Annotated in this window: 47 protein-coding genes and 1 pseudogene (2 of these 48 only partly in view); 32 read left to right on the top strand and 16 right to left on the bottom strand. The window is 71.8% G+C overall.

The annotated features are described in order from the left end of the window. The 3 genes in view from ACFVT2_RS08420 to ACFVT2_RS08410 are tightly spaced (each overlapping or abutting the next) and all read left to right on the top strand, a layout consistent with a single transcriptional unit that may run on beyond the window. On the top strand, nucleotides 1-413 hold the end of the coding sequence (locus tag ACFVT2_RS08420; RefSeq protein ID WP_390013747.1) for a LodA/GoxA family CTQ-dependent oxidase. It extends 1,609 nt beyond the left edge of the window; the window shows 413 of its 2,022 coding nt (coding positions 1,610-2,022); the start codon falls outside the window, past its left edge; the stop codon is at nucleotides 411-413. Next, complete coding sequence (locus ACFVT2_RS08415) at nucleotides 410-1,549, top strand: NAD(P)/FAD-dependent oxidoreductase (RefSeq protein WP_390013744.1); 1,140 nt, start codon at nucleotides 410-412, stop codon at nucleotides 1,547-1,549. Before ACFVT2_RS08420 ends, ACFVT2_RS08415 begins: the two co-directional genes overlap by 4 nt. Then, entirely contained in the window at nucleotides 1,546-2,274 is a 729-nt protein-coding gene (locus ACFVT2_RS08410) for a hypothetical protein (protein ID WP_390013741.1), read from the top strand. Before ACFVT2_RS08415 ends, ACFVT2_RS08410 begins: the two co-directional genes overlap by 4 nt. An 87-nt stretch (nucleotides 2,275-2,361) precedes the next feature. Here the strand turns inward: ACFVT2_RS08410 and ACFVT2_RS08405 are convergent, their stop codons facing one another. Together ACFVT2_RS08405 and ACFVT2_RS08400 are read right to left on the bottom strand one after the other, a co-directional pair. Then, a complete protein-coding gene (locus ACFVT2_RS08405) occupies nucleotides 2,362-3,186 on the bottom strand; it encodes a lipase family protein (protein WP_390013738.1) in 825 nt (274 codons plus the stop codon). Between the two features lie 297 nt (nucleotides 3,187-3,483). Next, nucleotides 3,484-4,038, bottom strand: a complete 555-nt coding sequence (locus ACFVT2_RS08400; protein WP_390013735.1) for a TetR/AcrR family transcriptional regulator — start codon at nucleotides 4,036-4,038, stop codon at nucleotides 3,484-3,486. Between the two features lie 211 nt (nucleotides 4,039-4,249). On the opposite strand from ACFVT2_RS08400, the gene ACFVT2_RS08395 reads away from it, so the two are divergent. Continuing rightward, nucleotides 4,250-5,470 carry a cytochrome P450 gene (locus ACFVT2_RS08395; RefSeq protein WP_390013732.1) on the top strand — a complete coding sequence of 407 codons (1,221 nt, stop codon included), beginning with the start codon at nucleotides 4,250-4,252 and terminating at the stop codon, nucleotides 5,468-5,470. 26 nt (nucleotides 5,471-5,496) lie between these two features. Next, nucleotides 5,497-5,697: a ferredoxin gene (locus ACFVT2_RS08390; RefSeq protein ID WP_390013880.1), complete on the top strand. Its 201-nt coding sequence runs from the start codon at nucleotides 5,497-5,499 to the stop codon at nucleotides 5,695-5,697. A 124-nt stretch (nucleotides 5,698-5,821) separates the two neighbouring features. On the opposite strand, the gene ACFVT2_RS08385 is transcribed toward ACFVT2_RS08390, so the two are convergent. After that, nucleotides 5,822-6,415, bottom strand: a complete 594-nt coding sequence (locus ACFVT2_RS08385) for a helix-turn-helix transcriptional regulator (protein WP_390013729.1) — start codon at nucleotides 6,413-6,415, stop codon at nucleotides 5,822-5,824. A 267-nt stretch (nucleotides 6,416-6,682) separates the two neighbouring features. Next, on the bottom strand, nucleotides 6,683-7,945 hold the full coding sequence (locus ACFVT2_RS08380) for a Gfo/Idh/MocA family protein (protein ID WP_390013726.1): 1,263 nt from the start codon (nucleotides 7,943-7,945) through the stop codon (nucleotides 6,683-6,685). Between the two features lie 119 nt (nucleotides 7,946-8,064). Here ACFVT2_RS08380 and ACFVT2_RS08375 point away from each other — a divergent pair, with 119 nt between their 5' ends. From ACFVT2_RS08375 to ACFVT2_RS08270, 22 genes and pseudogenes are all read left to right on the top strand, one after another. Then, nucleotides 8,065-10,140, top strand: coding sequence for a DUF2264 domain-containing protein (locus ACFVT2_RS08375; protein ID WP_390013723.1), 2,076 nt, complete (start codon nucleotides 8,065-8,067; stop codon nucleotides 10,138-10,140). Between the two features lie 253 nt (nucleotides 10,141-10,393). After that, complete coding sequence (locus ACFVT2_RS08370) at nucleotides 10,394-11,344, top strand: hypothetical protein (protein WP_390013720.1); 951 nt, start codon at nucleotides 10,394-10,396, stop codon at nucleotides 11,342-11,344. Nucleotides 11,345-11,676: 332 nt separating this feature from the next. Continuing rightward, entirely contained in the window at nucleotides 11,677-12,549 is an 873-nt protein-coding gene (locus ACFVT2_RS08365; protein ID WP_390013717.1) for a trypsin-like serine peptidase, read from the top strand. Nucleotides 12,550-12,996: 447 nt separating this feature from the next. Then, on the top strand, nucleotides 12,997-14,466 hold the full coding sequence (locus ACFVT2_RS08360; protein ID WP_390013714.1) for a 3-phosphoshikimate 1-carboxyvinyltransferase: 1,470 nt from the start codon (nucleotides 12,997-12,999) through the stop codon (nucleotides 14,464-14,466). Beyond that, nucleotides 14,463-15,782 (top strand): aspartate aminotransferase family protein, encoded by a 1,320-nt coding sequence (locus ACFVT2_RS08355; protein ID WP_390013711.1) that lies wholly within the window; start codon nucleotides 14,463-14,465, stop codon nucleotides 15,780-15,782. Before ACFVT2_RS08360 ends, ACFVT2_RS08355 begins: the two co-directional genes overlap by 4 nt. After that, nucleotides 15,779-16,996 (top strand): Coenzyme F420 hydrogenase/dehydrogenase, beta subunit C-terminal domain, encoded by a 1,218-nt coding sequence (locus ACFVT2_RS08350; protein ID WP_390013708.1) that lies wholly within the window; start codon nucleotides 15,779-15,781, stop codon nucleotides 16,994-16,996. The genes ACFVT2_RS08355 and ACFVT2_RS08350 overlap by 4 nt, the downstream gene beginning before the upstream one ends. A gap of 56 nt (nucleotides 16,997-17,052) precedes the next feature. Continuing rightward, nucleotides 17,053-18,108 carry a 3-hydroxyacyl-CoA dehydrogenase NAD-binding domain-containing protein gene (locus ACFVT2_RS08345; protein WP_390013705.1) on the top strand — a complete coding sequence of 352 codons (1,056 nt, stop codon included), beginning with the start codon at nucleotides 17,053-17,055 and terminating at the stop codon, nucleotides 18,106-18,108. Beyond that, on the top strand, nucleotides 18,105-20,075 hold the full coding sequence (locus tag ACFVT2_RS08340) for a non-ribosomal peptide synthetase (protein WP_390013702.1): 1,971 nt from the start codon (nucleotides 18,105-18,107) through the stop codon (nucleotides 20,073-20,075). Before ACFVT2_RS08345 ends, ACFVT2_RS08340 begins: the two co-directional genes overlap by 4 nt. Beyond that, nucleotides 20,068-24,864 (top strand): SDR family oxidoreductase, encoded by a 4,797-nt coding sequence (locus tag ACFVT2_RS08335; RefSeq protein WP_390013699.1) that lies wholly within the window; start codon nucleotides 20,068-20,070, stop codon nucleotides 24,862-24,864. The genes ACFVT2_RS08340 and ACFVT2_RS08335 overlap by 8 nt, the downstream gene beginning before the upstream one ends. Nucleotides 24,865-24,866: 2 nt before the next feature. Beyond that, the gene (locus ACFVT2_RS08330; protein ID WP_390013696.1) at nucleotides 24,867-25,898 is read left to right on the top strand and encodes a MupA/Atu3671 family FMN-dependent luciferase-like monooxygenase; all 1,032 of its coding nucleotides are present in this window, start codon (nucleotides 24,867-24,869) and stop codon (nucleotides 25,896-25,898) included. Continuing rightward, nucleotides 25,895-27,256, top strand: a complete 1,362-nt coding sequence (locus ACFVT2_RS08325; protein ID WP_390013693.1) for a condensation domain-containing protein — start codon at nucleotides 25,895-25,897, stop codon at nucleotides 27,254-27,256. The genes ACFVT2_RS08330 and ACFVT2_RS08325 overlap by 4 nt, the downstream gene beginning before the upstream one ends. Next, the gene (locus tag ACFVT2_RS08320; RefSeq protein WP_390013690.1) at nucleotides 27,253-28,233 is read left to right on the top strand and encodes an acyl carrier protein; all 981 of its coding nucleotides are present in this window, start codon (nucleotides 27,253-27,255) and stop codon (nucleotides 28,231-28,233) included. Before ACFVT2_RS08325 ends, ACFVT2_RS08320 begins: the two co-directional genes overlap by 4 nt. Nucleotides 28,234-28,307: 74 nt before the next feature. Continuing rightward, nucleotides 28,308-29,168, top strand: a complete 861-nt coding sequence (locus ACFVT2_RS08315; RefSeq protein WP_390013687.1) for an acyl carrier protein — start codon at nucleotides 28,308-28,310, stop codon at nucleotides 29,166-29,168. A 6-nt stretch (nucleotides 29,169-29,174) separates the two neighbouring features. Then, nucleotides 29,175-29,429 (top strand): acyl carrier protein, encoded by a 255-nt coding sequence (locus ACFVT2_RS08310; RefSeq protein WP_390013684.1) that lies wholly within the window; start codon nucleotides 29,175-29,177, stop codon nucleotides 29,427-29,429. Beyond that, a complete protein-coding gene (locus tag ACFVT2_RS08305) occupies nucleotides 29,426-30,760 on the top strand; it encodes an MFS transporter (protein WP_390013681.1) in 1,335 nt (444 codons plus the stop codon). Before ACFVT2_RS08310 ends, ACFVT2_RS08305 begins: the two co-directional genes overlap by 4 nt. After that, the gene (locus ACFVT2_RS08300) at nucleotides 30,757-33,867 is read left to right on the top strand and encodes an amino acid adenylation domain-containing protein (protein WP_390013678.1); all 3,111 of its coding nucleotides are present in this window, start codon (nucleotides 30,757-30,759) and stop codon (nucleotides 33,865-33,867) included. The genes ACFVT2_RS08305 and ACFVT2_RS08300 overlap by 4 nt, the downstream gene beginning before the upstream one ends. Then, nucleotides 33,864-34,190: a hypothetical protein gene (locus tag ACFVT2_RS08295; RefSeq protein WP_390013675.1), complete on the top strand. Its 327-nt coding sequence runs from the start codon at nucleotides 33,864-33,866 to the stop codon at nucleotides 34,188-34,190. The genes ACFVT2_RS08300 and ACFVT2_RS08295 overlap by 4 nt, the downstream gene beginning before the upstream one ends. 98 nt (nucleotides 34,191-34,288) lie before the next feature. Continuing rightward, nucleotides 34,289-34,684, top strand: a pseudogene (locus ACFVT2_RS08290) (GNAT family N-acetyltransferase); the annotation flags it as partial. Beyond that, the gene (locus tag ACFVT2_RS08285) at nucleotides 34,685-35,260 is read left to right on the top strand and encodes a GNAT family N-acetyltransferase (protein WP_390013878.1); all 576 of its coding nucleotides are present in this window, start codon (nucleotides 34,685-34,687) and stop codon (nucleotides 35,258-35,260) included. Nucleotides 35,261-35,468: 208 nt separating this feature from the next. Next, on the top strand, nucleotides 35,469-35,909 hold the full coding sequence (locus ACFVT2_RS08280; protein WP_390013672.1) for a hypothetical protein: 441 nt from the start codon (nucleotides 35,469-35,471) through the stop codon (nucleotides 35,907-35,909). Nucleotides 35,910-36,016: 107 nt separating this feature from the next. After that, nucleotides 36,017-36,370, top strand: coding sequence for a hypothetical protein (locus ACFVT2_RS08275; RefSeq protein WP_390013669.1), 354 nt, complete (start codon nucleotides 36,017-36,019; stop codon nucleotides 36,368-36,370). A gap of 171 nt (nucleotides 36,371-36,541) precedes the next feature. Further along, nucleotides 36,542-38,410, top strand: a complete 1,869-nt coding sequence (locus tag ACFVT2_RS08270) for a protein kinase (protein ID WP_390013666.1) — start codon at nucleotides 36,542-36,544, stop codon at nucleotides 38,408-38,410. Between the two features lie 173 nt (nucleotides 38,411-38,583). Here the strand turns inward: ACFVT2_RS08270 and ACFVT2_RS08265 are convergent, their stop codons facing one another. After that, on the bottom strand, nucleotides 38,584-39,168 hold the full coding sequence (locus ACFVT2_RS08265) for a dihydrofolate reductase family protein (protein ID WP_390013663.1): 585 nt from the start codon (nucleotides 39,166-39,168) through the stop codon (nucleotides 38,584-38,586). Between the two features lie 93 nt (nucleotides 39,169-39,261). On the opposite strand from ACFVT2_RS08265, the gene ACFVT2_RS08260 reads away from it, so the two are divergent. Beyond that, complete coding sequence (locus ACFVT2_RS08260; RefSeq protein WP_390013660.1) at nucleotides 39,262-39,870, top strand: TetR/AcrR family transcriptional regulator; 609 nt, start codon at nucleotides 39,262-39,264, stop codon at nucleotides 39,868-39,870. Between the two features lie 320 nt (nucleotides 39,871-40,190). Beyond that, complete coding sequence (locus tag ACFVT2_RS08255; RefSeq protein WP_390013657.1) at nucleotides 40,191-42,731, top strand: hypothetical protein; 2,541 nt, start codon at nucleotides 40,191-40,193, stop codon at nucleotides 42,729-42,731. Nucleotides 42,732-42,781: 50 nt separating this feature from the next. Here the strand turns inward: ACFVT2_RS08255 and ACFVT2_RS08250 are convergent, their stop codons facing one another. Further along, complete coding sequence (locus ACFVT2_RS08250) at nucleotides 42,782-44,809, bottom strand: S8 family serine peptidase (RefSeq protein ID WP_390013654.1); 2,028 nt, start codon at nucleotides 44,807-44,809, stop codon at nucleotides 42,782-42,784. A gap of 193 nt (nucleotides 44,810-45,002) precedes the next feature. On the opposite strand from ACFVT2_RS08250, the gene ACFVT2_RS08245 reads away from it, so the two are divergent. Both ACFVT2_RS08245 and ACFVT2_RS08240 read left to right on the top strand, forming a co-directional pair. Further along, on the top strand, nucleotides 45,003-45,371 hold the full coding sequence (locus tag ACFVT2_RS08245) for a VOC family protein (protein ID WP_390013651.1): 369 nt from the start codon (nucleotides 45,003-45,005) through the stop codon (nucleotides 45,369-45,371). A gap of 335 nt (nucleotides 45,372-45,706) precedes the next feature. Further along, nucleotides 45,707-45,796 (top strand): K(+)-transporting ATPase subunit F, encoded by a 90-nt coding sequence (locus ACFVT2_RS08240; RefSeq protein ID WP_390013648.1) that lies wholly within the window; start codon nucleotides 45,707-45,709, stop codon nucleotides 45,794-45,796. 263 nt (nucleotides 45,797-46,059) lie between these two features. Here the strand turns inward: ACFVT2_RS08240 and ACFVT2_RS08235 are convergent, their stop codons facing one another. From ACFVT2_RS08235 to ACFVT2_RS08195, 9 genes are all read right to left on the bottom strand, one after another. Continuing rightward, nucleotides 46,060-46,494 (bottom strand): DUF3592 domain-containing protein, encoded by a 435-nt coding sequence (locus ACFVT2_RS08235; protein WP_390013645.1) that lies wholly within the window; start codon nucleotides 46,492-46,494, stop codon nucleotides 46,060-46,062. Nucleotides 46,495-46,562: 68 nt separating this feature from the next. Further along, entirely contained in the window at nucleotides 46,563-49,229 is a 2,667-nt protein-coding gene (locus ACFVT2_RS08230) for an ATP-binding protein (protein WP_390013642.1), read from the bottom strand. Between the two features lie 105 nt (nucleotides 49,230-49,334). Continuing rightward, the gene (locus tag ACFVT2_RS08225; protein WP_390013639.1) at nucleotides 49,335-49,565 is read right to left on the bottom strand and encodes a hypothetical protein; all 231 of its coding nucleotides are present in this window, start codon (nucleotides 49,563-49,565) and stop codon (nucleotides 49,335-49,337) included. Further along, entirely contained in the window at nucleotides 49,562-50,359 is a 798-nt protein-coding gene (locus ACFVT2_RS08220) for a COG4280 domain-containing protein (RefSeq protein ID WP_390013636.1), read from the bottom strand. The genes ACFVT2_RS08225 and ACFVT2_RS08220 overlap by 4 nt, the downstream gene beginning before the upstream one ends. A gap of 133 nt (nucleotides 50,360-50,492) precedes the next feature. Further along, nucleotides 50,493-51,128 (bottom strand): potassium-transporting ATPase subunit KdpC, encoded by a 636-nt coding sequence (gene kdpC / locus ACFVT2_RS08215; RefSeq protein ID WP_390013633.1) that lies wholly within the window; start codon nucleotides 51,126-51,128, stop codon nucleotides 50,493-50,495. A 29-nt stretch (nucleotides 51,129-51,157) separates the two neighbouring features. Continuing rightward, a complete protein-coding gene (gene kdpB / locus ACFVT2_RS08210; RefSeq protein WP_390013630.1) occupies nucleotides 51,158-53,287 on the bottom strand; it encodes a potassium-transporting ATPase subunit KdpB in 2,130 nt (709 codons plus the stop codon). Next, the gene (gene kdpA, locus ACFVT2_RS08205; RefSeq protein WP_390013627.1) at nucleotides 53,287-54,951 is read right to left on the bottom strand and encodes a potassium-transporting ATPase subunit KdpA; all 1,665 of its coding nucleotides are present in this window, start codon (nucleotides 54,949-54,951) and stop codon (nucleotides 53,287-53,289) included. Before kdpA ends, kdpB begins: the two co-directional genes overlap by 1 nt. A 12-nt stretch (nucleotides 54,952-54,963) precedes the next feature. Next, complete coding sequence (gene kdpF, locus ACFVT2_RS08200) at nucleotides 54,964-55,053, bottom strand: K(+)-transporting ATPase subunit F (RefSeq protein ID WP_100603742.1); 90 nt, start codon at nucleotides 55,051-55,053, stop codon at nucleotides 54,964-54,966. A gap of 507 nt (nucleotides 55,054-55,560) precedes the next feature. Beyond that, nucleotides 55,561-56,046 (bottom strand): DUF2000 family protein, encoded by a 486-nt coding sequence (locus ACFVT2_RS08195; RefSeq protein ID WP_390013623.1) that lies wholly within the window; start codon nucleotides 56,044-56,046, stop codon nucleotides 55,561-55,563. Nucleotides 56,047-56,442: 396 nt separating this feature from the next. Between ACFVT2_RS08195 and ACFVT2_RS08190 the strand changes: the two genes are divergently transcribed. Next, nucleotides 56,443-57,252 (top strand): AraC family transcriptional regulator, encoded by an 810-nt coding sequence (locus ACFVT2_RS08190; RefSeq protein ID WP_390013620.1) that lies wholly within the window; start codon nucleotides 56,443-56,445, stop codon nucleotides 57,250-57,252. Between the two features lie 191 nt (nucleotides 57,253-57,443). Here the strand turns inward: ACFVT2_RS08190 and ACFVT2_RS08185 are convergent, their stop codons facing one another. Beyond that, a protein-coding gene (locus tag ACFVT2_RS08185; RefSeq protein WP_390013617.1) for a hypothetical protein crosses the window boundary here: on the bottom strand, nucleotides 57,444-57,671 show its final stretch. 306 nt of this gene lie beyond the right edge of the window; 228 of the gene's 534 nt are visible here — the last part of the coding sequence; its start codon lies beyond the right edge, outside the window; the stop codon is at nucleotides 57,444-57,446.

Here is a 57,671-nt window from a genome sequence, read left to right as displayed (position 1 = left end):
GGGAGAAGGCATTCGAAAACCGGGCCGTCTGGCTGCGCGGCCTCCAGGGCACCGACTTCAACAAGCAGCGCAAGCAGATGATCGGCGACTGGTACAAGTTCGGCATCGTCGAGCCGCACGAATACACCGTGGGCGACGGCAAGTTCCCGCCGTACATCCAGGTCGAATCCGAACCCGGCTACCCGCCGGCCCCCGACCACGCCAACCTCCTCAACATCCAGGTGCCCGAGGCGGGCGCGCCCCAGCTGGCCGCGGCGGCCGGTGCCTGGCGCGGCGCCATCCCGGCCGCGGACGTGGAATCCGCCCTCGTCCAACAGGCGGTCGAAGAGGTGAAGGAGCTGACCGGCTATGACGAGTCGGCGATCGCCGCCGGCTACCTGGAAAAGCTCGACCCGCTCCACGACAGCCTGTGAGTCCCGCACCCGCCTACGACGTGGTGGTCGCGGGCGGCGGCCCGGCCGGCTGCGCCGCCGCGCTCACCCTCGTCCGGGCGGGGCGCCGGGTGCTGCTGGCCGACGCCGGCACCGGCCCGCCCAAGGTCGGTGAGGCGCTGGTCCCCGTGGGACGGCTGCTGCTGGCCGACCTGGGTGCCGAACGCCAGGTCCTGGGCGCCGGCCACCTGCCCTGCCACGGCAACCAGTCCGCCTGGGGCTCGTCCGCACTCCACGAGGTGGATTTCCTCCGCGACCCGCACGGTCACGGCTGGCACCTCGACCGCCCGCTCTTCGACCGCAGGCTGCGGGCCGCCGCAGGTACCGCCGGCGCGGAGGTCGCCGAACGCACCGCCGTCCGGCGCCCCGTCCGGCAGCCGGACGGCACCTGGCGGGTCCTGCTGCGTCACCGTGCCGACCGGGACGGTGAACGCACGGTCCGCTGCCGCTGGTTGGTCGACGCCACCGGACGGGGCGCGGCGCTGGCGGTCCGCGCCGGCGCCCGCCGCCGGACCGGCGACCGACTGACCGCCCTGCACCTCCTCCTCGACCCGGCACGGGACGGTGCCCCCGACGGTCGTTCGCTGGTCGAGTCCGACCAGGACGGCTGGTGGTACACCGCTCTGCTGCCCTCCCGGCAGCGCCTGGTCGCCTACTTCACCGACCCCGACCTGCCCCTCGCCGCCGACCGCGGCGCCGAGGGGTTCCGCGACCGACTACTGGCCACTCGGCACGTATCCCACCGGGCCCGTCCGCACGGGCTCACCGCCCTCCGGCCGCCCCGCCGCGCCCCCGCGCACACCGCCCATCTGGACCGGGTGTACGGGGACGGCTGGACGGCCGTCGGAGACGCGGCCGCCGCGTTCGACCCGCTCAGTTCCCAGGGCATCCTGACCGCCCTCTACACCGGGCTGAGCGCGGGCGAGGCGGTCGACGCCCAACTGGACGGCGACCGAAGGGCGTTGGCCGACTACGCGGAGAAGGTCGCCACTGCCCGTACCGCCTACCGGGACGGCCACCGCGCCGTCCACGCCCAGGAAACCCGATGGGCCGACCGCCCCTTCTGGGCCCGGCGGCACCGCACACCCCACTCAACGAAAGGAATCCACACACCATGAGCACCGCACCCGAGTCCACCCAGCACGGTGACCACCAGCACTTCCACCGCTTCCTCATCCTGGGCAAGGAAAAGCTCTTCTTCTACCACCTGGCCCTCTACAACCCGGCCTCCGGCCACAACTACCAGGCCGTCTTCACCTTCGAGATCAAGGACGACGGCAGCCTGCGCAAGATGTACCTGGAGGACCTCAAGAAGAACGAGAACAACTGGGTCTTCTACTCCCTGTACTGTCCGGACCACTTCGAACTGCCGATGCTGAAGGAAGGCAAGGAGTTCAACGTCCACCTGGAGCGCGTCGTCGTCTCGGAAGGCGGCGCCAAGCGCAAGTTCGAGCAGATGACCCAGGAGGTGACCAAGGTGGTCTGCAAGCCGGCGGACGTCCTGCACTTCCGTGAGCTCAAGGGCCTGGAATACCCCGACTACCTCACCTACCTGGTGTTCGGCGAGGGCCAGGAGATCCACATCGCGCACCAGCTGGCGAAGCAGCCGAACTGGGACGAGGTCGTCACCGTCACCACCCAGCAGACCATCGACCCGGCCATGCTCAAGAAGGTCCCGACCCTCGTCATCGAGTCGATCAAGGACCCCAAGGAAGTGATCAAGGAAAGCAAGCTCAAGAAGGGCCAGAAGTACCAGGGCAAGATCAACGGGAGCAGCCCGACGATCGACTTCACCGTCGGCCGCCAGGGCTGGTGGAACCACACCAGCCTCAACACCGCCTGACGGAGCCAGGCAAACGAGCCGCAGCACCACCCCGGCCCGGACCGCGACGTCATCGCGGCCCGGGCCGGGTCCGATCCGGCGAGCCGTTCAGGAGATGTTCTGCTCGATGGCGGCGATGTAGCGCTTGATCGAGTGGTCCCGGACTCCGTCCGTGGCGGGCGCGAAGGCGTCTGCGGTCAGCCCCTTGGCCCGGTCGGCCAGACTGCCCAGCAGGCCCATGGAGTCGTGCAGCCTGCCGTCGGAGTCGATGTACTTCAACGCCTCGACGTGGGTGAAGGCGGGCTCCGGCGGCAGCTGCGGAACGATGTCGTTGTTGTTGACGAAGCGGTACATGCGGTGTGTGAAGCCCTTGTTGTACGCGGCCGCCAGGAGGCGGTCGCAGGTCCGGGGCTGCCCGTAGGTGTACACGCCGTCCGCCTGGAGCCGCGGCTCCTCCAGGTACATCCGCGCACCGGCGAGCATGGCGAGCGCGCCGCCCAGGCTGTGGCCGGTGAACCACACCGACTGGTTGTTGGTGCGCAACTCGGCCAGGGTGTCCTTGACTTCAGGGAAGATCGACTGGAGGGCCTCGGCGAAGCCGTAGTGGACGTAGCCGGTCTTGGCCGGGCCCGGGCGTGGGGGAGTGCTGGCGTCGGACAGCCAGTCACGGATCTGCGCCGGCTCCGTGCCGCGGAAGGCAGTGATGATCATGTGGTCGCTGGCGGCCGTGTACGCCTGGGTGTCCTCCAGCGGGAACGGCGGAGTGAACCGCGTCTGATGGTGACGCACCTGGTCGAAGCCCCAGGAGCGGGCCTCGGACTCGATCGTGGCCTCGTCCTTGTAAGCCAGATCGGATGCCTGAGCCAGCCAGTAGGCCAGGGGAAGGCTGTATCCGGTGGTCGCATGGTGATCGATCGCGGTCGGTGCGGACATGCGGGCTCCTTTCGCTCTGCGCTGCGCTCGCGCCGTGCCGGGCGGATCGCCCGGTGCGAGGTCGCTCCCTTCGTAAGGGCAGACGACCGGCCGGCAGCCCTCGCCGCGCCCGTAGTCCCCCGAACGGCGGGCCGAGGGGAGGGGCCGAGGGGAGGGGAGACGGCAGGGGCGACCGCCCGGTCCGCACGGGGGTCCCGGACGGGCGAACGGCGGATGCCGCACGGCCGGCGCCGACGCACGCCGGCCTTTCGGGGACCGACCGAGTCGGAACAGGCACGACCTTGGTGACGACCGGACCTAGCGGGTGTCGCCCGCTCGCTTCGGTGCCGGGTGCAGGATCAGGGGGAGGAAGACGTCGTCGACGATGTCCGTGATGGCGTCGTCCCCGACCGGGGCCCCGAAGAGCAGGAATTCGTTGCGCAGCAGGTCGGTGGCGACCGTGGCGCGCCGGGAATCCAGGATCCAGGCTTCGATCTCGCCGCGTTCGGCGGCGCGTTCCAGGATGACGCGCAGGGTCGCCGGGCCGACGGTGTGGACGCTTTCCCGGACCAGCGTGGCGAAGTCGGGGTCGCGGGTCATCTCGGCCAGGAGGCCGCGCAGGATGCCGCCGAGCGGGCTGGCCACCTTGGCGGCGATCTGCTGCATCAGGGCGATCACGTCCGTACGCAGGGCGCCGGTGTCGGGCTGGTTGATCTCGGCGAGACCGGCCAACCGGCAGGCGTCCACGACGAGTTCGGCGCGGTTGGACCAGCGTCGGTAGAGGGCGGCCTTGCCGGTGCGGGCCCGGGTGGCCACCCGTTCCATCGTCAGTGCGGCGTATCCGGTCTCGCTGAGCTCCTCCAGGGTTGCCATCAGGATGGCGTTCTCCAGCTCCGCGCCGCGGCGGCGGGGGCCTTTGCGGTGGTCAGCGGCGGGGGCGGCGGTGGGATCGGCGTTGGGTGACAGCGTGACTCCTGAAGATGTCCGGTAGAGGCCGTTGCGTTCTCTATGGGGTCAGTCTATTCTCCAAATTAGAGAACATGGCGTTCTTTAACGGTGAGAGATTCCGATTCGGAGTGGACCGATGACCGATACCGCCACACCGCCCCAGACCACGGACGCACCCGCCTTCCCGAACGACCGGACCTGTCCCTACCAGTTACCCGAGGGCTACGCCAAGCTGCGGGACACCCCCGGACCACTGCACCGGGTGACCCTCTACGACGGCCGCCAGGTGTGGGTGGTGACCAAGCACGAGGCGGCGCGCAAGCTGCTCGCCGACCCGCGCCTGTCCTCCAATCGCGCCGACGACAATTTCCCCGCCACCTCACCGCGCATCCAGGTGATCCGGGACAGTCGCCAGGCATTCATCGGAATGGACCCGCCCGAGCACGGCACCAAGCGACGGATGACGATCAGTGAGTTCACCGTCAAGCGGATCAAGGGCATGCGCCCCGAGGTCGAGCAGATCGTGCACGGCTTCCTCGACGAGATGCTCGCCGCGGGCCCGACCGCCGATCTGGTGAGCCAGTTCGCACTGCCGGTGCCGTCCATGGTGATCTGCCGACTGCTCGGTGTGCCCTACGCCGACCACGACTTCTTCCAGGATGCGAGCAAGCGACTGGTACAGGCGCCGGACGCGGAGAGCGCGGCCGGCGCTCGCGATGACCTCGCGCGCTACATGGACGGCCTCATCACCCAGTTCCAGGCCGAGCCCGGTCCGGGGCTCGTCGGCAGTCTGGTCGCCAACCAACTGGCCAACGGCGAGATCGACCGCGAGGAACTGGGCTCCACCGCGATGCTGTTGCTCATCGCAGGCCACGAGACCACGGCCTCGATGACCTCGCTCAGCGTGATCACTCTGCTGGAACACCCCGACCAGTACGCCGCCCTGCGCGCCGACCGCAGTCTCATTCCCGATGCGGTCGAGGAACTGCTCCGCTACCTCGCGATCGCCGATATCGCCGGTGGCCGCGTGGCCAAGGCCGACATCGAGATCGAGGGGCAGCTCATCCGGGCCGGCGACGGCGTGATCGTCTCCAACTCCATAGCCAACCGGGACGGCACGGTGTACGAGGACCCGGACATGCTCGACGTCCGCCGCTCCGCGCGCCACCACCTCTCCTTCGGCTTCGGCGTGCACCAGTGCCTGGGGCAGAACCTCGCCCGCCTGGAGCTGGAGGTCATCCTCAACGCACTGTTCGACCGCGTTCCGACACTGCGACTGGCCGTACCGGCCGAGCAGTTGGTGCTGCGGCCGGGCACCACGATCCAGGGCGTCAACGAGCTCCCGGTCACCTGGTGACGCGGGAAAGGGGGAACGGAATGACCATGCGGGTGAGCGCCGATCGAACGGTCTGCGTAGGTGCCGGATTGTGTGCACTGACCGCTCCCGGCGTCTTCGACCAGGATGACGACGGGATCGTCACGGTGTTGGAGACCGACCCGGCCGCCGACGCCCGGGCCGCGGCGCGCGAGGCCGGCCACCTCTGCCCGTCCGGCGCCGTCCGCGTCGTCGAGGACGGGGAATAGCCGACCAGGGTGTCCCCTTCCACGGGGAGCGGGTTCGGGCGGGGGCGGTCTTCGCGCTCAACGGGGGCGGAGACCGACCCCGTTCCCCTGCGGGGCACCACTCCACCGCACGAAACGACGCGCGTCAGATCCAGCCCTTCCGCGCCGCGTACAGGGCGAGTTGGAAGCGGGTGGTGGCATCGGCGGCGCGGTTGAGCTGTTCCAGTTGGCGGGAGAGGGTCCGGCGGCTGATGCCGAGTAGTTCGGCGATGGTTTCGTCGGTGACACCGCTGCCGAGCAGTTCCAGGATCCGGCGCTGCACCGGGCGCAGTGCGGGTGGCACCCGTTCGCCGAAGTGCAGCGGATAGGCGGACCGCCAGGATGCCTCGAACAGGCCGGTGAGCGCGCGGAGCAGGCTGGAGGGGTGGACCAGCAGCATCGAGTCGTTCACCTCGGCGTCACCGAACGCCATCGAGACGATGGCCAGCCGCTGGTCGAAGATGCCCAGCTTGACCGGCAGGGACTGCAACACCCGGGCCTGCTCGCCGGCCGCGATGCACGGTCGGATGTTGCAGGCGTAGTAACCGCTGTGCTCCACGGCGGACTTGGAGTACACGATGCGGTAGGACACACCGCGCTCCAGGTTGCGGATCTCGGTCGGGTTGGGCGTGCCACCGGTGTGCCACGGCGGTGCGTCGAAGCGCAGTACCTCGGTGGTCGCGGCGTCCTCCACCTGCATGATGCGCTCCACGATCTGCGGTCCCGGTGACCACTTCGACGAGGTCGTCGGTGGCCTGCGGGTGTACGTGGCGCCGGTAGGTGCGGTAGGCGTCCATCGCGACCAGATGGGCTTGTTGCAGCTCCGCGGTACGGGCGCTGGCGAGGCGGCCCAGGCCGATGGACGGCTCGATCGGGGCGATGCCGGCGCGATCGCGCCCGTGACTCGTGCGTGGCGAAGGAGTTGACCTCCCGGGAAGCTCAGGTTTTCCTGGCGGCCCCTGTGGATTTACCCGGCCTCGGTGGCGAAATGGTCGGCCAACTCCCGGGAGAGCGCCGGGACGTCGACGGGGACGCCGTCGGCGCGTAGTGAGTCGGTGGCGGCGCAGCCGGCGGCCACCGCTTGCCGTGCCGCCACCGGTGAGGTGAGCGTGGGAATGCCGTCGCGGACGAAGTCCACGAATTCGGCCACGAGTCGTGGGTCGGCCCCGCCGTGTCCGCCGTCGTCCGAGGGCACCTCGACCACCAGGTCGGCGTCGGCCCGGTAGCCGCTGCGCCGGCTGTTCCAGACCTTCACCACCGCACCCTCGGTGTCGCCGAAGTTCTCCAGCCGGCCGTGGGTGCCGATGACGGTGTAGTTGCGCCAGTAGTCGGGCGTGAAGTGGCACTGCTGGTAGGTGGCGAAAACGCCGTTGTCCAGCCGCATCGTCATCATCGAGAGGTCCTCGACGTCGACCACGTCGTTCAGGCCGGTCAGGGAGGTGGGCGGCCAGTTGGCCTCCGGATCGAACCATTCGGTCATCGTCCGTTCGCCCTGCCCGCCCCGGGCCGTGATGTCGCCGTAGACGGTGAGCCCGCCCATCGCCTGGGTCCGCGCGGTGTAGCCGCCGGCCAGCCAGTGGATCACGTCGAGGTCGTGCGCACCCTTCTGTAGCAGCAGACCGGTGGTCCTGCGCCGGTCCGCGTGCCAGTCCTTGAAGTAGAAGTCGCCGCCGTGGCCGACGAAGTGACGGCACCAGACCGCCTTGACCTCGCCGATGACGCCCTCGGTGACGAGTTCGCGCAGGGTTCGGACGACCGGCATGTGGCGCATGTTGTGTCCGACGTAGAGCCTGGTGCCGGTACGTCGGGCGGTGGCCAGCACCCGGTCGCACCCCGCCGTGGTGATGGCCAGCGGTTTGTCGACGAACACCGCGACGCCGGCTTCCAGGAAGGCGATGGCCAGCTCCTCGTGGGTGTCGTCCGGGGTCGTCAGGACCACCCCGTCCAGCCCCACGTCGAACAACCGGCGGTGGTCGGCGAACCGGGCCGCTTCCGGATAGCACTCCCGGCTGCGTTCCCGACGGGCCGTGACCGGGTCGCACACCGCCACCACCCGCGCCGGCAAGCCCTGCTCGGCCACGTGCCTGCCGAGCGTTCCGCGCAGGCCGAGACCCACCACGGCGAGCCGCAGGTGTTCCCGAGCGCTGGACTTCCGCCGTGCGTCGGACTTCCGCCGTGCGTCGGGCGCCTGCCGAGCGCCGGACTCATCCCGGGTCTGTGACAACGTCATCAACCTTCCTTCGGGGCGATGCGGTGGGGCGTTTCGTTACGGGCGCGGGAGCGCAACACCACAAGAGCAGCACACCACGGGAGCCGCACGCCACCAGGCCACAACACCTCAAGGGGCCCATGCAGCACACGAGTTGGACCGGACCGCCACTGCCGCCCGAGGACCGCACGCTGTCCCCCTTCACCGGATACGGCCGTGCCCACTGGCTGGCCATCGCCGACCGGCTGCTGACGGACGTGCACCGGTTCGCGTCCCCTTCCGGCGCCCGTATCGTGCTGTCCGGCAGACCCTCCTCGTCGGGCACCGATTCCGACCAACTCGAAGGCTTCGCACGGACGTTCCTGCTGCTGGCCTTCCGCACCGCGGGCTGCGGTGGGGACGCGCCCGCCGGCCTGCTCCAGTCCTACGCCGAGGGCATCGGCGCCGGCACCGACCCGGGGCACCGCGAAGCCTGGCCGGCCCTCGGCCAGGAGTGCCGGCAGACGCTCGTCGAGGCGTGTTCCCTCGCACTCGGTCTGCACCTCACCCGGCCGTGGCTGTGGGACCACCTGCCGGGCGCGGTCCAGGACCGGGTCGTCGGCTGGTTGCAGGGTGCCTGGGGACTGCGGATCCCCGACAACAACTGGCACATGTTCCGGGTGATCGTCGGCGAGTTCCTGGCCGGCGTCGGCGGCGCCCACGACCGCGCCGAAATGGACGCCGACCTGGCGCGCACCGAGGAGTTCTACGTCGGCGACGGCTGGTACCGCGACGGCGGCGACGCCCGCACCGCGGACAACTTCGACCACTACAACGGCTGGGCCCTGCACACCTACCCCCTCCTGTGGGCCTTGATGGCGGGTGAGCGCACGACGGGCCGGGCGGGACGGCTGCCGGTGCTCACGGCGCGGTTGCGGCGGTTCCTGGCGGACTACGCGCTCTTCTTCGGCGCCGACGGAGCCCCCGTGCACCAGGGGCGTTCCTTGATCTACCGGTTCGCGGCGGCCACCGCACCGTGGCTGGGAGCGCTGGTCGACGCCACCCCGCTCACCCCGGGCCAGACCCGGCGGCTGGCCAGCGGTGCGCTGCGACACTTCACCGACCGGGGGTTCCGCGACCGGAACGGGATCGCCACCCTCGGCTGGTACGGGCCGTACCCGCCCCTGGTGCAGGGCTACTCCGGCCCGGCGTCCCCGTACTGGCTCTCCAAGGCATTCCTCGGCCTCCTCCTGCCGGCCGACCACCCGTGCTGGACGCAACCGGAGGAGCCGCTGCCGGTCGAACGGGGCGATCGGATCCAGGCCCTGCCGGTCCCCGGCTTCGTGATCTCGGCGACCCGCGCGGACGGCATCGTCCGGCTCGTCAACCACGGCAGCGACAACTACGCCACGGCCGACCAGGCAACCGGCGACCCGGTACCGGGCGGCGCCGGGATCGGCGCCCACACCCCGGTGCGTGCGGACGGGGATCCGCACTACGCACGGTTCGCCTACTCCACGGCGACCGGCCCGTGCCACGGCACGGACGCCCCGCGCCGCAGCCAGCCGGACAACCACGTCGCCCTCCTCCACCCCGAGCTCGGACCGTCCCGCCGCACCCGCATCCATCGCCTGCGCGTCCAGGACCGCTACGCCGCGTCCTGGCACCAACCACTCTGGCGCGGCCAGGCAGCCACCGACGCCCGGATCGAGACCGCGAGCGTGGTCTGGGGAGGGTACGAACTGCGCGCCCATCTGGTCGACGCACCCCCGCACCTGCCGGTGCGCGACAGCGGCTGGCAGATCGCGGGGGAGCGGCCACCCCGTCTCCGGACCGCCGGGCTCCTGGCGGAAGCGGTCACCGACGACGGCCTGACCAGCACGTTCGTCTCCCTCGCCGGTCACACCGAGGTAGCCGTGGCGACCGCGGAGGGCACCAGCGCCTTCGGCCGCCACACGGCCGTTCCCCATGCCACCGGCCGGCGCACGACCGTACGGACCGTGCACGCCGCCCTGGTCGGCCTCACCGGCCGAGGCGCGGATTCCGCACCGCCGCGGGTACAGTGCGCGGTCGAAGGGACCACCGTCGCCGCTGTCTTCCCCGACGGTACTCGGGTCCTCGTCGCCCTGGGCGCGGAGGCGGCGCAGTCACCGGTCGTGGGCGGGGTGCCGCTGATCGGGCCGGTGCGCTACGCCAGGCTGCCCCCGGAGGGGGAGCCGGTGATCGTCCCTGGATGAGCGTCGAAGCGGAGCCGAGTGGAGCCGCGCACAGCGCACAGATTCGCTCAACAAATGACAAGCATCTGACAAACTGGTTGAAAATGGGGCCCATGTGGGTGAAGGTTCTGGACAAGGATGTTCCGGGATCTGAACGGATGGGCCTGAGTATCGGGTGCGTCTCGGAGTGCGGGCGGCGGATTGCGTGGCCGGTCGACGCCCGTACGATGCCGGGGCTCCATCCCGTCCGCACCTCCCGGAAGGCCACCGCGGAATGCCCGTCTTCAGACGCCGCAAAGGCAGTCGTCCCCGTTTGCTCCCCGAACTCGACGATGCCGCCCTGGGCCGGGTCCGGCGCCGCGTCGAGACCTGTTGGGACCGCGGTTCGCTCGATACGCCTGTCATGGCCCTGATGGCGGAGACGCTCGATGACGCCGGGGAGGACTGGGACCGCAAGGCGCACCGCCTGCGGGTGCTCGCCGGGTCCGCGGGGCGGGCCCTGCCCGGTATCTGGCGGCAGCACAACCCGCGCAACCAGCATGCCCTGCTGCTGCATGCCTGGTCCGACCTGCTGCGAGTGGGGCAGGCGGGGGCCGCCATCGACCTCGATGCCACCCGGGAGACCTGCCGCCTCGCGGCCGAACTGCTGCCCGCCGACCCCACACCCTGGACCGTGTACCTGGCCACGCTCCGCCTGGACCGGAGTCCGTCCGCCGAGCTGGCGGCGATCTGGCGTGAGATCAAGGCCCGTGACCCGTGGAACCGCGAGGCCCACCTCCAGGCCCTGGGCTACCTCTCGCCGGACGAGTGCGGTTCCAGCAGCCAGGTGTTGGAACTGCTCGACGGCGTCCGCTCCGCGATGCCCCCGAACGCCCCCGCGGCCGGCCTGGAACTCACCGCCCTCGTCCGCAACCACCAGCGGACCATGGCCCCCGGCGGGGTGTCGGCCCTCGGCTCGGGCGAGTTCTGGCGTCGCCACGACGCGGTCGCGGCGCTCGACCACGCGGCGCACCACTGGCCGAGCCCGGGGTACCTCGGCCACGCCCAGGCGCTCGCCGACATGAACCTGCTGGCCTACGCGCTGATCAAGGCCGCGCGGCCGGGCGAGGCCGCGATCGCCCTGCGCACCACCGAAGGCATGGCCGCGCCCTGGCCGTGGAACGCGGAGGGCGAGCCACTGGAGCGGTTCTCCCACTACTACACCCGCGCTCGCGAGAGTGAGTGACAGGGGCCCTACCGGGTTGGTCCGCCGAACGAGCACTCCTGCCTGTACCGCGCGCCGGCGCAATCTCTGATGGATCGTCAACTCAGTAGCATCGAACTGGTATTGATGTGCCCTGTGCCGCCGGGCGGCCAGGGCGGCGCCTGTCCGTTGCGGAGGAGTTCGGCGTAGCGGCCGGGTGCGAGCGGGCCGAGGAGGGGCCGGCTGCCGAGGGCCGCCCGGGCGTAGAGGTGGCCGCGTTCGGACACCACCGGTGAGTCGGCAACCAGGTGGTCGGGCTGCCGCTGGATTCGCCACGTACCGCCACCCCGGGCCGGTGCCCTACGATCCCGCCCATGAACCAAAGGTTCGCTGTGACGGTCGCCGTCCTGGCCGTGCTCGCCGCCGCTTCGGGCTGCGCCGGCGGCGAGGTGTCGGCCGCGGGCAGCATGCACTCTGCCTCCCCCGCCGCCTCGTCCGCGCCGTCGGCCCCGCAGCATCAACGATGGACGGGCGCCCGGATGCGTGACGCCCACCCGTTCCGCCACCCGCCGGGGGTCTCCCACACCTCGCCGCCCACCACGGCGAACGCCCGCGTGGGCGCGGTGTTCAGCCACGACGGGACCGGCGACCACTTCTGCACCGGAAGCGTCGTGGACAGTCCCAAGAAGTCCATCGTCATCACCGCGGCACACTGCATCCACGGCGGTAAGGGCGGCAGCTATCAGACCGACCTGGCCTTCGTCCCCGGATACCGCAACGGGCAGGCACCCAACGGTACTTGGATGATCAGCAAGATGATCGTGGACGACCACTGGACACAGTCCTCCGACCCCGCTTTCGACGTGGGCTTCGTCGTCGTCGACAAGCTGGACGGCAAGCGGATCGCCGATGTGTTGGGAGCCAACCGCTTCGGCTACAACGTGGGTTACGCCAACCACGTGAAGATCACCGGCTACCCGGCCAGCGGCGAGGACCCCATCTCGTGCGCCAACAAGACCGTGAAGTTCCAGGCGGACCAGATGAAGGTGGACTGCACCGGATACAGCGGCGGCACCAGCGGCAGTCCCTGGCTGGCCAACTTCGACCGGGCCACCCGCACCGGGGAGGTCGTCGGTGTCATCGGCGGCTATCAGACCGGCGGTGACACCGACGACGTCTCCTACAGCCCTTACTTCAACGACGCCATCAAGTCCCTGTACGACAAGGCCGTCGGCGCGGAGGGCTGATCCGCCGACGGTGGCCGGTGGCCGGGCTCCTGTCGCCGTGCCGTCCGCGCTGCGCAGGTGACCATGCGGGTCGCCTTGGAATCCTTTGAGATTTTGGGTGATTACGGGATCTTGCGCAGGGGAAGCGGCGCATTTCTTTGTGCTTATGGGGGGATGGCCGGCTAGCGGGTAGTGATCCGTTTTCGTTGACATTCGCTCGGCGGGGATGGTTGAGTCGAACGCGCCGGGGAGCCCACCCCGGGTTGCCGAACCGCCGCGGACGTTGGTGCCGTCACTCGATTCCACCGTGTTCACGAGTGTCATGGCCCCCTCCGGCAGGGGTTTCTCCTCTCCTCATTCGGTGACCGCTTCGAAAGTGTTGCGTGCGCCAGCGCACGGGTGAATCGCTACAGGGAACGGTGCGGTCGGTTGCCCGGGGTCTCGTGGCCCCAGGAAAAGGAGCATGGTGTGCCTGAAGCCTGGAAGGACGGCCAGGAAGCCGCCCGGGAAACCGCCTGCGACGGTGCCCGGGAATTCGACAGACCGGCCACCGAAGCGGCGCACCTCGTGGTGTACGGCGGGCGGACGTCATGCCCCCGCGGCCCACTGGCCGTCGAGGTGCCGGGCGACAAATCGGTGAGTCACCGGGCGCTGTTGGCGGCCCTGCTGCCCGGCGCCCCCGCCGCCCTCACCGTACGCAACGCCAACTCGGGTGGCGCCGTACGGGCGTTGCTGCCCGCCCTGCACGCGCTGGGGCTACGGGTGGACGACGACGGTGGTGGCACGCTCGTCGTGCGCCGGGGCGCCGTACCCGTCCCGCAGACGGTTCGTGAACACCCCGGCATCACCACCTGGCCCTCGGGCGTGCCCTATCTGGAGACCGGAGGATCCAGCGCCGCGGCCCGGCTGCTGATCGGGTTGCTGGCCGGGACCGGGACCCGCGCCGTGGTGGACGGTGACGAGGTGCTGCGCCACCGGCCGATGGAGTGGATCGTCGAACCCCTCGCTGAACTCGGCGCCGCAATAGATCACTTGGGAGAACCCGGGCGATTACCCGTGCTGGTGCGCAAACCGGTATGCCGGCCCGGGACGGTGGAACTGTCCGTGGGAAGCGCACAGGCACGGTCAGCGGTGCTCCTCGCCGTGGCCGCGGCGGGGCTCCCCGCCACCGTGCGGCATCCCGTCCGCTCGCGCGACCACACCGAGCGGATGCTCGCCGCCTTCGGCGCCGGGTTGGGCGAGCACGAACGCACGATCACTTGGGACGGCGGACCGTACACCGTCCCGTCCGTCATCGACGTCCCCGCCGACCCCTCACTCGCGGCATATCCCGTGGCGGCCCATCTGATGTGGGGCGACGGCGAGGAGCTGCGCATCCCCGGCGTCTGCCTCAACCCGACCCGGTTGGGATTCTTCGAGGTGCTGCGGCGGGCCGGCGCCGGTATCTCCTACGAGGACGAACGGCGTACCAGCGGCGGTGAACCGACCGGAACGGTGGTGGCCAGGGGCGGACTGGACGGTCTGGAGTCGCTGCGGGTCGACGATCCCGCCGTCCTGCACGCGCTGATCGACGAGGTACCGCTGCTCGCGGCGGTCGCCGCCCTCTTGCCCGGCACGTCAAGGATCGGGTGCGCCGAGGAGCTGCGGTTCAAGGAGACCGACCGGTTGACGACGACGGCGCGCATGGTCGGTGCGTTCGGGGCCCGGGCAGAGGTGGTGGCGGACGGGCTGACGGTACGGGGCGGCGCCGCGCTGCGCGCCGGGACCGTACCCAGCTTCGAGGACCACCGCATCGCCATGGCCGCCGCGACCCTCGCGATGTGCCTCCTTGGGCGCACGACGGTGCACGGCGGCGCCTGCCACCACACGTCATTTCCCGACTTCGCCGATGTGCAACGTGCCGTCGGCGCCCGGATCGTGGAGGACAGCCAGCGATGACCGACTTAGTGACCGACCCGGCGGCCAGTGGACGGGGGAGGAGGGACAGCCGTCCCGGCGCCGTGGAGGCGCGGTCCACCGGCAGCACGCTCGGCCCGGAATTCAGCACCGGCAGCGGCCCCTGGCTCTTCACCGAAGACGGCACCGCCTGGTTCGACGGCACCTCCGGGAGCGGCGCGGCGACCCTCGGCCATCAGCACCCGGACGTCACGGCCGCCGCGGTCGCCCAGCTGAACCGCCTGACCCACACCGGCTGCAAGGTCGGCTCCGACGCCCGTACGCGCATGGTCGAACGGATCGGCGCACTGTCTCCGTACCAGGAGCCCGCGGTGCTGCCCACCGCGACCGGGGCCGAGGCGGTGGAGTCCGCGCTGAAGATCGCCCGGGCCGCCACCGGACACCAGGCGGTGGTGACCTTCCGGCACGGCTACCACGGCAAGACCGCCGGAGCGCTGGCCCTGACCTGGCGCCCGGAGTTCAAGACCTACAGCGGGCCGCAGCCCGACCACGTCGTCACCGCGGAGCTGCCCGACCCTCGCACCGGCGGAACGGCCGACGGTACGGCCCGTTTCGCGGCCGGCCTCTCGACCGCGTTGGACGCCGCCGACCTGCGCGGGGGCACCGCGGCGGTGGTGCTCGAACCGGTCCAGGTGACCGAGGGCGTGCTCCCCGTACCCGCCGTGATCCTCGACGAGATCGCCCGGCAGGCACACGCCAGGGGCGCGCTGCTCGTGCTGGACGAGATCTATACGGGGCTGGGCCGGGCCGGGCGACTGTTCACCGCCGAGCTGATGACCGGGACCCCGGATCTGACACTGCTCGGCAAGACACTGGGCAACGGCTTCCCGGTCGCCGCCGTGGTGGGGGAGCGGGCGGTGCTGGACGCGCTGCCGCCGAGCGTGCAGACCTCCACCTTCTCCGGCCATCCCCTCTCCTGCGCCGCGGCCGTGGCCGTGCTGGACGTCGTCGAGCGGCAGGACGTGGCGGGCCGGGCGCGGGCGCTCGGCGAGCGGCTGCACACCGACCTCTCGGAGCTGGCCACCCGCCACCCGTGGATGCATGCCGTCCGTGCGGTCGGGGCGCTGGCCGCCTTCGACTGCGTACGTGACGGGCGGTTCGACCCCGCACTGGCCAAGGCCGTCACCGGTGCCGCGCTGCGGGGGCGGCTGCTGCTGTTCGGGGGCGGCCCGGAGGGCGCCACGGTCAAGATCGTGCCGCCGGCCCTCCTGGACGAGGCGGATTACCGCTGGCTGACGGAGCGGATCGCGTCGGCGGTGGCACAGGCCGAGGAGTCGGACGGGAGCGGTCGAATATGACGTTCCGGCAACTCGAAAAGGACGTGCTGGAACCGGGGTTGTGCACCGTGTGCGGGGTCTGCCAGCTTGCCTGCCCGGCCGGGGTGATCGGCTTCGACGGGCTGGACCCGGTGCTCACCGCGGAGTCCTGGACCGCCGACGACTGCGCCGGCTGCTCCGACTGCCTCGACGTCTGCCCGGGAGCCGACCCCGGCACCCCGGAGACCGAGGCGCGGCTGTTCGGCCGCACCCGCACCCCGCGGGAACGCTGGATCGGCGTCTTCTCCGAGGTGGTCGCCGGGCACGCCCTGGACCCAGTGGTCTACGAGGCATCCGCCAGCGGCGGCAGCCTGACCGCCCTGCTCCAGACCGCCATGCACCGACTGGGCGTGACGGCGGTGCTCTCGATGGGGCGGGACGAGAAGGAGCCCTGGCGGGCCGCGCCGACCCTGGTACGGGACCCGGACGACCTGGTGGAGACCGCCCAGTCCACCTATCAACTCGCCCCGTATTTGGGGGAGTTGCGTCACCTCATGGTCGAGGAGCCCCAGACCCGGGTCGCCATGTCCGGGGTGGCCTGTCACATCCAGGCAATGCGCAAACTCCAGGCGAGGGACACGGAGGTGGGCCGCTGGGCGCGTGACCAGGTGGTGCTCCTGGTCGAACCCGCCTGTTCCTCAAGTACGCGCCCCGAAGGCACCGCCGCCGTGATCCGCGAGCGCGCGGGCGTCCCGCTGGACTCCGTGGTCCGGCTGCGCTACCGCGAGGGCGCGTACCCCGGCGACATCGCCGTCCGCACGGACGACGGCGCGGACCACCGGGTGGAGTTCTGGCGCGCGGTACGGGACTTCGCCGGGAACAAGACACACCGCTGTCTGTCCTGCGGCGACTGGATGTCCGGGCTGGCCGACATCAGTGTCAGCGACGGCGATCCGAACATCTTCGCCGCGAGCGTGACCGGCGCCGAACAGCCCAAGCACGGAAGGGTGTTCATCCGAACCCAGGCAGGCGCCGAAGCGGTCGCCGCGGCGCGGGAACACGGACTGCTCAGCCATACGCCGGTGGAACTGGCCGGACTCAACCTCGGACTGGAGCGCAAGCGCAACCGGCGGGCGTCCTACGAGCGGTCCGGCAAGCCGGTACCGCTGGGGCCGATTCCCGGGTACCAGGAGGAGCTGGAGATCGTGCCCGACGAGAAGTGGATCGCGGCGCCGGAAGGGGAGGGGGACAGGTGACTGCGGTGGGCGGAACCCCGGCGGCGGGCGCGGCGACGGAGCCAGGCACCACTCGGATGCCAGTCGAACCCACCTTGTGGGTACGGCAGTTGGTGGCGGACGGGGCAGTCGAACCGGTCGTGGAGCAGGTGCGGCGGGAACCGCCGGGACGCGGCGAACTGCGGCTGCGCGCCGAGTGGAGCCTGGTCAGCCCGGGTACCGAACTGCACTACCTGGACCGCAGCGCACGGACCGGCGAACGCTTCCCCCTCGGCTACTGCTCAGCCGGGGTGGTCGACGCGGTAGGCCCGCAGGCCCCCGGATACGCACCCGGGGACCGGGTGATCGCGATGGGCTGGGGCGAGGCCGTGCACAGCGAAGCGGTCACCGTCCCCTACCGGCTGTGCCGCCGTGTCCCCGACGGCCTGGACCTGGCGGACGCGGTGGTGGCGGGCCTCGCGGCGACGGCCGTCCACGCGGTGGACCGGGCGGTGTTGGAACCGGCCGACGAGGTGGTCGTAATCGGCGCGGGCATGGTCGGGCAGTTGGTCGCCCAGACCGCGGCGGCCCGCGAAGTCCCGGTCACGCTGGTCGATCTCCGCCCCGAACGGCTGCGTACGGCGGCGTCGCTCGGCCTGGCCGCCGCCGATGGCCGGAGCTTCCTCGCGGAGGACACCCAGGAAACGCGTCCGGCCGGCGGCCGGTGCGTGTTCCTGTGCGGCACCGGTGACGCGGGCGAGGTGATCGCGGCGGCGGCCCGCTGGGCGGGCCGGGCACCGGGCCGGCCGAGGCTGGTCGGCGTGGGCCGTTTCGCCGCGCACATCGACTTCAGCGTGGAACTCGGCAATCTCGACATCCGTTACGCGGCCCGCTGCGGCGCCGGATACCGGGACGCCTCGTACGCACGCGGACTGCGCGACGTGACGGCCCCGGCCGGCGAGGGCACGGTCACCGAGAACCTCCAGCGGGCCCTGGACCTGATCGACACCGGCGCCATCCGCCCCCGTGCGATGGGCCTGCCGCGGCTGCCCCTGGACCGGGCGGCGCAGGCGTATGCGCAACTGCGTGAGCGGCCCGCGCACCCCGCCGTCCTCCTCGGCTACGGCCCGCACGAGGGGAGTGTAACGCTGTGACAGCAGCCACCCCGGTGTCCGAAGTGGCCTCGGGGCACCGGCCGTTCCCCACCGCGGAGCGGGCGGGGACACTCGTCCACCGCTTCCTGGAGCAGGTCACGGCGCACCCCGGGCGCGAGGCCGTGGTCACCCCCGAGGTCCGCTGGACCTACCGCGAGACCGCGTGGCGCTCGGACCAGGTCGCCGCCGCGCTGACCACGGCGGGTCTGCGGCCCGGTGACCGGATCGGCCTGCTCTTCTCCCACGGCGCGGAGATGGTCGCAGCCCTCCTCGGGGTGCTGCGGGCCGGTATGTCCTACGTACCGCTGGACGCTTCGTACCCGGAACCCCGGCTCGGCTTCATGGTCGACGACGCGGACGTCCGGGCACTGGTCGCCCTCTCGGACAACGCACCGCTCGCCGGCCGACTGGCCGGTACGCGGCGGCCGGTGCTGGCCTACGAGGATCTGGTGCGGACGGAGGGGGCCGAGGCGTCCGCAGCCGAAGCGGTGCACGCTTGCGAGGCACCGGTGGTACCGGTACGCCCGGACAGTGAGGCATACGTTCTCCACACCTCCGGTTCCACCGGGCGGCCCAAGCCCGTCGCGCAGCTCCACCGCAACGTGCTGCACCACACCCGGGTCTGGACCGACGGCCTGGGCATCGGCCCGCTGGACCGGGTCACCCTCCAGTCCGCCTACAGCTGGGACTCCGCGGTCCAGGACACCTTCGCCGCACTGCTCAACGGCGCCGCGCTGTACCCCGTCGACCTGAAGTCCCTGGGAATCAGCGGCCTGTTGGACTGGATGGCCACCGAACGCGTCACGGTCTACCACTCCACGCTCCCCGTCTTCCGCGCCCTGGTGCGGGCCATGGAGTCGCGCGCCACCGAACTGCCCGGGATGCGGATGCTCGCGCTCGGCGGCGACACCCTGCACCTGGCCGACCTCGACGCCGCCCGGCGGTCCTTCGGGGCACACTGCCGGGTCGCCGGAGCCTACGGCTCCACCGAGTGCTCGTGTGCCCTGCTGCGGGTCGCCGACCGGGACTACCGACCTCCCACCGGAGTGTTCCCGCTCGGGTTCGCGGTGCCGGAGACGGACGTACGCCTGGAGGACGCCGACGGGCGCGCGGTCTCGGGGCCGGGCGAGGGCGAGATCGTCGTCGAAAGCCCCTATCTCGCACCGGGCGCGGTCGCGGACGGCCGCACCCACCGCACCGGCGATCTCGCCCGGCGGCTCGACGACGGCACGCTGCTGCTGATCGGGCGCCGTGACTTCCAAGTGAAGATCTCCGGGATCCGGGTGGAGACCGGGGAGGTGGAGAGCGCGCTGAAGGATCTCCCCCAGGTGCGCGAGGCGGTCGTGATGCCGTTCGACGACCGGCTGGGGGAGCGGCAGCTCGCCGCCCATCTGGTGACGGCCGACGGCGCACGGCCCGAACCGTCCGCGCTACGGGCCGCGCTGCGCACCGTGCTGCCCGACCACGCCGTACCCACCGCGTTCGTCTTCCTGGCGGCACTGCCGCTGACGCCCAACCACAAGATCGACCGCGCCGCGCTGCCGGATCCGCTGAGCGCGGGCGACCCGGGCCGGACCGCCGGAGGGGGCGGCGGCTCCGGTCCCGCGGGCGCCGGACCGTTGGCGCGGGCGGTGGCCGAAGCCTGGTGCGAGGCACTGGGCGTCGCCACGGTCGGCCCGAACGACAACTTCTTCGACCTGGGGGGCACCTCGCTGCGGATCGCCACCGTGCACGAACGGCTCACCCGCACCGTCGCGCCCGATCTGCGGATGACCGACCTGTACCGGGCGCCCACCCTCCACAGCCTGGTGGACCTCATCGGCGGTGGCGGCCGGCCGGACTCCGAGGCGGGCGCCGCCCGAGGAGCCCGCCGCCGCACCGCCCACGGCGTCCGCCGTGCCGCGGCCCGTACCCGCAACGCGTCATCGTTCCCGAACGACCGGCAATCAGGAGGCACTTGTGACTGACCGTCCCCGCGGTGAGACGGCCGCCACGGCGACCCCCGCCGACACCGCCCCCGACGGCCGGATCGCCATCGTCGGCCTGGACTGCCGACTGCCCGGCGCGCGGAACCACATCGAGTTCTGGCGCAACCTGGTGGCGGGCACCGAACACCTCACCGACGTGGACGAGGAGCGGCTGCGCGCCTCCGGAGTGGCACCCGAAACGCTGGCCAACTCCCGTTATGTGCGGCGCGCTTCGGTCCTGGAGGACACCGACCTCTTCGATGCCTCGTTCTTCTACCTCAGCGCTCGCGAGGCCGAGCGGATGGACCCGCAGCTGCGGCTCTTCCTCCAGTCCTCCTGGTCGGCGCTGGAGCACAGCGGCCACGACTCCGAGCAATACCCAGGCCGGATAGGCGTCTTCGCCGGCGCGCTCAGCAGCACCTACCTCCTGCACAACGTGTTGACCGGGGAACGCGGATTCAACGGCTCGCTGCCCCGGATGCGCGAGGACCTGTCCACGCTGATGGGCAACGACCCCAACCACCTCGCCACCAGGGCCTCGTACCACCTCGACCTCACCGGACCGAGCATTTCGGTGCAGACCGCCTGCTCCACCTCGCTGGTGGCCGTGCACCTGGCGGTGCAGAGCCTGCTGGCGCAGGAGTGCGACGCGGCACTGGCGGGCGGGGCGGCACTGCGCTTCCCACAGGAGGCCGGCTACCTCCACGAGACCGACGGGATCACCTCGGCGACCGGGACCGTGCGCCCGTTCGACGCGGCGGCGGACGGCACGGTCTTCGGCAACGGCATCGGGGTCGTCGTCCTCAAGAGGTTGGAGGACGCGCTCGCCGAGGGCGACACCGTCTGGGCGGTGCTGCGCGGCTCCGCGGTCGGCAACGACGGCGCCGACCGGGTCGGTTACCCGGCGCCGGGCGTCGCGGGCCAGGCCGCCGTACTGGCCGAGGCGCTCGCGGTGGCCGACGTGGACCCCGCGAGCGTCAGCTATCTGGAAGCGCACGGGACCGGTACCAAGATGGGCGACCCCATCGAACTGGCCGCCGCGGCACAGTCCTACCAGGTCACCGGCGCGCCACCGCTGACCATCGGATCGGTCAAGGCCAACCTCGGCCACCTCAGCACGGCGGCCGGGGTCACCGGGTTGATCAAGTGCGTGCTGATGCTGCACCACCGCACCCTGGTCGCCACCCCGCACTTCACCGAGTGGAACCCCCAGTGCGCCGTGGCGGGCACCCGCTTCCGCGTCGGTACGCGCACCGAACCGTGGCAGTCCGCGGACGGCGGACCGCTGCGCTGCGCGATCACCTCCACCGGCATGGGCGGCACCACCGCGCACGTCGTCCTGGAGGAGGCCCCGGCGGTGGCCCCCGCCACCCGGGGCACCGCGCCCGCACCGCCGGTGGTGCTGCTGCCGGTCTCCGCCAAGTCCCCGGCCGCGCTGGAGACCGCGCGCCGGGAACTGGCGGACCACCTCGAAGCGCTCACGCAGGAGCCGGCGCCCGCCCCCGGCGACACCGCGCCGGACGACACCGCGCCGGACGACACCGCCCCCGGCGACACCGCCCTCGACGACACCGCATACACCCTTGCCACCGGCCGCCGGACCTTCAACTACCGCGCCGTGATCACCGCCCCCGACCGGACAACGGCCGTACGCGCCCTGCGCACCGCCGATCCGCGCTTCACCCACCAGGACTCCGGGCAGCCCGCCGACCGTCCGGTGGTCCTGCTCTTCCCGGGCCAGGGCGCCCAGCACCCCGGCATGGGACAGGGCTGGTACGTGCACCTGCCCGTCTTCCGCGCGGTCCTGGACGAATGCGCCGAACTCCTGACGCCACACCTCGGCCTGGACCTACGGGACGCCCTCTACCCCCGGCTTCGCGGACACCAGGGCGAGACCCACGACCTGGGCCGCACCCGGCTGACCCAGCCCGCCCTGTTCGCGGTCGAGTACGCGCTGGCCCGGCAGTGGGCGGCGTGGGGCGTGCGCCCGGCCGCCCTGATCGGGCACAGCGTCGGCGAGTACGTGGCCGCCACCCTCGCCGGGGTGTTCCGGTTGCCCGACGCGCTACGGGTGATCGCGGAACGCGGCCGGCTGATGGACGAGTTGCCCGGCGGGGTGATGGCCGCGGTGATGCTCTCGCCCGAGGAACTGACCCCGTACCTCGAAGGCGCCGAGGTGGCCCTCTCCGCCGTCAACGAGCCCGCGGTGTGCACCGTCGCCGGCACGAAGGAAGCCGTCCGCGCACTGACCACCCGGCTGACCGCCGACGGCGTCGCCCACCGCAAGGTCGCCACCTCGCACGCCTTCCACTCGGCGATGATGGACCCCGCGGTCGGCCCGTTCACCGAGGTGCTGCGCGGCGTCGAACTGCGCCGCCCGCAGATCCCGTTCCTCTCCAACCGCACCGGCACCTGGATACGCGACGAGGAGGCGCGGGACCCGGAGTACTGGGCCGGGCACCTGCGCGAAACCGTACGGTTCGCCGACTGCCTCGCCACGGTGCTCGCCGACGGCGACCACGTCTTCCTGGAGGCCGGGCCCGGCCAGACCCTGGCCACCTTCACCCGCCGGCACCCGGACCGCGAGACCGGTGTGCCGGTCCTCACCTCCGCGGCCCGGGGCCGGGACGCGGGCGCCGACCTGACCGCGGTGACCGCCGCGCTCGGTCGACTGTGGGCCGCCGGCCTCACCGTGGACTGGCAGGGCTATTACGCGGACCGCGGCCGGACCCGGGTGCCCCTGCCCACCTACCCCTTCGAAGGGGCCCGCTACTGGGTCGAACCCGGCAGCGGCCCGCTCACCGGCACCGGCAGCCGCGACAGCGCCGTACCCAAACTGCCGCTGGACGCATGGTTCTCCACACCCGTGTGGCGGCAGGCCGTCGGCACCCTCGACGCGGTCGCCGAGCCGATCGCCGACCCCGTTCTCCTGTTCGCCGACCCCCAGGGCACCGCCGCCCGGCTGGCCCGGCACGCCTTCGCCGGCGAGGTGCTCACCGTCACCCCCGGCACCGCCTACGGACGCGACGGCGACACTTGGACCCTGCGGCCGGACTCCGAGGAGGACCATGCCCGGCTCATCGGCGACCTGCTCGCCGAGGACCGGCTCCCGGACCGCACCGTGCACGCCTGGTCCACCTCCCCGCTGCCCGCCGAACGGGGAAAGGAGCGTTTCGAACAAGCCCAGCGCAACGGCCTCTACAGCCTGATAGCCCTGGTCAAGGCCGTCAGCGCACACGGCGTCACGCACCCCCTGCACCTCGACCTGATCAGCGCGGGCGCCTACGCCATCAGCCCGGCCGAGCCCGAACCGGCCGCCGAACTGGTCCCCCTCGCCGTCGCCGCCCGCGTCATCGGCCAGGAACACGGCAACATCGGCTCCCGCCACTTCGACCTCCCCGCCACCCCCGACGACCGGTCGCTGCGCGCCCTCGCCGCCGAACTGGCCGGCCAGCGCCGCCCCGAGGTCGCCACCACCCTGCGCGGCGCCACCCGCTGGATCGCCGGCCTGGAACCCATACGCGCCGACTGGACCGCCAAGGCCGCCTCCCGGCTGCGCGACGGCGGCGTCTACCTGATCACCGGCGGACTCGGCGAGATCGGCTCCACCCTCGCGCACTGGCTGCGCCGGGAATGCCCCGGCGCCCGGCTCGCGCTGCTCACCCGCGATCCGCTGCCGCCACGCGAGAGCTGGGACACCTGGCTGGCCGAACACGAGGCGGACGACGCGACCGCACTGCGGGTGACCCGACTGCGGGCCCTGGCGGCCGAGGGCGCCGAACCGCTCCTGGTCCACGCCGACGTGGCCGACGAGGACGCGCTGCGGGCCGCAGTACAGCAGGTCACCGCCCACTACGGCGCGTTGGACGGGGTGGTGCACGCGGCCGGGCTGCCCAGCGAGCAGTGGGACCGGGCGATCACCGCGGCCAGCGTCGAGCAGTGCCAATGGCACTTCGCACCCAAGGCACACGGTCAGATCGCGCTGGAGAAGGTCCTCGCCGACCACCCGGTGGACTTCTGCCTGCTGCTGTCCTCGCTGGCCGGGGTGCTCGGCGGGCTGCGGCTCCTGGGCTACGGCGCCGCCAACCACTTCATGGACGCCGCCGCCGAGCGCGCCAACCGCGGTCTGGACCGTACGGTGTGGATCAGCGCGGCCTGGGACGTCTGGCAGCACCATCAGGACGAGAAGCGGGCGATCTCCGCGATCGGCCGGAGCATGGACGACAAGGCGATCCAGCCCGAGGAGGGGCTGGAGGCCGTGCGCCGGCTGCTGACGCTGCGCGATGTCTCCCATGTCGCCGTCTCCACCTGGGACATCGAACACCGGCTGGACCAGTGGGTGCGCGACGAGCGGATCGCCCGGCCGACGGCGGGCGCGGCGCCGGGCACCGCCACCGGCGAGGGCGCGCCGGGTGATGCGGCGGACGACCTGACCGACCAGGTGGCGCGGTTGGTGCGCGGGGCGCTGGGCCGCGAGGACATGCCGCTGGACGGTGACATCTTCGAGTTCGGCGGCGATTCGCTGCTGATCGTGCGATTGCTGTCCGACGTCCGGGAGCAGTTCTCGGCCGAGGTACCGCTCGCCGATGTGCTCGGGGAGCCGACACCGAGCGCGCTGGCCCGTTTCGTACAGGAGCGGATCGACGCCCGTGCGCACGGGCCGGCGGCGGCCGGTGACGACGACATCGAGGCGCTGGCGGCGGAGTTGGCCGGGCTCGATCCGGAAGAGGTCGAACGACTGCTGGCCGAGGCCCGGCAGACCACCGCCCCGCAGGAACAGGAGCGCTGACCGTGGACTTCAGCCTGATCTTCTTCTCCGGAGACGAGAAGAACAAATACCGCTTCGTGCTCGACGCGGCCCGCTACGCGGACGACAACGGGTTCACCGCGATCTGGACCCCGGAGCGGCACTTCCACCGCTTCGGCGGCCTCTACCCCAACCCCTCGGTGCTCGGCGCCGGTCTGGCGATGGCCACCCAACGGCTCCAGATCCGGGCCGGCAGCGTCATCCTGCCGCTGCACAGCCCGATCCGGGTGGCCGAGGAGTGGGCGGTGGTCGACAACCTCTCCCGTGGCCGCGCCGGCATCGCGCTGGCCACCGGCTTCAGCCCGCTGGACTTCGCCATCAAGCCCGACGGCTGGCAGGACCGCAGGCAGCGCACCTTCGACGCGGTCACCACCCTCCGCGAACTGTGGGAGGGGGCACCGGTCTACGTCCAGGACGGCTTGGGCAACCACGTCGAGGTGGAGCTGCACCCGCAGCCCGTACAGCCCGAACTCCCCATCTGGCTCACCTGCACCAAGAGTCCCGAGACCTTCGAGATGGCGGGGCGGCTCGGCTGCAACGTGCTGACCGCGCTCATCGACATGACCAACGAGGAACTGGAAGAGAAGCTCGCCCTCTACTACAGGACCCTTGAGGAATACGGACACGACCCCGAGAGCACCACGGTCACGCTGATGCTGCACACCTTCATCGGCACCGACCTGGAGGAGGTGCGGGAGACCGTCCGGCCGCCGTTCAGTGAATACCTGCGGTCGTTCTTCACCGTCATCGACTCGCAGAAGAAGAACCTCGCCCCGGGGGCGGGCGTCCGGGACATCTCCGCCGGTGAGCAGGACGAGCTGATCAAGTTCGCCTTCGACAAGTACTTCGAGAAGGGTGCGCTGCTCGGCACTCCGGACTCCTGCACGAAGGTCGTCGACCGTTTCCAGGGCATGGGGGTGGGCGAGATCGCCTGCCTGATCGACTTCGGCGTCGACGAAGCCCTCGTCGTGGAGAGCCTCAGCCACCTCAACGAACTCCGGAGGCGCTACGCATGACCGCCGACCTCAAGGCCCGGCTCGCCGCACTCACCCCCGAGCAGCGGGCCCTGCTCCGCGCCCGCCTGCCCCAAGCACGAGCAGCCCGAGCACAACTGACACCAAGTCAGCTGAGGCTGTGGGACACCAGGCAGTGGGTGGCCGATCGCCCGGTGGACGTGGTCTGCCAGGCCGTCCACTTCACCGGGGCCCCCGTCGACCTCGACCTGCTCGCCGAGCGGGTGCTCGGCTTCGTGGCGGCCCACGAGGCGCTGCGCACGACGTTCGACAGTGCGGGGGACGGGGCCGGTGTCCGCCCGGTCGTGCGTGCGCAGCTGCCTCCCCGGCTGATCCGCACCCGCTGCGCGGGGGCCGAGGAGGCACACGCCCTGGCCCGCGAACTGGCCGCCGAACCGTTCGACCTGGAGAACGGTCCACTGCTGCGGGTGGTCCTCTCCGCGGGGGCGACGACCGACGAGGCGTGGCTGCTGGTCGTGGTGCCCAACCTCGTCTTCGACGCCTGGTCGTTCGAGTTGCTGCTGGACGCCCTGGCCCGGCCCGCGGACACCGATCCACCACCCGCACCGCCCTTCAGCGACCTCGCACACGCACAGCGCGCCTGGCTGGACAGTGCGGCGGGCCGGACGGCGGCCGCGTACTGGGCGGCCGAGGTCGCCGACGCCCCGCCGCCGCTGCCCGCCGACCGACCGCGCTCCACCGGGACCGCCCGGGCGGGCGCCCGGGTGAATTTCGCGCTGTCCCGCCCCGTCGCCGACGGGATCCTGGCGGCGGCGCAGCGCGAGGCGGCCACCGCGTACACCGGCTGGCTCGCCGTCGCCTGGGCCGCGCTCGCCGAGTACGGCGGCCGTGACGACGTGCTGCTCGGCACGTTCACGGCGGGCCGGGACCGGCCCGGCAGCACCGACGTCGTCGGCTACCTGCTCAACGTGCTGCCGGTACGGCTGCGGGACGCCGGCGACGGCTCGCACGCCGCGCGCACCCGGGCGGCCCGCGCGGCGACCAGGTCCGGACTCGCCCACGCCGCCTACCCCGGTGAGCTGATCACCGAGCGGCGCCGGGTGCCGGGCACCCACCCGCTCCTGGACACCGTCTTCGTCTTCGACAACCTGGGGGAGGCCACCCGGGAGATACAAGGCGCCCGGGTGGCCACCGCCGACCTCGACAAGGGCACCGCCCGCTACGACCTGACGCTGGCCGTCTACCCCGGCCCGGACGGCGCCCGAGGCTGGCTGGAGTACGACACCGAACTGTACGAGGAGAGCACCGCGCGCCGGATCGTCGAGCGGTTCACGGCGCTCGCCGAAGAAGCCGCCGACAGCGCCGCAAGGGCCGAACCCGGAAACGGGGGACCGGCATGATCACCGCACGGCTCTGTGCCCCGGCCTACGAGCTGGGCGAGTACGCAGCCCCCGTGGCCGAGCTGCCCGAGCTCCAGGCGGACCCCAGGACCGCCGCCGAACTGACCTCCCCCGCCGCCGGGTTCGACACCTACCGCTGGTCGGACGCGCCCGTCACGGAGCTGATGGCCGCCGCCGTCCAGCGCACCCTGGGCGAGGCCGGAGTCCCGGGTGACGAGGTCGACCTCGTGCTGCTGGCCACCGACTCGCTACCGGGCGGCCGAGCGGGACACCGCGACGTCGCCGAACTCCTCGCCGAAACCGGGCTGACCCGAGCCACGGCGAGCACGCTCGGCCTGATGGACTGCGCCACCGCCATGGCAGCCCTCGCCACCGCGGCCTCCCTCGTCCGGGACGGCAGCGCACGCCATGTCCTGGTGGTCTCCGGAGACCTGGCCGACCACGCCACCGGCGGCGAGCGTGTGGTGGCGGGGGGCGTGGCCATCGCGAGCGACGCGGCGGCAGCCGCGCTGGTGTCGGCCACCGCGGCGGGCCTTCCGGTGCTGGGTATGGCCCACCACACCTCGCCGGTGACCGGAACGGGCGCCGGGGCGCGGCAGGAGCTGGCCGCGAAGGTCACCGCACACCGCGAGCTGTTCGCCCGCCTGGCGGCGCACCACCCGCACCGGCCCGAGGACGTCCGCGCAGTGCTGCCCAGCAACTTCGCCCGCATGGTGCTGGAGATCTATCTCTCCGACGTCGGCTACGGCGGTGACAAGCTCGCACTCGGCGACGTGGGGCGGATCGCGCACTGCCTGGGCAGCGATCCGCTGATCAACCTCGCCGACCGGCTCGCCGAGACGAGAACGGCCGGTACGCGGACGGCACACGGTGCGGACGACGGCCACTTGGTGCTGCTCGGTGCGGGCGTCGCACACCTGGCGGCCGTACTGCTGGGCGCGCAGCCCCTGCCCCACGCATCGGAGGGAGCCCTCTGAACGGCAACGCCCCAGCCGCAGGCGCCGCCTACCTGAACGGCTGCGCCGCCGCGCTGGGCGACCTGCGGAAGAAGGTGGCCGACCTGCCCGAATACGCAGCGGAACCGCCGCGTCCGGGAGCTGCGTTCGACGAGTACCGGGTCGCCCGAGGCGGCGTGCTGGACCTGCTGCGCCCGGCCCTGACCGACGCACTGGCCGCCGCCGGGACGCCCCCGGCGGCGGTGGACACCGTCCTGTTCGCCACGGAGTCGCTGCCCCGGGGCGAGGCGTCCCAGACCGCCGTCGCCCAACTCCTGGGCGACCTGGGGATGCCCAACGCGTACCCGGTGACGCTCGGCTTCGCCGACTGTTCCACCGCTACGGCGGCCCTCACCATGGCCGCGGCGATGGTGAGTTCGGGGGCGGCCCGGACCGTGGCGGTGGCCTCGGGGGACCTGGTGGGCACGGTGCGATCGGGCAGCCGGGTCCTCCTCGGCGGTTCCGCGGTCGCGAGCGACGGAGCCGCCGCGGCCGTCGTCTCCGGCCGACGGCACGGATGGGAGATCCTCGGCGGCGCCCAGCAGGTCTCCTACGACCTGGTCGGACCGGCCCTCGCCGCCCAACGGCTCAAGGCACAACTGACGGCATATCAGGACCTGTTCGGCGACCTCTGGTCGACCACCGGTCTGACGCCGCACGAGGTCGCCGCGGTCCTGCCCAGCAACCTCGCGGCCGACACCCTGCGGATATTCCTGGGCGAGGCCGGCTTCGCGCCCGGGCAGCTCTACCAGGACAACGTGGGGCGGATCGCGCACTGCCTGGGCAGCGATCCACTGATCAATCTCACCGACCGTACGAAATCGGGCACCGCGAGGTCGGCGTACCCCGCGGTCGTCCTGCTGGGATCGAGTGCGGCACATCTGGCCGCCGTTCTGCTACGCACCGTGGAGGGCTGAATCAGCATGTCATCTGTCGAGGAGAGGATCGCCGCGATCTGGCGGGAGATTCTGGGACCGGACCTGGCGCCCGGTGCCGCCATCGGTGTCGAGGACGACTTCTTCGCTCTGGGCGGCACGTCCATGCAGGCGATGGCCCTGGTACAGCGGCTGCGCGAGGAGTTCGGGGTACCGGTGGGATTGAGCGCGGTGGTGGCGGACGCCACGCTGGGCGGGGTCGGTGCCGCGGTCACGACCGCCGGGGGAGTCGCCCGGTCATGAGGTTCGAGTCCGTCGCCGCCCTGGGCAAACTGCCGCCCCGCACACGGGTGGTGATGGGCGCCAACCTGGTCAGCTCGGTGGGCACCGGCCTCGTGCAGCCCTTTCTCGTCCTGTACCTGACCCGCGTACGCGGGCTGTCCGTGGGCACCGCCACCGCCCTCATTTCGCTGATCGCGGTGGCGTCCCTGGTCGGCGGCCCGGTGGCGGGGCGGCTCGCCGACGGCTTCGGCGTACGGCGTACGGCCGCCGTGGCCATGGCCACAGCCGCCCTGGGCACGGCCGGATTCGCGCTGGTGACGGCGGTCTGGGGCGCCGTGCTCGCCGGGCTGGCCTACGGCCTGGCCCATGGCGCGATGCTCTCCGTGTGGAACGTCGTCATCGCGCGCAGCACGGAGGGCGAGGGCCGCTCCGCTGCCTTCGGCCTCCAGTTCGTCGCGCTCAACGCCGGAGTCGGGCTCGGCGGTGTGCTGGGCGGGGTCTTCGCCTCGACCGCGGATCCCGGCCGATTCCAGTTGCTGTACCTGTGCGACGGCCTGTCGTTCCTGGTGGCCGGGGCGTTGCTGGTCCTCGCGATCGGCGGCCAGCGGGCGCCGGTGCCGTCCGACCCGCACACCGGCCCCGAGCCCACCACCGGCGGCCGCGGCTACGGCGTGGTCCTGCGTGACCGCCGGTTGCTCAAGGTCCTGGCACTGACCGTCGCGCTCATGGTGGTCGGATACGGGCAGCTGGAGTCCAGCATCCCGGGACTGGTCGCGGTGCAGGACATGGACGCCCGCATCATGGCGTGGGCGTTCGTGGCCAACACCTGCTGCATCGTGCTGATCCAGGCCGCGGCCGTCACGCGGATCTCCCGGACCGGGCCCGCCGTGCTGCTCGCCGCCACCGCCGCCACCTGGGCGGGGTGCTGGTTGCTGCTTCTCCTGGCGACGACGAGCGAGCGTACGGCCCTCGAAGCGGCCCTGATCGTCGGCGCGTTGGCGGTCTTCGCCGTCGGCGAGGCGCTGCTCGCCGTCGCGCTGCCCACGCTGGTCAACAGCCTGGCCCCCGACGCGCTCCGCGGCCGGTACAACGGGGCCTACTCCGCGGCGATGTCCACGGGCCTGGTGATCGGTCCGCTGCTGGGCGGACAACTCCTCGGCGGCGCACACCCTTGGCTGCTGCCGGTGGTCCTGGGCCTGGGGTGCGTGGGGTGTGCCGGTGGTGCGTTGCTGCTGGGCCGCCAGGTGCCCGAGGCCCGAGTGGTGGCGCGGTCGGCACGGGACACGTACGACGTCGGGGCACCCGGGGTACCCGACCGGCTGGAGCAGTTGGAGGGTGGAGAGGTGCGATGACGGACGGACACGGCCCCGGCGACGACCGGGGCACGATGCACGGGGTTTTCCGGCAGCGGGCCGCGGAGCGCCCGGACGCCCTCGCCCTGATCCACCGGGACACCGCCGTGAGTTACCGGACGCTGGAGCGGGCCTCGGACGCCTTCGCGGCGGAACTGGCCCGCGCCGGGGTGGGCGCCGGCGACGTGGTGCCGGTGCTGATGCCGAGGTCACCGCGGTTCGTGGCGACCGTGCTCGCGGTGCTCAAACGAGGTGCCGCCTACGCGGCGATGGACCCGCGCTGGCCGCGTTCCCGGGTGGCGCAGTTGGTGGAGCAGACCGCCGCCCCGTTGATCGCCGCGGCCCCACCCCACGCGGAGGGCTGGTCCTGCCCGGTATGGGTCCCCGAGGCGGATCTCGCACGGGTGGCCGCCGGGCCCGCCGTACGCCCGGACACCCCGCCGGTCCGGGAGACGGACACCGCGTGCGTCTTCTTCACCTCGGGCAGCACCGGCCGCCCCAAGGGGGTGCTGTCCCCGCACGCCGGCACGGTACGGCTCTTCGACCCGGCCCGATTCATGACCGTCGGCCCCGGCACGGTCATGCCGCAGGCCGCCCCGCTGCCCTGGGACGCCGCCTCGCTGGAACTGTGGTCGATGCTGCTGGGCGGCGGCACCAGCGTCCTGATCGACGAGCCCTACCTGACCGCGGACGGCCTGCGCACCCTCGTCAGCGGCGCCGGTCTGAACACCCTCTGGCTCACCGCCTCGGTCTTCCACATGCTCGTCGAGGAGGACCTCGACTCTTTCGACGGGATACGGCAGCTGTTGGCCGGGGGCGAACGGCTTTCCCCCGCACACGTCCGCCGGTTCGTCGCGGCGCACCCCGACACCGCCCTGGTGAACGGGTACGGGCCGGCCGAGTCCACGGTCTTCACGACGACGCACCGGATTACGCCTGCCGACTGCGCCGAGGGCGCGGACATCCCCGTGGGCCGCCCGGTGGCCCGGACCGAGGTGTTCGTCCTCGACGAGCGGTCGCGGCCGTGCCCGCCGGGCACCACCGGCGAGATCTGTGTGGCGGGCGCCGGTCTGGCGAACGGCTACCTCGCCGACCCCGAGCAGACCGCGAACAGCTTCACCGAGCGCGAACTCGGCCCCGGGGGCCCGCGCCGGATCTACCGCACCGGGGACCTCGGCCACCTCTCGGCCGACGGGGTGCTGCATTACGCGGGCCGCGCCGACCGCCAGGTCAAGGTACGCGGGCACCGCATCGAGCCGGGCGAGGTGGAGGCCCGGGTGGCCCAACTCCCCGGGGTCCGCCGGTGCGTTGTCATTCCCCTCATGGAGGAGGGCGCCTGCGTGGGACTGGCCGCCGCGTACACCCGCGCGGACGGGGCGGCGGTGAGCGAGGACACCGTCCGTGGCGCACTGGCCGCACGACTGCCGGAGTACCTGATGCCCCGGGCGCTCGCCGCCGTGGACACGTTCCCACTGACCGGCAACGGCAAGTTGGACACCGTCGCGCTGCTGGACCTGGTGACACGGCGCGCCGGTCCCCGGAACGAAGCCGCCCCCCGCCACCGCCCCGACGACGGTCCGGTAACCGGCCAGGTGGCGCACGCCTTCGCCGAAACCCTGCGTACCGGCGGCGCCGTTCCGCACGACACCTCCTTCTTCGCACTGGGCGGCGACTCGCTGGACGGCGCCCGCCTGTGCGTGCGGATCGGCGTGCGCACCGGCGTCCCCGTTCCGGCCTCCGTACTCATCGCGGGCCCGACCGTACGGGAACTGGCGCACTGGATCGAGGCCCGGGCGGGAGCGGCGGAAACGCCCGCCCCCAAGGACCCGCCGGCTCCCGGGGAACCGCTGCCGCTGCTGCCCACGCAGAGCGGGTTCCTGTACGAACAGAAACTCGACCCCGCCGATACCTCCGCCCACTGCGAGCTGATCTGGCAGGCGACCGGAGACTTCGCCCCGGAGGCGTTCCGGGCCGCGGTGGCGGATGTGCACCGGCGACACCAGTCGCTGCACGCCCGGTACGTCTTCGACCGGCGCCCCGTCGCGCTGCTCGACGGCCAGATCAGACCGGCGGAGACGACGGAGCTGGCCCCGGCCGCGGACCGGGACGCGGGCCTGGCGGCGGTCCGCCGCGCGCTCGGAGCGCCCTTGGACATCGGGGCAGGCGAGAACTGGCGGTGTGTCATGGCACCGGTGGCATCGGGCCGTGCGTGGGTGCTGGGCATCGTCGTCCACCACATCGCCTTCGATGGCAGCTCGACCCGACCGCTGGCCGACGACCTCTCGGCGGCCTACGCCGCCCGCCTGCGGCACCGGGCGCCGGACGCCGACCCCCCACCTCCACTGGCGGCCGTCCTCGCCGGCGCCCGGGCCCAGGTGAACGAGGCCGGGCTGGCGGAGCAACGCACGTTCTGGAGCGAGGAGATGACCGGCGTACCGCCGCTCACCGTGCCGGGCCCGGACGGGAACGGCACGTCACCCGGGCCCACCTTCCGGATACCGGCCGCCGACTGGGCCGCACTTGAGGTACGCGCCCACGGTTGGGGCAGCACCCGCTTCGCGGTGGCGCTGGCGGCCTACGCCGAAGCGCTCGCCGCGGTTTCCGGCGACCGGGATCTGGCGATCGGCGCACCGATCGCCAAGCGCTACCACCCGGACACCGCCGACGCCATCGGCTGTCTCATCGACGTCATCTGCTTCCGCATGCGCCCGGCCGGCGACGGTACGGCCGACCGCGTGCCCGCGCTCCTGGACGGCGTGCACGCGGCACTGGCCGCCCAGGACGTGCCGTTCGAGGAGGTCGTACGGCTGGCCGCCGACCCCGCCCGCGACCGCTCCCGCCACCCGCTGTTCCAGACCCTGTTCGCCTTGCAGAGCGGCCCGCCCCAGCGCCTCGCGCTCGACGGCTGCGAGACCGTCTTCGTACGGCCCCGGGCCGGGCGCGCCCTGCACGAACTGGAAGTGGAGGTGTGGCCGGAGCACGACGGTGGCGCGGAAGTGGTTCTCGGGCACCGGCCGGAGACCACCTCCCCTTCCTTCGTGGCGGAGGTGGCGGCGGCCTACCGCCGGTTGCTGCGGGAGCTGGCCGCCGGGGCGGACCGCAGATGAGCGAGCGCCCCGCTGCCGCGCGGCGGGAAGCTGCCGGCGAGGACGTGGAACAGCATCGCGAGCGCCTCCGCGAGCTGGACGGCGACCTCATCCGGCTGATCCGACTGCGCGTCCGGGAGGACCGGCTGCTTCAGGGCGCACGCCGCGCGGCCGGCTTCGCGCGTACCGACCTGGCGCGGGAGAACGCCGTACTGCGCGGCTACCGGGAAGCCCTGGGACCGGCCGGCGCCCAACTGGCCCTGCTCCTGATCGGTATGACCCGCCACGCGGACCAGCCCCCCAACGGTCGGGAGGAACGGCCGTCACCGGACCGATCACAGTGAAGCCGGCGGCCCGCCCCAGGCCAGCGCCCCCGCAGAAGTAGGGTCGACGATGACCCTCCCGATGCAGACGAAAGAACCACGGCGACCGAACCGACGAAAGGCAAGGCATGCACCACGTACGCCGGGCCCGCACGGCCGACCACCCCGCGCTCGTGGAGTGCGTCCAGAAGTGGTGGGGCGATTCCCGCACGCCCGAACAGGCGCGGGAGCTGTCACTGCTGCTGCCGCGGCTGTTCCTCCAGCACTTCGCAGGGACCAGTCTGGTCCTGGAGGACACGACCGGCATCCGGGCGTTCCTGGTCGGTTTCCACTCCGCCGACAACGCACACCAGGCGTACATCCACTTCGTCGGCGTGGACCCGCAGTTGCGCCAGCAGGGCATCGCCCGCCGGCTCTACACCCTCTTCTTCGAGCGTGCCGCCGCGGCCGGCCGCACCGAGGTGTGTGCCATCACCTCACCGCACAACACCGGTTCCCTCGCCTTCCACAACGCCATGGGTTTCGAACTGGTCCCCGGTGACCACGAGGCCCACGGCCTGCCCGTACACAGCGACTACGACGGCCCCGCGCAGCATCGGGCGGTCCTCCGTAGGAAGCTCGGCGCACCGGGCACGGGCACACTGGAGCCCTTCACGACGCGCCCGGCGAAGCCGGAGGACTTCGACACCGTCGTCGGAGTGATCGACGACTGGTGGGGCCGCCCTGCCTCCCGCGACCTGACGCGGGTCTTCGTCAACCACTTCTGCGCGACCAGCCTGATCGCCGAACGCGACGGCGAACTGGCCGGTTTCGTCATCGGCTTCCTCTCACCGTCCCGGCCCGAGGAGGCGTACATCCACTTCACCGGCGTCGCCCCCGCCTGGCGCCGCTCCGGCCTCGGCCGCTTCCTCTACGAGCGCTTCTTCGAGCTGGCGCGCGCCGACGGCCGCAGTCTCGTCAAGGCGATCACCTCCCCCCAGAACAGCCGCTCCATCGGCTTCCACAAGGCCATGGGCTTCACCAACTCCGCCCCGATCGCCGACTACGACGGCCCGGAGCTGGACCGGGTCGCCTTCACCCGACCCCTCTGAGGCGCACCGTCCCAGGCACACCGAGCCGCAGCCACACCGAGCCGCAGCCACACGGCGCGTCCCTCGCCGCTCGTCCTCAAGCGGAAGTGGGGTCACACATACGACCCATAGCCGGAACGAGTGGAATAACCGACACTTTCCGCTCTCTCCTGAATGTCCCGATCTCTCCCCGGGGATCCCCTCCCCGGAAGAGCGTTGGGAGATCCGCATGCGTCACACCGCCAGCACCGGCCGCTCCGCGGCGACCGGCGGCTGCCGCATGCTGTTCCTCCTGGCGCTGCTGGCCTTGCTGGTCACGGCATTGACCGCCGGCTACTCCGACGCCGCATCGTCCGACGTCGGCAAGTGCCCCACGCACGCCGGCGCCCCTGCCCTCAGCGGTGCCGCGGAACGGACCTGCGACACCACGGGGCACGTACTGGCACCGTCGAGCGACGCACACCAGCATCCGGGCAACGGCTTCCGGCGGTTGTGCCATGCCACGGCCTGCCATCTGCGCCATCACGTCCCCACCGGGCCGAACGGCAAGGCCCTGCGGGAATCCCCCGTGAGGGAGTCCCAGGACGCGCCGGGGCACGCCGCCCCTGGGGCTGTCCTCTCGGCTGCCGCCTCCGGCCTGCCCGCGCGGGTGACCGTTCTGCGCTGCTGAGCGGGCCCGGTCGCGCACCGCGCCCCGCCCTCCCCACACCTGGGCCGATGGGGCGGTCGCGGCCTGCCGCAGCAGCGTCCACGCCTTCGCCCCGCAGGAGTTCCGGCATGCCCGTCGACATCTTCGCCGCCCTCGGCGCGCTCGTACGCGCCGAGGCCCGCCGCAACGCACCCCGTCCCGAGCCCCGCCCGCCGGCCCCGCCCGCACCGGCTGATCCGCCTGAGCCGCAGGGCCCGGCGGCCCCCGTTCCCGCGCAGCACCCCACCCCACCGGCCAGACCACACAACGAGACCGCGACCACCTCGTCCCCTTCGCCCGAGTCCCCTTCCCGCACGTCCTATTCTCCCGCCGGGGGGCGCCCGCGCTCCCGGCTGCTGCGCAAGCTGTTGGCCCTCGTCGCTTCGCTCGTTCGCCGACGTCGTCGCGGCACCGCCGAACGCAGCCCGGCGTCCGAGTCCTGACGGACCCGGCTGCCGATCACGCCGGTGGGAATGTTGCCGGGTGAGGGACGGCGCGGCGGGGCGGGTGTCCGGCGTTCCGGTCACCGAGCCGCCGCGCTTGTCCGCTCTTGTCGGTAGGTGACGGGGCAGCCTCGACTGACGGCCGTTCCGGCGTTCGATAGCCTCTCCGGCATGACCTTCAAGGGGGAGGGGTTCGACCTCGGCGGCAGCGGAGCTGTGCCGTTGGGGGAGGAGGACCCGCAGAGGATCGGTTCAATCCGGCTGGTCGGCAAGCTCGGCTCCGGCGGCATGGGGCGGGTGTACCTGGGGGTCGCGGCCGGCCGCTATGCCGCCGTCAAACAGGTGTTGCCGCTCCTCGCCGAGGACGAGGGGTTCTTGCGGCACTTCGGGCACGAGTTGGACAACCTCTCGCGGCTGCCGGCGGAGGCGACGGCGCCCCTGCTCGCGAGCGACCGCTCCGCTCGGCCGCCGTGGTTCGCCACCGCGTACATCCCGGGCCTCACCCTGAGCGAGGCGGTCGAACTGCACGGCGGCAGATTGTCCGCCGACGCCTTGTGGCTGTTGCTGCGGGAGGCGGCCGCCGGTCTGAAGACCGTCCACGCACAGGACATGGTGCACCGGGATCTCAAGCCGTCGAACGTCATGGTGACCGTCGACGGCCTCACCCTGATCGACTTCGGGGTCGCACGGGCCGTCGACCAGAGCCGGTTGACGCAAACCGGCATGATCGTGGGCACGCCTGCCTACATGTCGCCTGAACAAGCCTCGGGCAAGCGGCAGTTGAGCGGTGCGACGGACGTGTTCGCGCTCGGGTCGCTGATCGCGTTCGCGGCGAGCGGCAACCCGCCCTTCGGGGACGGGGCCGGACTGGGCACGCTGTACCGCATCGTGCACGACGAGCCGGATCTCCAGCCGGTGCGGGACCTGGACCCGGAACTCGCCCGCATCGTCGCGTCCTGCCTGGACAAGGACCCCGAGGGCCGCCCCACGTCGGCCGAGCTCCACGAACTCGCCGTCGGCCGGGGAGCGTCCGCGGCCGGTGCCTGGCCGTCGGCCGTCGCGGAACGACTGTCTGAACGTGGCGCCTTCGCCGCCACCGTGCCCCGGATCGAGGACGACGAAGCCCAGGCGGAGGACGTACGGACCACCGACCTCGCGGTCCCCGGCAGGCCCGCACGGACACTTCCTGCGGCACCGCCGCAACCGGTGGGGGAGAGCGCGGACGCCACACCGATCGCCTCCACCAGACCCCGGCTGACCCGCGAGCCCCGACGCAAACGCCTCCTGCTGGCCGTCCTTCCGGTCCTGGTCGTGGGCGGCGGGACCACCCTCGCCCTGCAACTGCTCCCGCACGTGTCACCCCTGCACGACAACGGACGGGCCGCGCCCTCCGCATCGGTGTCCACGCAGCTCCACCCGACAGCGCCCTCCTCCGGAGCCGCTCACTCGGGTGCGCCGTCGGGCCGGGCGACACCGGGGCAGCAGCCGCAGCCCGCCTCGTCGGGCGACGCGACCGCGGCCTCCGGCACAGGGGACGACAAGGGCACGTCGTCGGGCTCCCGGAAGGGCACGGGCGGGAGCGACGGATCGGGTGGTTCCGACGGGTCGGGGGCGGGCGGCGCCGGTGGTTCGGGTGGTACGGCGACCAAGAAGCCGCCGGAGGGCCCCGCGCCGAGCGGGTACCACCGGATCAAGAACGGCGGCAACGCCCAGTGCCTGATCGAGACGGTCTACGGCAACGCCCCCGCCTTCGGCGACTGCACGGGTGACCCCTCCGGGACGTGGACGTACCGCCAGGCATCGGACGGCACGTTCACCGTGGTCAACCAGCGCACCGGTGACTGCCTGACGGCGGGGATGCCCGGCAACAACGCCTTGGCGGTCGCCTGCGGGGGAACCGGTCAGTCATGGCGCGCGGGCACCGGCGGGACGCTCCACAGCGTGTACAACGGCCAGTGCCTCGACATCGCCTACGGCGGTGGGGTGGCGACGGCGGCCTGCGAGTCCGGGAAGACGTCGCAGCGTTGGACCGCGTCGTAGACCTGCCCGTCCTGGGGTCTGGCAGTCCGGTGGTCGTCAGCGTCGCGCGGTACGCGTGGTGACCTGACTTCTCGACGGCGGGCGCGGTGCCGCTCCTGGCCGGACGGGAACTGCCGGCCCGCACCATGGGGGCACCGAGGTGCCCGCCGGCGACCACCGGGTACTGCTTGGACTCAGGTAGCCGGGCGGTAGGTGCTGAGCGATCCGCCGTGGCTGAAGGTGCGCGTCTCCACCCGGGTGAACGGGCGGGGCCGGAACCGTCCCGCGAAGACCGGCAGGCCGCCGCCGGCGACCACCGGGTACTGCTTGAGCAGCAGTTCGTCGATCTCGGGCAGAACCTGCGCCGCCAGCACGCCCCCGCCGCACAGCCAGATGTCGCCGTCGCCGTCGCCGGCTTCGGCCTTGAGCCGGCGCACCAGGCCGATCGGGTCGTCGGGCACGAGTTCCACGGCCGGGTCCGCGATCTCGGGGAGTGTGCGCGAGACGACGTACTGCCGCAGGTGCGCGTAGGGGCTGGTCACGTTGGCGTCCAGGGCGGGTTGGTAGGTGCCGCGCCCCATGATGACGGTGTCGAAGCGCTTGTTGGGCGCCCCCTCCAGCCCGATGTGCGGGCGGATGTGGGTCGGTTGGGTTTCGGGGAACTCGGCGCGCAGGTGGTCCACCATGTCCGGCGCCTCCGGGTAGAAGTCGAACTCCCCGTCCGGCCCCGCGATGAAGCCGTCGATGGAGACCGCGACGTAGTACACGAGCTTGCGCATACAGCAGAACCTCGAATCCTCGTAACAACTTCGGATGTAGTACTTTGTTTGGAGTGACTGGACCGTAGTACTACATGTGGAGTGGTGTCAATTATGGTGCGACGCAATCCCGAACGAAGGGCGGCGCTGCTCGATGCCGCCATCGAGGTGCTGGCCCGCGAGGGCGCACGCGGCCTGACGTTCCGCGCGGTCGACCAGCAAGCGGGCGTACCGGTGGGCACGGCCTCCAACTACTTCGCCAACCGCGACGAGATGCTCACACAGGCCGGCGACCGCGTGTACGAGCGGCTGGAGCCGGACGAGGCGGTGATCGCCTCCAGTCAGGCAGGGCCGCGCGACCGCACCCGGGTCACCGAGCTCATGCACGACCTCGTGGAACGGGTGGCGGACTTCCCGACCGGCTTCCTGGCCCTGTTGGAACTGCGTCTGGAGGCCGCCCGCCGCCCCCAGTTGCGCGAGGTCCTGACCCGCCGCATCCGTACCGACGTGGACCTGAACATCAGCCATCACCTCACGTCCGGCCTGCCGGGCGACGCGACCACGGTGGTCCTGCTGTACCTGGCCCTCAACTGGCTGATCGTCGAACGCCTCACCCTCCCCGAGCTCTTCTCGGAAGAGCAGCGACGGGACTTGGTCACCGCCCTGGTCGAACGCCTCCTCGCCGGCCAGCCGGATGCCGGGGAGGCGCACCCGACGGGGTGAGGCGCGGAGTCCGTTCCGTGCCCCTCCGGCCTGTTGAGCAGGGTGGGTACCGGAACCGGCTGCTGCCGTTCCTCGCTCGCAGGCCGGAACACCCGCTGTCCACAGGGATGTTGGGTCCCACCGGGCATTGTCAGTGGGCTGTGTCACGATCGAGAACGCATGAGCAAGAACACATGAGCAAAAACGCTTGAGCAAGAACGCACGATCAAAAACGCATGGGCGAGAACGCATGAGTCGGTGGGTGCGGACCGCTCCGTAAGGCGTCGTGCACCGACCCACCTGCTTCAGCCGCCCACCACGCCGTGAAGGGACCCGACCCCGTGAGTGACAGCTCCCGCTCCGCGCTTCGCCTGGCGCTGAGTCTCGCCGACCCGGCCACCGCCGACGCACTCGCGGAGCGGATGCGGCGACCGCTGCTCGCCCTCCTCGCCGACCGGTTGGGACTGCCGGAGAAGATGGTGGGCGAGCTGCTGGGCGGGGATGCCGGGCAGCTGCGGGCCGCGTTGGAGGCGGACCCCGTGGAGTGGCTCGCCGCGGCGGCGGAGACCGGCGATCCGGTGGTCGGGCGGGCGCTGTGGAGCGCGGAGTACCGCGTCGACGACGGCAGTACGGTACGCGCGATGGTGGAGGCCCCCGGGCTGCTACCGATCCTTCTGGACGCCGCAGACTTCTGGGACTCCCGTTGGTACGCCGACGACGGCCTGCTGAGGATGGTCTACGACGTCGAAGGTCCCCTCATGTCTCTCGTACTGACCCACGGGTTCGCGGGGCTCTCCGTGGAGGGTCTCGGCGCATTCAGCGCGTATCTCCCGCCACCGGCCGTCGTCGATGCCTGTCTGAGCCTCCTCGGTCTCTGGGGCACCATCGAACCCCTCGTCGACTACCTCCAACTGCACGACCAGATCCCCACCGTGAGCGCCTCCCATCCGTGGTTGCCGGACCTGGTGCGCGCGGCCGTAGCCGCCCCCGATCCGGAAGCGTTCCTCCAGGGGCACCGGCCTTCCGGGGAGTGGGCCGACCCGGAGCACCGGTACGCGCTGGCGACGGTGCGCTGCGGGTACGACGAGTTCACGGCCAAGCCCGAGGGCCTGGACTGGGAACTGATCCTGCGTGAGCACGCGCGGATGCCGTTCTGCCGCGCCAACCTCCCCACGACCGACCACCGGGCGGAGAGTCCGCTGGTCCTGCTCACCCAGTGGGAGGGCTGCCCGGCCGACCTGGTGCGGGAGAGCTTCCGGGAGGACCCGATCGGGACCGCGAAGTACGCCGCTGAACTTCCGTTCGAGGTGTTCACCGGGCCGTGGACGGACCGCAACGAGCGCAATGCGGTGTTCTTGTACGGCCTTGAGCCCGCTATCCGTACGGGCCGGCTGTCCGTGGAGCGGGTGCTGGCCGAAGTGGGCCCGGCCGAAGCGGTCCTGACCTATCTGCCGCTCGACCACGAACCGACTCGCAAGGCACTCGCACACCTCCTGGACGCGCTCGGCACCAACCCCGCCAACTGGCTGACGTTCTACGCCCGGATGAGCACGGCCCGCGGCAGCGTCACCGCACTCATCGCGGACGCCACCGCGCCGCACGCCCGCCGGAAGCGCCACACCAGCTGGCCGCGGCCGGCCCCGGCGCAGTTCCCGGCCGAGTCGCCCGAGCACGCCCGGCCCACCTTCCTGAAGGTGTTCGCGTGCGTCTCCGAGGAGGTCCAGTGCGCGATCGTGCCGTACTTCGACGCGCGGGCCGTGCAGCAGCTCCTCGTCTTCGGCGACCCGTCGCCGGCGGTCCGCGATGCGGTGGTGGCCGCCCACGGCCGGTCCGCCCAGGTGGCGATGGCCGGCGGATACGCCCTCTCCGACGAGAAGTTGCAGTACCTCCTCGACCTCGACGAGCCCGCGGTGGACGCCACGTTGTTCCGGCACGGCCGCCTCGACCAGGCCGAGTACGCGCGGATGCTGGCCGGTCGGCTGCGGGCCGGCGGCAGCCGACCGGTCCCCGAAGAACTGCTCGCGGCCCTTGACGATCCCGACGCCGACTACACCCGAGCACGGCTGACGGCCGGCCTGGGGTCCGGGGACCTCGGTGTGGCCCGCAGCATCCTGGGACGGCTGCGGTCCCTCCATCTCCCGGCCTCCCGCTTGAGGGTGCTGGTCGCCGTCTGGGAGCGCAGCGGTCCCGATGCGGTCCGCGAGATCCTGGCGATGGACCACCTCCCGGTCACCCTCCGCCGCCACACGGCGAAGCTGTTGGACACACCCGACGGCCTGGCACTGCTGCGCACCCGGCTCGCCGAGGCGGAGTCGCCGGCGACACTGCTGGCCTACCTCACCGCGGCCACCAGCCAGCCCAGGGACCGGCTGCAACGGCTCCGCAGCGAGGGCCTGGCACCGCCCTGGCCCGCCCTCACGGCGGCGCAGGGGGCCGGGTCCCTCAACGAGGAGCTGTTGAGCGCCCTGTTGCAGGAACCGGACTGCCCGCGCCCGCTCCTGCTGGCGGCCCTGGACGCCCTCCCCGTCTGGGGAGCGGACTGGATACGCAACGCGCTCAGCGGCGGCCGACTCAACCCCACCGATCTCCTGACCCGGGCGGCGCCGGCCCGCGCCGCCCTCCACAGCCTGCAGCAGTATGCCGACCACCAGCCCGGTGACTGGTGTGACGACGCCGCCGACGAGCCCGCCGACGAGCCCGACGACGCACTCTCCGGCGCCGCCAGGCAGCCGGTGTGCGTCCAGGCCGCGGCCCTCACCCAGGAGCATCTGGGCGCGAACGTCGATGCCTGGGCGGTCTGCCTCCAACTGTTGCCGACCTTCGCCGGGACGCTCCCCGAACTCCTCGCGACGGCCGGCGCCCTGACGCAGCACGCCACATGACACCGCGCGGCGTCATGTGGCGCTGCTTGGCCCGGTGAGGATCCGGACCGTCAGGACAGGCGCCAGGCCACGGCGTACGGCTGGGCGAACTGTGTGATCCGATGCGCGTGGACGACGATCTGGGCGTCTCCGCTCGGGATGTCGGCCCAGCGCACCTGCTCGACGTTGTTGACGCGGTCGAAGCCGGTGTCCGTGCCCATGTTCCCGTGGCGTTCCTGCCCGTCGGCCCGCACGATCAGGTCGAGGTCGTTCTGCAGGGCAGGACCGGGCGGATCCGTCCAGACCAGCGTGATCTTCAGCTGGTGACTGCCGCCTTGAGGGACCGTGAGGGTGAACGGACGCTCCTGGTCCTGGTCCAACGCGTCCTCGTCGGCGAAGCCCGCCTGGTTGCCGGCATCGGGCAGCACGATGGCCTGTTCCAGGTTGACCAGGCCGAAGCCGGAATTGTTGTTGGGGGAGGGGCCGGCCTCGGTCGGGTCGTACTGGCCGGGGAGGTCGTCCGCACCGTTGATCAGCATCGCCTTGACCAGTGCGGCGCTCGGATCGGGGGTGCCGTTCTTCACGAGGGATTCGCGCAGCACCGCCGCACAGCCGGCGACCAGCGGCGTGGCCATGCTCGTGCCGCTGTCGAAGAAGAAGTCCGGGTCAGCGGAGTTCCCGAAGACATTGCTGAACTTCGCCACACGCGAGTGGGTCGACAGAATCGACGTGCCCGGGGCGACGACGTCCGGTGCGATGCGGCCTTCCTGCGTGGGGCCCCGGCTGCTGAACGCCGCCATCCCGGCGGAGTTGTCCGCCTGCCGGTCGTCGTGGATCGGATTGACCGGGAACGACGACGAACTCAACTGGCCGTAAGTGAGCGGGATATCGGGGCGTTCGCTCTCACTGGCACCGACGGTGAGGCAATTCTTGGCCGCGGCCGGACCGCTGACGGAGGCCGGGCTGATCCGGCCGATGCCGCCCAGATCACGGCCGGCGTTGCCCGCGGCGAAACAGATGACGAGGTTCTTGTTGTTCCACACCATCTGGTCGATCTCGGTCGACTGCTCGTTGTAGGGCAGGCTCGGCTGGGTCGGGCCCCAAGAGTTGGTGTGGACCCGTGCCTCGTCCTCGGTGTAGGGCGGCTCGAACAGGTCTTGCAGATCGGTCGGGATGCCGCTCAACGCACCGTTGTCGTCGAGCAGCGACTGCAGGACCAGGGTCGACTCGGGAGCGGTGCCGTCGATGGCGCCGCCCATCGACGCGGACGTGCCGTTGCCGAGGACCGAGCCGGCTACGTGGGTGCCGTGGCCGTTGGGGTCATCGGTCTGGTCCGGTCCGGTCCGGCCCAGCGCGATCAAGCGCTTGACCCGGCCTTGGAACGCCGGGTGCACGTCTTGGGTGGAGCCCTTGTCGAGACCGGTGTCGGCGATGGCCACCACCTGCTCCGCGCCCCGGAACTCCGTGCCGTTGTGGGAGACCCGCGCGTGCAGGAGCTTCCCCGCAATGGAGTTGTACAGCACCATGTCGGGGACTTCCTCGACGTGCCGTATCTCGTCCAGGGCGGTCAGCGCGGGCAGGTTTTCCTCCGACACCGTCATGCGCACCTTCTGCCGGCCGGATCGGACGTCGCCGACCCCCACGCCACCGGCTGCGGCGATCCGCTCCCGTACCCCGGCCCCACTCGGATCGACGTCCTGGTGCAGGACGACGTCAACGGTGCGGGTACGCGGATTCGCCGCTTCCAACGGTTCGGCGAGAACGGCGATGCCCGGCCGCAACCGGCCCGAGCGCAGCGACGGGGCGAGCTTGAATCCTTCTAGATAGACGTCCGCCCAGGCCACGAACGGCAGGGCCCGGACGGCCTCCAGGTCGGACGGTCGGTATCCGCACAGGTAGGTACTGTCCGGTACGTACTCATGGATGACCACACCCAGCGCCGACAGTTGTTCCTTCTCCGCCGCGGTGGGCACATGTGTGGTCTGCACAAGCAGATAGTTTGATGCCGAAGCATCCTCGAAGACCAGCGATTCACTGGCCAGCTCTGCGGACTGGGCCAACGGGTCAACAGTCACGCCGTTGATGGTGATGCGAGCCACGCCTAGCTCCCGGGTTGTGGATGTACGGTGGCTACTTTTCTCACTATATAGGCCAAATGGGTGACTGGCGCGGGTCGATTGCGCTTGCTACGGGTTCGCTGTCGCTTTCAAGTTCTTGGCCGGAATCGCTCCACGGGCGAATCCGCTGGACAGCCACCCGCGACTGTCAGATAGTGCGCCGCATGTCCCTCTCGTGCGGCACCTCACCTTCGACTGCTCCGACGCCTACCGCCTTGCGCGGTTCTGGGCCGGGGTCCTTGACGGCTCGCTGGCCGACGATGACTTCCCAGGGGACCCCGAGGCGCTGGTCACCGCGCCGGGCTCGGCACTGCTGTTCCTCACGGTGCCGGATGCCAAGACCGTCAAGAACCGGGTGCATGTGGATCTGCAACCCCAGGACCGGTCGCGGGACGAGGAGGTGGAACGTGTCCTGGCCTTGGGGGCCACGGTCGTTGGTGATCACCGCAGGCCCGACGGAACCGGCTGGGTGACCCTGGCCGACCCCGAGGGCAACGAGTTCTGCATCGAACGCAGCGCCGCCGAGCGGGCACAGCGCCCCTGAGTCGAGCCGCGCCGGCGCAGCGGACCCCAACTGCGCGTCCCAGAGCCGTCGTACCGTCCTCGCGACGGGACGGGCACCCGCCGGAGAGCGCCGCGCTGCACCGGGACCCGCGGTCTCCCGCCGAACTCCTGGTAGCCGCCCGTCCCGACGAGCGCCCGCTGCCCGCCGCCGGCGTGCCGCGGGCGGCCGCGCCGTTCGGATTCCGTTAGGGAACCGGCCCCCGCGCGCACATGGGGCGGTGCGGGCCGCCACGGTGGAGCGGACCCCGATCGGGCGGCGCAGACGAGGAGATCCGTGGTGGAAGGTCGTGGCAGGACCGTGCCGGTGGTGGCGTGGTGAGCGCGGAGCGCATCGTGGGGGTGCTGGTGGCGGCGGCACTGGTCGGGCTGCTGGTGGCCGGCGTCAAGTTCCCGGACCGGTTCTGAGCGGATCAGCCCTCGCCGAGGCCGGCGCCTTCGAGGCCCGGATCGCGTTGCAGCCGGCGCCGTGTGGTGGCGCTGATGTGGTGGTCCGCGTAAGACCGTTGGGGCTGCGTGACGGACGGGGGGGAAGACGACCACGTCGGTGGTCAGGTGCAGTGGCCGACGAGGGCCGACGAGTTGAGCTGCGGAGCACGGGACGACGAGGGCGGGTTCGGCCGTCTCGATCACTGTCCGACGGCCGTGACCACTGAGGGAGCGGGCGTGGCTCAAGGGAGTGTGCAGGCGACCGTGAGCAGCAGCAGGGACAGGATGAGGACGACCGCGCCGCCGGCGATGAAGGCACGCTCCAGGCCCAGGTGTTCCCGGCCCTCGACGACGACGGTACGGGGATCCGCGGGGTCGTAGCGGAGGAGCACGCGGTCGCCGTCGTCGAGCGGACGGCGGCGCGCCGGTGCCACGGGGCAGACGATTTCCCTGACCCGGCCGTCCTCCGTCACGAACTGGAGCAGCGGGCGCGGCCGGGGCGGCTCGTCGGCGATCCGGCCCGGGGGCTGCTTGACCAGGGCCGGAACGCATACGCCCGTCCGCTGTACCCGCCGCACCTGACGCAGCCCGTGCAGGCCGGCGAGCACGCCGAGCAGACCGCCGAACGCGGCAACCCCGGCCAACACGACCAGCACGGCCACGGCCCCTGCATCCATCGACTGCCTCCTTCGGATTCCCTTCGCCTGGTGTGCTGTTGCGCGTCCCGGTGGTGCGTGGTGGCCGGCTAGCCGGGGTCCACCGCCTCCACCGGCTCGGCTGCGGCGGCGCGCAGGGAGAGGACCATGGTCAGCCCGCCTCCCGGGGTGTCCTCTGGGTCGAGGGTGCCGCCCATCGCCTCGGCCAGGCCCCGGGAGAGCGCCAGGCCCAGTCCCAGGCCGCTGGTGTTGTCACGGTCGCCCAGCCGCTGGAAGGGCACGAAGATCCGGTCCCGGTCCTCCGGGCGCAGCCCCGGTCCCCGGTCGACGACCCGCAGTTCGACCCGCGGGCCCAGCGAGCTGGCGGTGATCAGCACCGGTTGCGCCGCGGCGGAGTGGCGCACCGCGTTGGTGACGAGGTTGGCGATGACCCGTTCCAGCAGCGGCGGGTCGGCGAGGACGTCGCAGACCTCCGCCAGCCCCTGAGAGGCGATTCGTACCGGTGCCGCGGCCAGGGTGGACAGGGCCAGCGGCAGCACGTCGGCGAAGGCGGTGGGTTGGAGATGCAGGGAGAGGGCGCCGGCACGGAGCCGGCTCATGTCGAGCAGGTTGTCGACCAGGCGGTTGAGCTCGATGAGCGACTCCTCGGCGGTGGCCAGCAGTTCCTCCCGTTCCGACGTGGTGAAGTGCACGTCGACGCTGCGCAGTGAGCTGATGGCGGCCCGTCCGCTCGCCAGCGGAGTGCGCAGGTCGTGGCTGACCGCGGCCAGCAGCGCGGTCCGCAGCCGGTCCGCCGCCTTGACGGGTTCGACCTCGGCGGCGGCCTCCATGAGGCGAGCGTGGTCGAGGGCGGCGGCGAGGTGGGCGGCGAAGGCGGTCAGCACGCGGTGTTCGGAGGCGGGCAGGCGGCGGCCGCGGAGGACGAGGAAACGGTCCGGCCCGGCCGGCACCTTGACCAGGCCGGCACCGTCCGCGTCGGCCTCGGTCTCCTGCTCCGTGCGCGGGACGAGGTCGGCGGACTCCATGCCGAACGTCTCGCGGGTACGTTCCAGCAGCACCGACACCCCCTGGTCGCCGCGCAGGATGGTGCCGGCCATGGAGGACAGCGTCTCGGCCTCCGCGGTGGCGCTCGCGGCGCGCCGGGACAGCCGCAGGGACCGGTCCACCAGGGCCGCGACGGTGACCGCGACCAGCGCGAAGACCGCGAGCGCGAGCGCGTTGTTGGGTTCGGTGATGGTGAACTCCCGGCTGGGCGGGATGAAGTAGTAGTTGAGCAGCAGGGAGGCGGTGAGGGAAGCGAGCAGCGCGGAGACCACACCGCCCAGGCAGGCCACGCCGACGACGGTGACCAGGAAGAGCAACGCCTCGCTGGTCAGGTTGAGCGGGCCCCGGATGTGGGTGAGCACGGCGGTCAGGAGGAAGGGGAGGACGAGGCCGGCGACCGGTCCGGCGATGCGGCGGGCGTGCGGCAACTGCCGGCCGGGGATCGACAGTCGACGGCCGCGGCCGGCCCGTTCATGAGTGACCATGTGGACGTCGATGTCCCCGGAGAGTTCCACGGTGTCCTCCCCGATGCCGCGCGGCGCCACCAGGCGGGAGAGCCAGCCGCGCCGGCTGGTGCCCAGAACGAGTTGGGTGGCGTTCTCGGCGCGTGCGAAGTCCAGCAGTGCGGTGGGGACATGGTCGCCGACGACCGAGTGGTAGCTGCCGCCCAGGCTCTCGACCAGGGCGCGCTGTTTCGCGAGGGCGGCGGGGGAGGCGTAGGCGAGACCGTCGCTGCGGGCGACGTGCACGGCCAGCAGGTCGCCGCCGGAGATGGGGGTCTCCCCTGCTCGAACGGAGTTGAGAGCTCGGGTGCGGTCCGCGATCCGCTCCGCGCGGCGGATCAGGGTTTCGCCCTCCGGGCCGCCGGTGAGCGCCACCACCACCCGTTCGCGGGTCTCCCAGACGGTGCCGATGCCGTGCTCGGAACGGTACCTCTGCAGGGTCTCGTCCACCCGCCCGGCGACCCACAGCAGCGCGAGCTCCCGGAGGGCCGTCAGATTGCCGATGCGGAAGTAGTGCGCGAGCGCGGCGTCCACCTTCTCCGGCTGGTAGATGTTGCCGTGTGCCATGCGTCGGCGCAGCGCCTCGGCGGGCATGTCCACCAGCTCGATCTGATGGGCTCGGCGGACCACCTCGTCCGGCACGGTCTCCCGCTGCGGGACTCCGGTGATCTTCTCGACCACGTCGTTCAGCGATTCCAGGTGCTGGACGTTGACGGTGGTGACCACGTCGATCCCGGCGGCCAGCAGTTCGTCGATGTCCTGCCAACGCTTGGCGTTCCGGCCGCCGGGCACATTGGTGTGCGGCAGCTCGTCCACGAGGGCGACCGCGGGGCCGCGGGCGAGGACGGCATCGAGGTCCAACTCGCTGAACGTCGTGCCGCGGTACGCGCGATGCAGCCGGGGCACGACCTCCAGCCCCGCGAGCATCTCCTCGGTGTGCCGCCGACCGTGGCACTCGGCGTACGCCACCACCACATCGGTGCCGCGCCTGAGACGCCGGCGCCCCTCGTCCAACATCCGGTACGTTTTGCCGACCCCGGGCGCCGCACCGAGGAAGACCTTGAGCTTCCCCGGCCGTTCGCCCGCTGCGTCGACGGATCCTCTCGGCGCCACCGAAGGCCCCTCCCTCACCCTGCCTGCACGGCCCCACGACGCCTGGTTCGGCGAGGGGGACCTCGGGCGGCCGAGCGGACATGGGTTGTCCGACATGGTCACACCGGCCCGGCCGGCGCGCCGCGGAACCCGGCGATGTTGACGTTTTCCTGATCCGGTCGGCCCGGGGCACGTTGGAGGGCCGCCGTTGGTGACGCACCGTCAAGGACAGTTGCTGCGGCCCACGTCGAGGAGCAGCGCGACGGCGAAGCCGGCCATCAGCAGCAGGCCGAGCAGCGCGGCCAGCAGCCCGCCGGGGGCGGCGCCGGCGAGCACCGCGATCAGGCCGACCAGCAGGACCGTCACCACGGACACGGCGATCTTCCAGTCATCGCCGACGAGGAAGGCGTACCAGAAGCGGGCGAAGCCCTTGGCGAGGGTCAGGACGTTCACGGCGTTCCCTCGATCTCGTTCGGCGGAGTGGGGTCGGGGCGTCGGGCGACGGCGGGCGCGACCCGGATCAGCAGGCGGCTGACGGCGAACCAGGCCGCGATCAGCACGGGGATCGCCCAGTCGTGGCCGAACCACACGATGCTCGCCCCGTCGGGCGTGAAGGCGCCGAGTCCTGCCACCGCCCAGTAGGTGCCGAAACCGGCCAACAGCAGCCCGACGCCGTACTTGAGGGTGTTCTCCGGGATCCGGGACAGCGGTCGATGGGCGAGGAATCCGGCGACCGCCACGCAGACCGCCGCGACGACCGCGGTGCCGGCCGCCACCGGCACGTTGTGGGCGCTGGTCCCGAAGGTGATCACGATGAAGACGATCTCCACTCCCTCCAGGAAGACACCTTTGAGGGAGACCGTGAAGGCGAACCAGTCCAGGCCGAGGCGGGTGGCCCGTCCGGCGCCGCGGGCCGCGGAGGTCTGCTCGGCGAAGGCGGCCGCTTCGTCGTGTCGTGCGGTGAGCCCGGCGCCGCGGCGGATCGCCTTGCGCAGCCATTGCAGTCCGAAGACCAGCAGCAGGGTGCCGACGGTCAGCTGTAGTGCGGCCTTGGGCAGCCAGGTGGCCAGCGCGTAGCCCGCCGCGGCGGTGAAGGCCGCGAGGGCCGCGACGGCCGCCGCCGTGCCGGCCCAGGCGGACTTCCAACCCCGGGTCATGCCCATCGCCATGACGATGGTCAGCGCCTCCACGGCCTCGACCACCGAGGCCAGGAAGACCGCCGCCACCAGTCCGTACGTCGCGCCCATCCAGGCGCCTCCTCCCACGCGACGGTGCCGGCCCAGCATGCCGGACACCGCCGCGCACCGCAGTGGTCCGCCCCGCCCAGCGTGGCGCGCCCACCGCCTGGACACGTACCCCGACCGCCTCGTCAAGACCGCGTCAAAGCCGGCCCGGACCGGCCGCGTCAGCCAGGGCCTGGTCGAGCTCCACGACGTTGACGTACGGCTGGCCCAGAAAGCCCAGGTCGCGCCCGTGGAGGTGACGGGAGACCAGGCGCCGGACCATGGTGGCGGAGAGCCGGCGGGCCCGCGCCACCCGCCGGACCTGCTGGTAGGCGTAGGCCGGGGAGATCGCCGGGTCCAGGCCGGAACCGCTGCCCGTGACGGCGTCCGCGGGAACGGCCGCCGGGGGCACGCCGTCGAACGCGGCGACCGCGGCGCGACGGGCCCGGACGGTCGCGGTGAGCACGGGATTGGTCGGACCGAGATTGCTGGCGCCGGAGTTGCCGGGGTCGTAACCGCCGGCGGAGGGCCGGGGCTGGAACCAGCGGGGGTCGGGCAGCGGAGCGCGTGGATTCCGCCGGCGGAGGGTGAAGTCCTGGCCGATCAGGCGCGAGCCCACCGCTCTGCCGTGCGCCGTCAGCAGTGAGCCGTTGGCCCGGTCGGCGAGTCCGGCCTGCGCGATGCCGGTGACGAGGAGGGGGTAGCCGATGCCGGTGAGCGCGGTGAACACCAGCAGCATCCGCAGGGCCGCCAGATGGTGGCGGAGTACGCGCGGAAGGGGGGTGCGCGCCATGGATCCGTTCTCCTCTCGTCGCCGGTCCGTCAGCGCAGGCCGGGGATGAACTGGATGACGAGGTCGAGCAGTTTGATGCCGAGGAACGGCAGGACGAGGCCGCCGAGGCCGTAGATCCAGATGTTGCGGCCGAGGAGTTCGGCGGCGGAGGACGGGCGGTAGCGCACCCCGCGCAGCGCGAGCGGGATCAGCGCGACGATGATCAGCGCGTTGAAGACGATCGCGGAGGTGATCGCCGACGCCGGGCTGTGCAGCCGCATGATGTTGAGCCGGTCCAGGCCCGGATAGCCGCTCGCGAACATCGCGGGGATGATCGCGAAATACTTGGCGACGTCGTTGGCGAGCGAGAAGGTGGTCAACGCGCCCCGGGTGATGAGGAGTTGCTTGCCGATCTCGACGATCTCGATGAGTTTGGTCGGGTTGGAGTCGAGGTCGACCATGTTCCCGGCCTCCTTGGCGGCGGAGGTGCCGGTGTTCATCGCCACGCCCACGTCGGCCTGGGCCAGTGCCGGGGCGTCGTTCGTCCCGTCGCCGGTCATCGCGACCAGCTTCCCGCCCTCCTGCTCGCGCCGGATCAGCGCCAACTTGTCCTCGGGGGCGGCCTCGGCGAGGAAGTCGTCGACGCCCGCCTCCTGGGCGATGGCGTGGGCGGTGAGCGGATTGTCGCCGGTGATCATGACGGTCCTGATGCCCATCCGGCGCAGCCGGTCGAACCGGTCGTGCATACCCTCCTTGACGACGTCCTTGAGGTGGACCACGCCGAGCACCCGGGCGTCCGGCGTGCCCCCGCGCCGGGTCACCTGGCCGACGACCAGCGGGGTTCCACCGCTCGCGGAGATGCCGTCGACGAGGTGCCCGACGTCCGCGGTGGGGTGCCCGCCGTTGTCGCGGACCCAGCGCATCACCGCGGTCGCCGCGCCCTTGCGCAGCGACCGGCGCCCCTGCGGGTCGTCGAGATCGACACCGCTCATCCGGCTCTGCGCGGTGAACGGGACGAACGCGGCCCCGTCCAGTTCGCCCTCCTCCCGGCCGCGCAGCGCGTACTGCTGCTTGGCGAGGACGACGATCGAGCGGCCCTCGGGGGTCTCGTCGGCGATGGAGGACAACTGGGCGGCATCGGCGAGTTCCTCGACGCCCACTCCGGGCACCGGCAGGAACGCGGCGGCCTGGCGGTTGCCGAGGGTGATGGTGCCGGTCTTGTCCAGCAGCAGGGTGTTGACGTCACCCGCGGCCTCCACCGCGCGCCCCGACATCGCCAGCACGTTGCGCTGGACGAGCCGGTCCATGCCGGCGATGCCGATGGCGGGGAGCAGTGCGCCGATCGTGGTGGGGATGAGCGCCACGACCAGGGCCACGAGGATGACGAGGGTCTGCTCGGCACCGGCGAAGACCGCGAACGGCTGGAGGGTCACCACGGCGACCAGGAAGACGATCGTCAGGGACGCGAGCAGGATGGTGAGCGCGATCTCGTTCGGGGTCTTCTGCCGCGCCGCCCCCTCCACCAGGGCGATCATCCGGTCGATGAAGGTCTCCCCGGGTTTGGCGGTGATCTTGACCACGATCCGGTCCGAGAGCACCTTCGTGCCGCCGGTGACCGCCGACCGGTCCCCGCCCGACTCACGGATCACCGGCGCCGATTCACCGGTGATGGCCGATTCGTCGACGCTCGCGATGCCCTCCACCACATCGCCGTCGCCCGGAATGAGCTGCCCCGCCTCGACGACCACAAAGTCGCCCAACCGCAGGTCGGTGCCGGCCACTTCCACCTCGTCGAGGTCGGCCGCGCCGGGCCGCCAGCCGGTGAGCCGCCGCGCCGTCGTACTGGTCTTGGTGCGGCGCAGCGCCGCCGCCTGGGCTTTGCCGCGGCCCTCCGCCACCGCCTCGGCGAGGTTGGCGAAGACCGCCGTTAGCCACAGCCAGGCCGTGATCGCCCAGGCGAAGACGCTGGGCGTCCGGATCGCCGACAGCGTGGTCAGCGCGGCGCCGACCTCCACCACGAACATCACCGGGCTGTGGAACATCACCCGCGGATCCAGCTTCCGAAGCGCAGCGGGCAGGGACCGCACCAGTTGCCGGGGATCGAGCAGCGCGCCCGCGACCCGCTGCGGCCGACGGTCGCCACCCGGCGGGTCGGCGGAGGCGGCGGCGGTCGAGGACATCAGCGCAGACCCTCCGCGAGGGGACCCAGCGCCAGCGCCGGGAAGTACGTCAGACCGACGACGATCAGGGTCACGCCGGTCAGCAGGCCGACGAACTGCGGCCGGTGGGTGGGCAGGGTGCCCGCGGTGACCGGCACCGGCTGCTGTCCGGCGAGCGAACCGGCCAGCGCCAGGACGAACACCATCGGCAGGAACCGGCCCAGGAGCATCACCACACCGAGGACCGTATTGTACCAGACGGTGTCGGCGCTCAGTCCGGCGAACGCCGACCCGTTGTTGTTGGCCGCCGAGGCCAGCGCGTACAGCACCTCGGAGAAGCCGTGCGCCCCCGGGTTGAGCATGGCCGCCCGCTCACCGGGGAACGCCATGGCCAGACCCGCGCCGACCAGGACGAGCGCGGGCGTGGTCAGGAGGTAGAGCGAGGCGTACCGCATCTCTCGGCCACGCAGCTTCTTGCCCAGGTACTCCGGGGTGCGGCCGACCATCAGCCCGGCGACGAAGACCGCGACCACCGCCAGGATCAGAATCCCGTAGAGCCCGGACCCGGTGCCGCCGGGCGCGATCTCGCCCAGCATCATGTTGAAGAGCGTCATGCCGCCGCCGCCCGGGGTGTACGAGTCGTGGGCGGAGTTGGCCGCGCCGCAGGACGTGAGGGTGGTGGAGACCGCGAACAGCGCCGAGGCCCAGATGCCGAACCGGGTCTCCTTGCCCTCCGACATCGCCCCGGCCGCGTGGCCGGCCGGGCTGCTGGTGCGGTGGAGTTCGTTTGCGGTCACCAGGGCGACCGAGGCGACCCAGAGCACCACCATCACGGTGACGATCGCATAGCCCTGGCGGTGGTCGCCGACCATCGTGCCGAAGGCCCGCGGCAGCGCGAACGGGATCACCAGCATCAGGTAGATCTCGATCAGGTTGGTCAGTCCGCTGGGATTCTCGAAGGGGTGGGCGGAGTTGGCGTTGAAGAAGCCGCCGCCGTTGGTGCCCAGCTCCTTGATCGTCTCCTGCGAGGCGACCGGCCCGCCCGGCAGGCTCTGGTGGCCGCCGGCGACGGTGGCGATGTCGTGGGCGCCGTGGAAGTTCTGGATGACGCCGGCGGCCACCAGCACCAGCGCGAAGACGAAGGCGACCGGCAGCAACACGCGCAGCACCAGCCGGGTCAGATCCGCCCAGAAGTTCCCGACGCGGTCGGTCCGCTTCCGGGTGAAGCCGCGGATCAGCGTGGCCGCCACGGCGATGCCCACCGCAGCGGAGACGAAGTTCTGCACGGCCAGCCCCGCCATCTGCACGAGGTGCCCCATCGCCGCCTCACCGGAGTACGCCTGCCAGTCGGTGTTGGTGACGAACGACGCCGCGGTGTTGAACGCCAGGTCCGCCGGGACCGGCTTCCGGCCCAGGGAGAGCAGGAGTCGGTCCTGTAGGCGCAGGAACGCGTACAGGAACAGCACCGACACCAGGGAGAAGGCCAGGAGGCCGCGCAGGTAGGCCGGCCACCGCTGGTCGACGTCCCCGTTCACCCCACCCACCCGGTAGACCAGGCGCTCCACCCGCCAGTGGCGCTCGGTGGTCAGGACGCGTGCCAGATGGTCGCCCAACGGGCGGTGGGAAAGCGCCAGCGCCACCAGCAGGGCCGTCACTTGGAGCCAACCGGCCGCCGTGTCGCCCATGCGCGCCCTCCCCTAGAACTTCTCCGGAAAGATCAGGCAGAGGATGAGGTAGATCACCAGCGCGCCGGCGACGATCAGACCGACGATGTTCTCCACGTTCACCGGCGACCGACCCCCTTGGCGGCCAGGCCGATGACGGCGAACACCACGGCCGTCAGGCCGACGTAGACAACGTCCGACATGGGTGTGGCACTCCGCAGGTCTTCGGGGACGGGACGCCCGACCCGTCCGGATGTGTGGGTGTATGAGCATTTCTGACGATATATCAGATCAATGGCGGGGTCCGCTTGCCGCGCCGCGGGCTACCGAGCACGGAACCGGTGAGACGGAGCGCCACCACATACGCGGCTCCCTTGCCGGACGCCCACAGCGACCCGTCCACCGTGCCCGCGCTGCCCGCCCGGACAGCAGAACTGCCGAGTGCGGTGCGAAACCGTCCGACGGCAGCGCGGAGTGCGGACCACGCCCGTCGAGAGCTCTCTGATCGCCGTCCAGTACCTCACGCCACCAGTTGTTCGGTGTCGCGGCGTCGGGCAGTTCGGGCGTCATCGAGCGTCCGATACGCATCCACGCCCGACCGCCACCGGGACCGCCACCGGCCGAACCGGCTCACGGATGCATCCGGGCACCCTTGATCACCTTGTCGACCGCGTTCCGTGGCCCGTACACGGCCAGGCCCACCAGATCGAGCTGGTTCCCCGGCACGGCCCGCACCGCCGCGCGGTTGTCCCGGTCGTTTCCGGTGGCGAAGAGGTCGGAGGTGAAGACCGACCGGGGGAGGGCGCGGTGCAGCGCGCGGCCGTGCGCCGCGGTCAGCGTCTCCTTGCCGGCCTCGAAGACCAGGACGGGCTGACGGAACATCGGCAGGTACGGGGTGCCGTCGGCGTCGGCGTACGGCTCGCCGATCACCTCGGGCAGCTCTGTGCCCAGACCGCTGACCAGGAAAGCGGTCACGTTCAGTCGCTGCCAGGGTTCCAGGTCGTCCCGCAACAGCACGGCGATCTTGGTGTCGAAACGTACGGGGGCCTGTTCGGTTGGTGTCATGGCCCCAGGCTGCCGACCGGTCCGCCGCGCCGTCTTGTACGTTCTTTGCATGCCTCCCCCCGCCACTCAAGTCGCGGGCTTTCTGCGTTGGCGGCCATGCCTCCGCGCAGCGGACCAGCCGGGCCACGACCCCCAACCCACAACCCGCATCCAGGATGCTGTGGTTCGGCCCGGCCTCCGTGGCAGCCCCCGATCACGTTGTGGTCGCGGATCAGATCGTTCGCGGCCTTGTGGTGGAGGTTGAGGCGTTGCCGCTGGATCTTCGCGTGGGTCTGCGATCTCGCGGGCAGCACCCTCTTCAGACACGCAACAGGTCCAGTCCGGTGGCAAGGTTGGCAAGGTGATACAGGTGAACAGTGCAGATCCGTGCGGTGAGTCGAGGTCAGACCGGTCCGGCGAAACCATTCCCCACCCCGCCCCGGCAGGGCGTCACCTGGCCAGGTCCTGATGGTCGCCCAGCAGCAGGTTTCCGCGTGGCGCCCGCAGGTGCCGGGAGTCGTGGAGGTCTTCCACGCCCATTTCACCGAGCACACCTACCCGATGCACGTGCACGACGTGTGGACCCTGCTGATCGTGGACGACGGCGCCGTCCGCTATGACCTGAACCGTCACGAGCGCGGCACCCCGCACGACACTGTCTCCCTGCTCCCGCCGCACGTCCCGCACAACGGCTCACCCACCACCGCGCGAGGATTCCGCAAACGCGTGCTCTACCTGGACCTGTCCCAGCTGGACGAGAGCTACATCGGTCCCGCGGTGGACGGCCCGGACCTGGCCGACCCGCTCCTGCGCCGCCGTGTCGGACAGTTGCACGCCGCACTGGCCCACCGCGGCGACGAGTTGGAGGCCGAGAGCCGGCTCGCCCTGATCGGCGAGCACCTGCGCAGCCACCTGCGGCCCCGGCTCGCCGACCCTCCCCGCCAGCCGGCCCGGGGGGTGGCTCACACCTTGCGGGAACTCCTCGACGACCGGCTGCGGCAAGGGGTGACCCTGGACGAGGCCGCCGGGCTGCTGCACGCCCATCCCACGCACCTGGTGCGGGCGTTCGGTGCCGCGTTCGGCATCGCCCCGCACCAGTACGTGATGGCCCGCCGGGTCGAGCACGCGCGCCGGCTGCTGCTCGACGGCCGGCCGCCGACCGCCGTGGCCGCCGAGACCGGCTTCTACGACCAGTCGCATCTGACCCGGCACTTCAAGCGGATCCTGGGCGTCACGCCGGGACGCTACGCCCGCGCGGACCGCACCCGCGGCAACTGACCACGGGCGACGCCGCGGGCGCATGCTGAAGTACGCCACACCACGTCACGCCAGGCACCGTGCGACGGCCCGCCCGGGCCGCGTTCTTTCGTGTCGTCCGCGGCGCGGCATCCACCACCGGATCGGCGCTCATCGCGGTGCCGGTGGGTGGTTGCGGAAGTGCGGAGGGGCGAGCGGATCGGAGGCGCCCGTCACTCCGTGACCGCTCGTCCGGCAGCCGATGTAGCGGCGAGCGTCCAGGCAGCCACACCCCACAGCGAGAGCGCGCACATCAGGCCCACCACCAGACGAACCGTCGCATCCGACCCGTGCGCGCACCACACGGCGCCGCCCGCCGCCCCGGCCGCGACCAACAGGGCCGCCGGCACGCGCAACCGCGGCTGCTCGAACACCGCCACCAGCGGCAGGAAATGGAGCCC

This window comes from Streptomyces sp. NPDC058000 (assembly GCF_042886435.1).
Classification (GTDB): domain Bacteria; phylum Actinomycetota; class Actinomycetes; order Streptomycetales; family Streptomycetaceae; genus Streptomyces.
Note: the sequence above shows the minus strand (reverse complement) of the source record. Positions and strands in the feature narration are given on the sequence as shown.

What these genes read in the sequence shown, in the direction of transcription:
- ACFVT2_RS08295 (WP_390013675.1), top strand. Translation starts at nt 33,864, where the DNA reads ATGAGCGAGCGCCCCGCTGCCGCGCGGCGGGAAGCTGCCGGCGAGGAC.
- ACFVT2_RS08370 (WP_390013720.1), top strand. Translation starts at nt 10,394, where the DNA reads ATGCCCGTCTTCAGACGCCGCAAAGGCAGTCGTCCCCGTTTGCTCCCC.
- ACFVT2_RS08280 (WP_390013672.1), top strand. Translation starts at nt 35,469, where the DNA reads ATGCGTCACACCGCCAGCACCGGCCGCTCCGCGGCGACCGGCGGCTGC.
- ACFVT2_RS08260 (WP_390013660.1), top strand. Translation starts at nt 39,262, where the DNA reads ATGGTGCGACGCAATCCCGAACGAAGGGCGGCGCTGCTCGATGCCGCC.
- kdpB (WP_390013630.1), bottom strand. Translation starts at nt 53,287, where the DNA reads ATGTCCTCGACCGCCGCCGCCTCCGCCGACCCGCCGGGTGGCGACCGT.
- ACFVT2_RS08355 (WP_390013711.1), top strand. Translation starts at nt 14,463, where the DNA reads ATGACCGACTTAGTGACCGACCCGGCGGCCAGTGGACGGGGGAGGAGG.
- ACFVT2_RS08275 (WP_390013669.1), top strand. Translation starts at nt 36,017, where the DNA reads ATGCCCGTCGACATCTTCGCCGCCCTCGGCGCGCTCGTACGCGCCGAG.
- ACFVT2_RS08195 (WP_390013623.1), bottom strand. Translation starts at nt 56,046, where the DNA reads ATGCAAAGAACGTACAAGACGGCGCGGCGGACCGGTCGGCAGCCTGGG.
- ACFVT2_RS08235 (WP_390013645.1), bottom strand. Translation starts at nt 46,494, where the DNA reads ATGGATGCAGGGGCCGTGGCCGTGCTGGTCGTGTTGGCCGGGGTTGCC.
- ACFVT2_RS08375 (WP_390013723.1), top strand. Translation starts at nt 8,065, where the DNA reads ATGCAGCACACGAGTTGGACCGGACCGCCACTGCCGCCCGAGGACCGC.
- ACFVT2_RS08385 (WP_390013729.1), bottom strand. Translation starts at nt 6,415, where the DNA reads ATGCAGGTGGAGGACGCCGCGACCACCGAGGTACTGCGCTTCGACGCA.
- ACFVT2_RS08220 (WP_390013636.1), bottom strand. Translation starts at nt 50,359, where the DNA reads ATGGGCGCGACGTACGGACTGGTGGCGGCGGTCTTCCTGGCCTCGGTG.
- ACFVT2_RS08400 (WP_390013735.1), bottom strand. Translation starts at nt 4,038, where the DNA reads ATGGCAACCCTGGAGGAGCTCAGCGAGACCGGATACGCCGCACTGACG.
- ACFVT2_RS08320 (WP_390013690.1), top strand. Translation starts at nt 27,253, where the DNA reads ATGATCACCGCACGGCTCTGTGCCCCGGCCTACGAGCTGGGCGAGTAC.
- ACFVT2_RS08310 (WP_390013684.1), top strand. Translation starts at nt 29,175, where the DNA reads ATGTCATCTGTCGAGGAGAGGATCGCCGCGATCTGGCGGGAGATTCTG.
- kdpA (WP_390013627.1), bottom strand. Translation starts at nt 54,951, where the DNA reads ATGGGCGACACGGCGGCCGGTTGGCTCCAAGTGACGGCCCTGCTGGTG.
- ACFVT2_RS08410 (WP_390013741.1), top strand. Translation starts at nt 1,546, where the DNA reads ATGAGCACCGCACCCGAGTCCACCCAGCACGGTGACCACCAGCACTTC.
- ACFVT2_RS08405 (WP_390013738.1), bottom strand. Translation starts at nt 3,186, where the DNA reads ATGTCCGCACCGACCGCGATCGATCACCATGCGACCACCGGATACAGC.
- ACFVT2_RS08285 (WP_390013878.1), top strand. Translation starts at nt 34,685, where the DNA reads ATGGGTTTCGAACTGGTCCCCGGTGACCACGAGGCCCACGGCCTGCCC.
- ACFVT2_RS08325 (WP_390013693.1), top strand. Translation starts at nt 25,895, where the DNA reads ATGACCGCCGACCTCAAGGCCCGGCTCGCCGCACTCACCCCCGAGCAG.
- ACFVT2_RS08390 (WP_390013880.1), top strand. Translation starts at nt 5,497, where the DNA reads ATGCGGGTGAGCGCCGATCGAACGGTCTGCGTAGGTGCCGGATTGTGT.
- ACFVT2_RS08395 (WP_390013732.1), top strand. Translation starts at nt 4,250, where the DNA reads ATGACCGATACCGCCACACCGCCCCAGACCACGGACGCACCCGCCTTC.
- ACFVT2_RS08345 (WP_390013705.1), top strand. Translation starts at nt 17,053, where the DNA reads ATGCCAGTCGAACCCACCTTGTGGGTACGGCAGTTGGTGGCGGACGGG.
- ACFVT2_RS08350 (WP_390013708.1), top strand. Translation starts at nt 15,779, where the DNA reads ATGACGTTCCGGCAACTCGAAAAGGACGTGCTGGAACCGGGGTTGTGC.
- ACFVT2_RS08270 (WP_390013666.1), top strand. Translation starts at nt 36,542, where the DNA reads ATGACCTTCAAGGGGGAGGGGTTCGACCTCGGCGGCAGCGGAGCTGTG.
- ACFVT2_RS08265 (WP_390013663.1), bottom strand. Translation starts at nt 39,168, where the DNA reads ATGCGCAAGCTCGTGTACTACGTCGCGGTCTCCATCGACGGCTTCATC.
- ACFVT2_RS08190 (WP_390013620.1), top strand. Translation starts at nt 56,443, where the DNA reads ATGGTCGCCCAGCAGCAGGTTTCCGCGTGGCGCCCGCAGGTGCCGGGA.
- ACFVT2_RS08300 (WP_390013678.1), top strand. Translation starts at nt 30,757, where the DNA reads ATGACGGACGGACACGGCCCCGGCGACGACCGGGGCACGATGCACGGG.
- ACFVT2_RS08365 (WP_390013717.1), top strand. Translation starts at nt 11,677, where the DNA reads ATGAACCAAAGGTTCGCTGTGACGGTCGCCGTCCTGGCCGTGCTCGCC.
- ACFVT2_RS08305 (WP_390013681.1), top strand. Translation starts at nt 29,426, where the DNA reads ATGAGGTTCGAGTCCGTCGCCGCCCTGGGCAAACTGCCGCCCCGCACA.
- ACFVT2_RS08230 (WP_390013642.1), bottom strand. Translation starts at nt 49,229, where the DNA reads ATGTCGGACAACCCATGTCCGCTCGGCCGCCCGAGGTCCCCCTCGCCG.
- kdpC (WP_390013633.1), bottom strand. Translation starts at nt 51,128, where the DNA reads ATGGCGCGCACCCCCCTTCCGCGCGTACTCCGCCACCATCTGGCGGCC.
- ACFVT2_RS08380 (WP_390013726.1), bottom strand. Translation starts at nt 7,945, where the DNA reads ATGACGTTGTCACAGACCCGGGATGAGTCCGGCGCTCGGCAGGCGCCC.